Source organism: Actinosynnema sp. NPDC002837, assembly GCF_040295345.1.
Lineage (GTDB): Bacteria > Actinomycetota > Actinomycetes > Mycobacteriales > Pseudonocardiaceae > Actinosynnema.
This window is the reverse complement of record NZ_JBEOVG010000006.1, coordinates 1-56,373: the sequence shown is the minus strand read 5'-3', so window position 1 is coordinate 56,373 and position 56,373 is coordinate 1. Positions and strand designations below refer to the sequence as shown.

Below are 56,373 nucleotides of genomic sequence, written 5' to 3'. Positions count from 1 at the left end.
TTGACGGTGTCGCGCCACGCCCGCAGCGGTTCGGGAGCGCCGTTGCGGGACAGCACCTGGAACGAGTAGCTGTGCAGGTGGAACGGGTGGTCGGTGGTGTGGTCGTTGACGACGTCCCAGACCTCCAGCGTGCCCAGGCGCGCCTGGAGGTCCACGCGGTGGTGGTCGAAGGTCTTGCCGTCCAGCGTGAAGTGGTCGGTTCCCGTGCCGTCGAACGCGATCCGGCGGCGGCGCACGGCGTTCGCCTCGTCGAGCGCCTCCACGTCGCGCAGCCGTGCGGGCAGGGCGACGGGAGGCAGGCCCGGTGGCACGTCCAGCGCGGCCAGGCGGAACGCGGCGCTCGCCGCACCGCCCTCGCCGTAGACCGAGTACGGCAGCGCGGTGAGTTCCAGGCGACCGGCGACGGTGGTGTCCACCAGCACCTCGGCGCGTTCACCGGGCGCCAGCAGGACCTCCGTCAGCTCGACCGGCTCGGCCACGAAACCGCCGTCGGTCGCGACCAGGTGCAGGGGCGTGCGCTCACCCGAGCGCAGCACGCCGACCAGCAGGTGGTCGCCGGCGGTGGCGTTGAGCAGGCGCAGGCGGGTCCGGCCGCTGGTGGGCGCGAGCACGGGCCGCACGGCGCCGTTGACGCTGATGTCCTGGCCGGTGCGGGTGAACACGAGCAGCCGGTCGTCGCACGACTTCAGCAGTTCGTCGGTCGCGCCGGTGACGACGATCGGTCCGGCCAGGCCCGCGAGCAGCTGTCGTTCGACGTCGCCGTGCGCGTGCGGGTGGTACCAGTAGGTGCCGGCCACGCCCTCGGGCACGGCGAACTCCTGCGTGCTCGTCGCGCCGGGCGGCAGGTGGGTCAGCGGCGCGTCCACGGCGGGTGCGAGCGGGAGGCCGTGCAGGTGGAGGCTGCTGTCGGCGTCGAGGTCGTTGCGGAAACCGAGTCGGACCCGGTCGCCCTCGCGGAGCTTGACCAGCGGACCGGGCGCGGAACCGTTGTAGCGCAGGGAGTCCCCGGACGCGGCGGCGACCAGTTCGCCGCGCAGCACGCCGTCCGCGCCCGCGTGCAGCGGCAGGGTGGTGTGCTCGGGGAGTGGCGGGCCGTCGGCCGGCCCTGGCGCGGCGAGGGTGGCGCGCAGGAGCGGCACACCGCCGGCGACGAGCGCCCCGGCGGTCAGGCCGCCCGCGATCAGCGCGGTCCGCCGGGACATCTTCCGCTCAGCCATGGTGGTGCGCTCCGGAGGGCGTCTCGGTCGCGGTCGTGGTGGGGGTCAACGCGCCCTCGGTGACGGTCAACCGGCCGACCATGCCCTTCTCCTGGTGGTCACCGGCCGCGCAGTGCACCGCGTACTGGCCAGGTCGGGCGTTCACCACGGCGATCCGGGTCCGGCCGCTGGGCACCTCGACGTCCACTCCCAGCTCGGTGATCGTGAACGTGTGGTTGTCGTCGGTGTCGTTGGTGAACTTGAACGCCACCGGCTGACCGCGACCGACGCGCAGCTGGGCGGGGGAGAACTTGAAGTTCGTCAGGTCCACGGTCGGCAGCGCGGCGAGCTGCTCGTCGGTGAGGGACCCGGTGTCGTCGGACTGCGGCCACCCGACGATCAAGGTCGCCGCCAACGCCACCCCGACGGCCGCGCCACCGCCGAGCCCGACGAGCCGCTCACCGTGGCCGGTGTCCGGTCGCAGCACCAGGACCAGCGACGAGACGATCGCGACCCCGGCGGCCACCACGAGCGCCGCCGCGACCGCGAACGGCAGCACGTCACCGGGGCGGACCAGGTCGAACGCCAGCTCCACCGGCCGGATGAACACGACCAGGGCCGCCACGGCGATGGTCACGACCGGCGCGACCCGGACCCGTCGCCACAGCAGTGCGGCGGCGGCCAGGGGGAGGGCGGAGAGGGCGGCCATGCCCGGGTTGGGTTGGCCGGCGAGGACCAGGAAGGCGATCGCGTTCGCCACGGCCAGCACCGCGGAGGCTGTGAGGGCGGTGGTCGGCGAGGGCGTTCGGCGGTCGAGGGCAGGGGCGGTCATGACAACTCCCGGGCGTGTGATTGGTTAGTCACTCACTACGTCTACAGCTCACCGCGTGGGCCGGTCTTCTGTCAAGCGATGCTGAGAGTGTGGCCGGTTTCGACTGGTGAGTGTTCAGTCACTCTTGTGGATCTGGTAACGGCGTCGAGAACCGCGTCGATGACCTGCGTACATACGTTCGGTGTCAAAGGGGGTGCCTCATGGAGGACCCTGCGGCAGGTCTGTTCCTGCTGAAGGCCGAGGTTCCGGTCGTCGTCACCGGCGAGGAGGACCACCAGGCTTGGCTGGCGAGGTATCCCGTCGCGCCGGGCGGGAGCTGGCGCGTCGTGGTCGCCCTGGCGTGGTGCACGATCAACTCCGGCAAGTACCTGGGCCAGTACGCCATCGAGGTCCGGTTGGACGGGCAGCGGGTCGGTGAGCTGACGTACCTGATGTCACGGCGGTACGCGGACATCATGGGCCAGGTGATCGACGCCGGCGGAAGGCCGGGCTGCGAGGCGGTGATCCGGGTCGGCGAGCGCGGTCACGAGATCGTGGTCCAGCTGCCGCGCGACCCGTCGGCCGTGGTCGTCCCGACAGGGGCCTTCGCTCCGCCGGTGAAGCGGAAGTCCCGCCGTCCGATGTGGATCGCCGCCGGGGCGGTGGTGTTCCTGTTCGTCGTCATCGGGGCCCTCGCCGACGAGCAACCGTCCACAACGGACTCAGCCGCCACGCTGAGCACGACCGCGACCGACGCGACAACCACCGTGCCGACAACCACCCTGCCGACCACGACCACGACCACGACCACGACGACAACCGTGCCGACCACGACCACGACAGCCCCGCCGACCACCACGACCACGACCACGACGACCCTTGCCGAGCCGGCCCCGAAGCCCCAGCCCCAGCCCAATCCGGAGCCGAAGCCGAAGCCGCAACCTCAGCCGCAACCTCAGCCGCAGCCGCAGCCGGAAACCCTGGCCCCGCCACCGCCCGCGCCGAACCAGGGCTGCCACCCCAGCTACGAGCCGTGCGTGCCCATCGCGAGCGACGTCGACTGCAAGCCCGGCAAGGGCAATGGCCCCGCGTACGTGACCGGCCCGATCAAGGTCATCGGTCCCGACGAGTACCAGTTGGACGCCGACCACGACGGCGTCGGCTGCGAGTAGGCGTCCGGAAAGGGAGAGGTGTCATGTCACGGAGGTTCGGTTCGTTATTGGCGTTGGTGGTGGTCGTGGCGGGCGCTGTGGCGGCCACGGCCGGCGCGGCCAACGCGGTGACGGTGGAGCAGGTCTGCGCCGGCACGTGGGCGGTCACCTACGACCCGCCCATCACCAACACGCCGCAGGTCGTGCGCGGCAACCTCACCGGGGTCTTCCCCACGTGCACGAACCCGGCCGCGCCCAGCGGGTTCTACGGCCAGGAGTTCACCGACACGGTGTCGTGCGCGACGCTGCTCACCGCGGGCGCGGCGTCGCGCACGTACACGTGGACCAACCCGCTGGCCGCGCCGACGACGTTCACCTACAACTGGACGGTCAGCGACGTCGCCGGCCAGGCCGTGATCACCAACACCGGCTTGATCACCAGCGGCACGTTCGCGGGCGCGAGCGCGGAACAGGTGGCCGTGCTGGTGACCCCGGACGTCCTGCAGTGCGCCGGCGCCGGGATCTCCAGCCTCACCGGCCCGACCACGCTGACCGTCTTCCGCCCGTAGCCGCGCCGGTCACCAGTCGAGCGGGAGGGTGGCGACGTAGTCGGTGAGCAGGCCGGTGATGAGCCGGTGGTCGTTGAGGGAGAAGTGCCAGTCGCAGCCGAGCCGGTCGAGCCTCGGGTCCTCGTAGTTCCAGAAGCGCACGAGGTCGTCGCCGCCCGCGTTGCGGGTGGTGACGACCTGCCGGGCGGCCTCGGCGAACAGGTCCGTGGCGCTGACCACGATGACGGTGTCGGGGCCGTACTGGGCGCGGAGCTTGTCGAGGAAGCCCAGGTACGCGGTCCGGTAGGCGGCGGTCAGGCTGTCGGGGGTCCACGGCTCGCCGGGGTTGATCGCGGTGGAGAAGTCGTTGGTGCCCAGGCCGACGACCACGAGCTGGGGCCGCCACGTGTCCGGGTTGCGCCACACGTCGCCGGCCACGTTCTGCAGGCCGCGGTCGTAGTAGGTGCGGAACGTGGTGTCCGGGTCGCCGCCGTTGTAGTTGCGGACCATGCCGCGGCCGGAGTGGGCGTTGACCTGGTAGTCGGCGCCGAGGGCGCGGGCGGTGAGGGGGCCGAACGCGAGGTCGGTGTTGGTGTTGCGGTCGACGCCGCCGTTGGCCGAGCAGTCACGGGTGGTGGAGGTGTTGCCGTAGCCCGCGGTCAGCGAGTCGCCGATGAACTCGATCTGGCGGGTGCGCGCGGCGGGCTTGGCGAGGATCTCGCCGCCGGCGGCGGGCAGGAACCCGCCGAACTCGCCGCTGGCCCAGGTGCTCTCGGTGCGCTTGACCAACCGGACGGTGTGCTCGGCGTCGGTCAGGCCGTTGATCCACCGGGTGACCCGGCCGGGCGTGACCAGCGTGGCGACGGTCCGGCCGTCGACCTGGACGTCGTAGTCGTTGACGGCGTCGTTGAGCACGATGCCGACACCGGTGCCGCGGAAGCGGCTCTCGAAGTAGATGCCGGGCCACGTGTACCGCGCGGTGTCCGCGGTGGCCCGGACCCGGCCGACGGTGTGCGTCCGGCCGAGGATGTCGGACACCGGCGGCGTGGACGTCGTCGTGGTGGTGGTGGTCGACGTGACGGTGGTCCCGGTGCACGGGGTGCCGTTGAGCGCGAAGTCGGTGGGCGCCGGGTTCGAGCCGGTCCACGAGCCGTTGAAGCCGAACCCGGCGCTCGCGCCGGTGCCGAGGCGGCCGTTCCAGCTCACGCTGTCGACCTGGACCCGCGCGCCGGACTGGCTCACCGTGCCGTTCCAGAGCTGGGTGACCTTCTGGCCGGCGGCGAACGACCACGTCAGCCGCCAGCTCGCGACCGGGTCGCCGAGGTTGGTGACGCTCGCGTTCGCGCCGAAACCACCCGACCACTGGTTGGTCACCTGGTAGGTGACCTTGCAGCCGACGGCCGCTTGGGCCGGTGCGGTGACGGCGACGGCGGTCAAGGCCGCGGTCACGCCGACGACGGCCACGCCGGCGATCGCCGACCGATAGCGGGTGGTGTGCACCTGTTCCTCCACGATCCGGGTCCGACGCTGGGCCTGGGAACGCTCCCGGGCGACCGTAGCGAAGAAGTTGCGCAGCGAGAAGGTCTGGCGCGGATCGGGCCGGGGAGCGTATCGATTGGTGTCAGGCCCGATCGGCTCGCGTCAGCGCGACCACCGGGATCGTGCGGGTCACGCCGGCCTGGTAGCCCGCGTAGAACGGGTACCGACGGGCCACGGTCTCGAACGCCCGATCACGCTCCGCGCCGTCGAGGACGACCGCGTCGGCGGCGAACCGCTCGCCTTCCACCTCGACGGTGACCTCGGGGGTGGACACCAGGTTGTGGTACCAGTCCGGGTGGCGCGGCTTGCCGAAGTTGCTGGCCACCACCAGGTAGCGGTCGCCGTCGCGGTGGTGGAGCGTGAGGATGCTCCTCGGCTTGCCCGACCGCGCACCGGTCGTGGTCAGCAGCAGCAGGTCCATGCCGGCCATCGCGCCGCCGACCCGGCCGCCGTTGGCGCGGTACTCCTCCAGGACGGCCGCGTTCCACGCGAAGACCTCCTCGCGGGACGCGTCCGGTGCCGGAACCTTCTCGCTGGCCTTAACGCTCACCCGTGCTCCTTAGCTGATTGCTCGTGCCGCAGGACCCGGTCGTGGCGCGGACTGCCGGTTCCGCGCCGGGTTCCCCGTCCCGAAGATATGCCGGGACACCAGCGTCCGCACCCGTCTGCTGTGAGGTGCCGGGTGATCAGCGGTGCACGTCGTGGGCATCACCCGATCGTTCGGTTCGTGCGCGCACGCCCGGCCGAGGAACGCCTCCGGTGCCAGGATCCCGGGCGAGAACCCGGTCCTCGAACGAGGTAGGAGCGCGAATGCAGGTCCCGTGGCGGTTCCTGGTCGTCCTCGCCGTCGGCGCCGTCACGGTGTCGAGCACGGCCGCCGCGCCGGCCGACGTGGCGACCCGGCAGCACGCGCCCGCGCTGGAGCTGGACGGCGACTCGTTGACCTGGTCGCGGTTGGTGGAGGTGCTCGAAGCCGACCGCGTCACCGTCCGCCTCGGCCTGAAGTCCCGCCAGGAGATGGTCAAGACCCGGCAGGGCGCCGAGGCGGCGCTCGCGGCCGGGCAGCGCGTGTACGGGTGGAACCAGGCGTTGGGCCCGTTGAAGGACCAGCCGCTGCCCGAGGCGGACCGGGTGGAGTTCCAGCGCCGGGTGCTGCGCTCGCACGCCGCCGGTGTCGGTCCCGCGCTGGACGACCGGGTGGCGCGGTTGGCGTTGGTGCTGCGGGCCAACACGATGGCGCGCGGCACGATGGGGGTGCGGCCGGAGTTCGTCGACCGGATCCTGGAACTGGTCAACGCCGGCGTCACGCCGCGGATGCCGGAGATCGGGTCGTTGGGCACCGGCGACCTCCAGCCGATGGCGGCGGCGGGCCTGGTGCTCACCGGCGAGCCCGCGCCCGCCCGCTTCCAGGGCCGGGAAGCGCCCGCGCCGGAGATCCTCGCCGCGGCCGGCGTCGCGCCGACGTTCCAGCTGGCGCAGGGCGAGGCGTTGCCGCTGATCAGCGGGAGCAGCGTGGTCACCGCGCGGTACGTCGACGCGGTCGTGCGCGCGGAACGGCTGCTCGACACCTATGACGGCGCGTTCGCGTTGTTCCTGGAGGCGACCAGGGCCGAACAGGGCGCGTTCGACGCCCGCACCCACGACGAGCGGCGCATCCCCGCCGAGGTCGAGGCCGCCCGCGTCACCAGGGCGTTGATCTGCGGCACGGGGTGGATGACCGAGGAGGGGCGCAAGGCGATCAGCGACGAGGGTCCGCGCATCCAGGACGCCGTGTCGGTGCGCGCCACCCCGCACATCGTCGGGGCGCTGCGGCAACGGCTGACCGACGCCCGCGTTCACGTCGAACGCGAGGCGAACGCGTCCACGTCCAACCCGCTGGTGTTCGCCAAGCCGGGCGGCGGCCACGAGTTCGTCATGGGCGGCAACTGGGACGCCGCGCTGCTCGGCCACGAGATCGACTCGCTCAACGCCCAGATCGCCGACCTCGGCGTGCTGTCGCAGGAGCTGTCCGCGCGGCTGCTGTCCGAGAAGTGGAGCTACCACCTGCCGGCCAACCTCGCCGGCGGCGAGATCGGGCTGAACTCCGGCATGGTGCAGGCGCAGACCGTCGCGGTGGCGCTGGTGCCGGAGATGCAGCAGCTGGCCACGCCCGCCGGCACGCTGTCCCGGCCGGCGAAGTTCGGGCAGGAGGACCACAACACGATGGCGATGGCCTCGGTCCGCGCCCTGCACGCCAACCTCGACCGCCTGGAGACGGTGCTGGCGGTGCACGTGCTGATGGCGGCCCAGGGGATCGACCTGATCAAGGACAAGATGGCCGCGTTCCCGTTGGGCCGGGGCACGGACCGGCTGCACCAGGCCGTGCGGCGGCACATCGCGCCCCTGGTCGACGACCGCTACCTGACCCCGGACCTGGAGAAGGCGACGGAACTCGTGCGCAGCGGCGAACTGAGCCGGGAGGTGCGGGCCGCCCTCTCGCCGGGACAGGACAAGTGCGCGGCGTAGAAGGGGTTTCCGCGGTGGCTTAGCCGGCTGGTGTTGGTCCCCTCGCGCCCTCCGCCGTCCGGCCGCACTCGCCCCAACCCGGCCCACCGCGCCGCACGGCCCGCTTAAGGTGCGGGGATGGCGGAGGACGGGTTCGTCGAGGTACGCGGGGCCAACCGGGGCAACAACGTGATCCTGCACCTCTTCGCCCTGGCGTTGATGGTCACCGGACCGATCGTCTACGCGGCCAACGACGGCGGCACCGTCGGCATCGTGCTCACCGTGGTGCTGCTGCCGCTCGGCATCGCCGTGTGGCGCGGTATCGCGCGCGCCAAGCGGCGGCTGCTGCGCCTGGACGAGGTAGGTCTGCCCGCGACCGCCGAGGTCCTGTCGATGGAGCCGATCAGCGAGGACTCCACGGTCCGCGTCCGGCTGCGGATCAGCGGCCCGGACGTGCCCGAGTTCGAGATCGAGCACGACGCCGGGTACCACCCCAGCCTCAGGCCCGGGAACAAGCTCGTCGCGGCGGTCGACCCCGACGACCACCGCGACTTCGAACTGGACTACTAGGACAGGCCTTCCGCTCGGAGTCGGACCGAGGCCGCCTCGGATAACAGGGAGTGCCGCCGAACGCCGGCCTCCAGCGGGCTCGGGAGGTCCGCGATGGTTCGGACCTTTGTGTGGGATTGAGCGGTGACGCTGTGGGAGCGCTCCCAAATGTGAGGCTTCTTGTTGTCTTCTGCGGGGGTTTGTGGATAGATGAACGGCGTTTGTGATGGGCCTCATAGCCGAGCCCCGAGGAGAGTTCCATGCCCCGTGCCGCCAGACGGCTGTCCGCCCTGCTCTTGGCACTCCTGCTCACCCCCGTCCTCGCCGGTACCGCGACCGCCGCCGCGCCGCCCGCGCACGGCCTCAAGGGCGAGTACTTCCGGATGTCCGCGCCCGGCGCCCGCGACTTCGCCGAGTCCGGCGGCGCCACCCTCGACCCGAACGTCGACTTCGCCGACCTGACCGGCACGTTCCAGCAGCTCACCGGCCGCACCGAGCACACCACGGCCCGCTGGACCGGCAGCCTCACCGCGCCCGCCACCGGCGACTACACCTTCCACGCCATCGGCGACAACGGCTTCCGCCTGTTCCTCGACGGCGCGCCGGTCATCGACCACTGGGTCGGCGACTGGGACGTCGAGCAGCACAGCGCGCCGGTCCACCTCGTCGCGGGCGAGCGGCACGACTTCCGGATGGAGCTGTTCCAGGACGTCGGCGGCGCGAACCTGCGCCTGCGCTGGTCGACGCCGACGCTGGCCAAGCATCCGGTGCCGGAAACGGCGTTCCTCCCGCCCGCCGACTTCCCGGTCTACCCGGTCGGCCTGACCGTGTCACCGGACGGCCGGCGGCTGGAGGCGGCCTTCGACCAGCCGGTGACCGCCCTCGGCGACCTGAAGTCGCACCTCAAGGTCGAGGTCGACACCGTGCCGTTCCCGATCGAGTCCGCCGCCGTCGACCGGCGCGACCGCACCAAGGTGATCGTGAAGCTCGGCGCGACCATCCAGAAGCCGCAACGCGTCCGGGTCACCTACGACGGCAGCGGCGGCCTGGTCGTGGGCGCGGAAACGGTGCCGCGGATCATCCGCAGCGCGACCAACACCTCCACCCAACGCCTGCTGACCGAGTGGGGCGAGGAACTCGACGAGGACCACCCGCTGCCCGAGTACCCGCGCCCCCAGCAGGAGCGCGACGAGTGGCTCAACCTCAACGGCCGGTGGGAGTTCTCCGCCGCCACCGCCGGGCAGCAGCCCGCGTTCGGCCGCGCGCTGCCCGAGCGGATCACCGTGCCGTTCCCGGTGGAGTCCCAGCTCTCCGGGCTGGAACGCCACGAGGACCACATGTTCTACCGCCGCCAGTTCGAGGTGCCGCGCGACTGGCGCGTCGGCCGCGGCCAGCGGCTCAAGCTCAACTTCGGCGCGGTCGACCACCACGCCAGGGTGTGGGTGGACGGCACGCTCGTCGCCGAGCACACCGGCGGCTACACCGCGTTCACCGCCGACATCACCGACGCCCTGCGCGGCGGCGGCAGGCACGAGCTGATCGTCGCCGTCACCGACACCACCGGCGACAACCAGCCCATCGGCAAGCAGTCCCGCAACCCCGGCGGCATCGTCTACACGCCGTCCTCGGGCATCTGGCAGACCGTGTGGCTGGAGCCCGTGCCGGACAAGGCGATCGACGACGTGAAGACCACGCCGGACATCACCAAGGGCACGCTCACCGTCCACGTGTCGTCCTCGACGGCCTCGGTGAACGCCAGGGTCACCGCCACCGCCCGAGACAAGCGGGGCACGAAGGTCGGCACGGTCACCGGCGCGCCGAACACCGACCTGACCCTGCCGGTGCCGAACCCGCGCCTGTGGAGCCCGGACGACCCGTACCTGTACGACCTGGACGTGACCCTGGAGGACGGTCGCAGCAAGGACGAGGTCGAGAGCTACTTCGGCATGCGTTCGATCGGTGTGCGCACCGTGGCCGGCTTCCCGAAGCTCGTCCTCAACGGCGAGCCGGTGTTCTCCCTGGCCATGCTGGACCAGGGCTTCTGGCCCGACGGCCTCAACACCGCGCCCAGCGACGAGGCGCTGGCGTGGGACATCAAGGCCCAGAAGGACCTCGGGTTCAACGCGCTGCGCAAGCACATCAAGGTCGAGCCCGCCCGCTGGTACTACCACGCCGACCAGCTCGGCATGTTGGTGTGGCAGGACTTCGTGAACGTCAACGTCACCGACGAGACCGGGCAGCAGGCGTTCCTGACCGAGGGCAGGCGCGCGATGGAGCAGCTGCACGACTCGCCGGCCATCATCGGCTGGGTCGTGTTCAACGAGGGCTGGGGCGAGTGGAACCGGGAGGAGACCGGCCGCATCACCGAGTCGGTCAAGGCCGCGGACCCGTCCCGGGTCGTCAACGCGCACAGCGGCGTCAACTGCTGCGCGTCGAAGGGCGACTCGGGCAAGGGTGACGTGATCGACCACCACGACTACAACAACACCGACCCGGCCTGGCCGGACGCCACCCGCGTCGCGATGGACGGCGAGCACGGCGGGTTCACCCTGCGCACGCCCGGCCACCAGTGGCCCGGCGCGCCGGCCGTGATCTACAGCGGCGTGCCCGACAAGGCCGCGTTGACCGCGAAGTACGTGTCGAACACCGAGACGTTCTACCTCGACGCGGCCGGCGCGGAGCTGTCCGGGTCGGTCTACACGCAGATCACCGACGTGGAGACCGAGCTGAACGGCCTGTGGACCTACGACCGGCGGGAGATCAAGGTCGACCCGGGACCGGTGCGTGAGATCAACAGGCGGGTGGTCGCGGCCGGCGCCGCGGCGGCCGAGCGCACGTACGACGGCAAGGGCTCCTGGTCCTTGGACGGCAACGGCGACGACACGAGTGGCGCGCCGAACCCGTTGTCCCTCACCGGGGACGCGGCGTGGACGGCCGGCGTGCGCGGGCAGGCGCTGACGTTCGACGGGAACGGCGACTACGCCCAGACCACCGGACCGGTGCTCGACACCACCGGCTCGTACTCGGTGTCGGCGTGGGTGCGGATGGACTCGCTGCCCGGCAACTACGCCACCGCCGTCAGCCAGGACGGCCGGCGCGTGGAGAACCCGTTCTACCTCCAGTACGGGCAGGGCCGGTGGGCGTTCAGCGTGCCCGGCGGCCGGCGGGCCACGCTGGCCGCCACACCGGAGCTCGGCCGCTGGTATCACCTGGTCGGCGTGCGTGACGAGGCGGCGGGCGAGACGCGCCTGTACGTCGACGGCGTGCGTGCGGCCGCGATCCCGATCGGGCCGGACGAGGTGAGCACCGGGCCGTTGGCCGTCGGCCGCGCCAAGTACGCGGGCGTCCGCGGCGACTTCTGGCACGGCGCGGTCGACGAGGTCCGCGCCGTGGACCGCGCCCTGACCGACGCGGAGGTGGCCGAGCAGCACGCGGCGCGCTGACCGGGCACGTGAGGACGGAGGGCTGCGGGATGACGGTCCCGCAGCCCTCCGTGCTCGACCAGCGTGTTCTGCCGGGCGTGACAGCTTCAGGTCACAGGTCCTGCCGGTTGCCCGTCGCTCCCTAAGGTGGGTGAATGATCTTCCCTTTGAAGCCGTGGTGAGCGGGCACGGCGTGGTCGACCGCGCTCAGCGACTGCTGCGGGAACGGATAGTCCTGCTGACCTCCGAGGTCGACGACGCGGCGGCCGACCAGGTCGTCGGCCAACTCCTGCTCATGGAACAGGCCGATCCGACCGCGGACATCCACTTCTACCTCAACTCGCCGGGCGGCGGGGTCACCGCGGGCATGGCGATCTTCGACACGATGCGGCACATCCGCCCCGACGTGGTCACCTGGGCCGCCGGACTGGCCGCCGGCATCGCCGCGGTCCTGCTGTCGAACGGCGCGCCGGGCAAGAGGTACGCGCTGCCGCACGCCAAGATCATGATGATGAAGCCGTCGTGGCCGGCCGACCCGACCCCGGCGCAGCTCGACATGCTCGCCCGGACCACCGACGAGATGACGGCCATCGTCGCGGCGCAGACCGGTCAGCCCGTCGAGCAGGTCGCCGCGGATGCCGCCGCAGGCAGGTGGTTCACCGCGGAGGAGGCCCTCGCCTACGGCCTGGTCGACGGGATCCGCGACCGGCTGGGCCGCAACCCGCAGTGATCCGCCGGGGTCGTGGTCGGCTCGGCGTGGGGACGCTTCGGGGTGCCGCGGCTCGACTGGTCGGCCGTGAAATCCGGGTGCGGGCACGGGGGAGGGCGGGTGTACTCCCGTCATGGTCGAACACCGTCAGCGTCACACCGACGAGTGGGTCGCGCACTTCGTCCGCCGGGGCCACCGCGCGCCGCGCCCGCTGGCCGCCGGGGTCGAGGGCGCGGTCTACCGGCTCGACGCGGGTCTGGTCGCCAAGGTGTGGAGCGGCCGGCCGCCGGCGGACCTCGACCTCACGCGTCGGGTCTACGTCGACGTCGCCCGGCACCGGCTGCCCTTCGCCACGCCGGAGATCCTCGACACCGAGGTCCACGACGGCGTCCTCGTCACCTACGAACGGGAGCTGACCGGGACACCCTTCCGCGCCGACCCGGTCATGACCTCCGCCGAACGCGACCTGCCCGCCACCGAGACCACCGCGCTGCTGACGGTCCTGCGCGGCCTCGCCACCGTGCCCGGCACCGAGGCCATGCGCGAACTCACCGTCCAGGGCGACGACCGCCCCCTCTGGCACGGGCACGCGCGGTTCCCCGACGCGCTCGCCGCCCTCGTCCGCCGTGCCGCCCGCCGCCACGGCGACCTGCTCGCCTCCCACGTCCCGGACCTGCACGCCACGGTGGCACGGGTCCTCGCCGCCCTCACGGCCCTGCCCGACCCGCCCGTCAGCGTCGTCCACGGCGACCTCGTCCCGCCCAACATCCACGTGGACGACACCGGCCGCCCCACCGCCGTGCTCGACTTCGGCTTCTTCACCACCGCCGGCGATCCCGCGTTCGACGCCGCCGTCACCGCCGCCGTCTGGGACATGTACGGACCCCACGCCGACCACCACACCGCGACCCTCACCCGCCTGTTCGCCGACGAGCTCGGCCACCCCGTCAAGACCCTCGCGCTCTACCAGGCCGTGTACGCCCTCACCACCTACGACCTGTTCTCCGCCGATGGCGGCGACGGCCACTTCCACTGGTGCGCCGCCCTTCTCCGGAGCGGGGCGACCCGGGGTGGCAGGGTGTGGCCATGAGCACCTTCGTGTTGGTCCACGGCGGGGGCGGCAGCGGTCGGGACTTCGAGCGCCTCGAACCCGAGCTGCGCGTGCGCGGCCACGACGTCGTGGCCCCCGACCTGCCCATCGACGACCCGGCGGCCGGGCTCGCCGAGTTCACCGAGACCGTCGTGGACGCCATCGGCGACCGCCGGGACCTCGTGGTGGTGGGGCACTCCTACGGTGGCTTCACCGCACCGCTGGTGTGCGCACGGCTGCCCGTGCGGCTCCTGGTGTTCCTCGCCGGGATGGTGCCCGCGCCGGGGGAGAAGCCGGGCGACTGGTGGGACAACACCGGCTTCGAGCACCCCGAGGGCCTCGACGACACCGAGGTGTTCTTCAACGGCGTCCCGGCCGACGTCGTGGCGCGGGCCCAGGCGCACGGCCGATCGCAGGTCAGCGCGGAGTCCTCCGAGCCGTGGCCGCTCGACGCGCTGCCGGACGTGCCCACCCGCGTGCTGCTGTGCCGGGACGACCGGTTCTTCCCGCCGGAGTTCCAACGGCGGGTCGCGCGCGAGCGGCTCGGCCTGGAGCCCGACGAGATCGACGGGCCGCACTGCGTCCCGGTCAGCCACCCGGTGGAGCTGGTCGAGAGGCTCGTCTCGTACCTCTAGCCGGCGCGGTGTCCCGGGTGGGGCGGGTCGTCGGGAACCGCCGGCAGTATGGGGCCATGCCTGCCAATCTCGAGAGCTCCGCCGGCGTGGCCGTGGAGAACGACTACGACGGCTTCGCCGAGGCGTACGCGGCGGAGAACGAGACCAGCCTCCTCAACGCCTACTACACCCTGCCCGCGGTCCTCGACCTGGTCGGGGACGTGGCCGGGCGGCGGATCCTCGACGCCGGCTGCGGCTCCGGCACGGTGACCGCGGCGCTGCGCGACCGCGGCGCCGTCGTGTCCGGTTTCGACCGCAGCGCCAAGATGGTGGAGCTCGCCCGGCGGCGACTGGGCGACGACGTGGACCTGCGGGTCGCCGACATCGCCGCGCCGCTGCCGTACCCCGACGCCGCGTTCGACGACGTCGTCGCGGCCCTGGTGCTGCACTACCTGGAGGACTGGACCGGACCGCTGACCGAGCTGCGGCGCGTGCTGGAGCCCGGCGGGCGGCTGGTCGTGGTCGTCAACCACCCCCTCCTCGTCAAACTGGTGGATCCCGCGGCCGACTACTTCGCGACCAGCAAGTGGTCCAGCGAGCACAGCTTCAACGGTCAGCCGGCCGTGCTCACCTACTGGCACCGGCCGCTGCACGCGATGACCGACGCCTTCACCGCGGCCGGCTTCCGCACCGCCGTCATCAGCGAACCGCACCCGGCGCCGGAAGCCCGCGAGCTGTTCCCCGACGAGCTGGCGAAGTTCCCCTCCGGGGCGTTCCTGAGCTTCCTGTTCTTCGTCCTGGAAGCGGTCTAACCGGGGGGGCACGTCGGCGGGGGTGGGGCAGTGGGAGAGCGGGGCCTGCTCGGCTCGTCGTTCGGCACGGCGGCGGCCGCGTACGCCGAGCACCGCCCGGACTACGCGCGGGCCGCGGTGCGGTGGGCGGTGGAGTTCTCGCCCGGCCGGCGGGTGCTCGACCTCGGCGCCGGCACCGGCAAGCTGACGGCCACGCTGCTCGCGTCGGGTGCCGACGTCGTCGCGGTCGAGCCCGACCCGGCGATGTTGACCGAGTTGCGCCGCGCGTTGCCGGGCGTCCGTGCCCTGGCGGGTAGCGCGGAGGCGATCCGCCTGCGGGACGCGTCCGTCGACGCGGTCCTGGCCGGCAACGCCCTGCACTGGTTCGACCTCGCCGTGGCGGGGCCGGAGATGGCCAGGGTGCTCGCGCCCGGCGGTGTGCCGGCCGGCCTGTGGAACGTGCTGGACGACCGGGTCGACTGGGTCGCGGGACTCACGCGGGTCGCCGGGAGCGCGGCGGTCGGTCCGCGTGACACGGTGATCAGTTGGCGCGCGGCGACGGCGGGCCTGCACCTTCCGGAGACCGGGGCCGCCCGGTTCGGCTCACCGGAGCAGGTCGAGTTCCCGCACGGGCAGCGCCGCACCGCCGACTCCCTCGTCGCGACGCTCGCGACCCGCGCCGGGATGCTCGTCATGCCGGAACGGGACCGCGACGCCACGCTCGGCGCGATCCGGGCCTTCCTCGCGAGCCGACCGGAAACCGGCCGGGGCGGGTTCACCCTGCCCATGCAGACCGGCGTGCTCCGCGCCCGGCGGCTCTGAGGGCGGTGTCCTTCGATCGGTTGTCGGTCATCGCCGTTCGGTGACGGTCACGGTGTCGCCGTCGGCACCACGACTCGCGCCGGACGTCGCGCTACGAGTGCGATCCCCACGGCGTCGCGGACATCGTCCACAGAGGACCCGCGGCCGGGCGTGAGCACGACCCGGCCGCGGTGCGCGTCACTGCTTGGGCGGGGTCGGGTGGCCTTCCGACGCCTGCACGACGACGATGCCCTGGCCGGACAGCGCGAGCTGGTACGCCTCACCCGAGCCGCGCCCGATGGCGGCGCCGAGCTTGGCGGTCTTGCGGATCGAGGACTGCAACGAGGTGGACCACAGGACGGAGGACTGCATGTCGACGTACGTCGGCACGTCCACGTTCAGCACGACCGGCGTGCCGAAGGCGGTGACGGCGAGCGCGCCGGTGCCGGTGAACGTCGTGTTGAACAGGCCGCCGCTGAGCATCGACGCGCCTTCGACGCGGTTGATGTCCCACGTGAGCGTGCTCTCGAACGCGAGCACGTTCCGGCCGTTGACGGTGACGCCCTCGTCCTCCAGGTAGAGCACGAACACCTCGTCGGCGTCCTGGGCGAGGAACACGTCCCCGCTGCCGGACACCTTCATCAACGACATGCCCTCACCGGTGAAGGCCTTCTTGAACAGCTTGCCCAGACCGCCGCTGCCCTCGTAGGCGAAGTCGACGTCGCCCTGGTAGGCGACCATCGACCCCTGCTTGGCGAAGAAGAACCCGCCGCTGCCGGTGAGGTCCACCTTGAGCATGCGGTCGTTCTGCAACTGGAAGCTGCCGGGCTCGACGGACCGCTCGGCGTGGTTGAACAGTGAGCTGCGCATGCCCCGATAGTGCAGGTGATCACCGGCGGACGCACCACCGGGGGTCACGCCGGGTCGCCGAGGAGGCGGTCCTCGCGCAGCGGCGACGCCGGCACGCGCAGCACGCGGGCTGCCCACGTTGGCAGCCACCAGTTCCACCGCCCCATCACCGCCACCGCCGCGGGCACCAGCACCGACCTGATCAGCGTCGCGTCCAGGACGATGCCCAGCGCCACACCCGACGAGAAGACGGCCACGTCCAGCTCACCGCCGAACGCCATCGAGGCGAACGACAGGAACAGGATCAGCGCCGCGCACGTCACCAGGCGCCCGGTGCGCCGGACCCCGTGCACCACGGCGGTCGTGGTGTCGCCGGTGCGGTCGTACTCCTCGCGCATCCTCGCGATGATGAACACCTCGTAGTCCGTCGACAGCCCGTAGAGGAACGCGAAGACGGTGATCGGCACGAACGTCCCGATCGCGCCGTCCGGCCGGAGGCCCAGCAGCGCCTCGGTGCCCCACCCCCACTGCCACAGCAGCACCATCGCGCCGAGCACCGCGCCCAGCGACAGCAGGTTGAGCAGGATCGCCTTCAACGGCAGCAGCAGAGACCGGAACGCGCGGGCCAGCATGACGTAGGTCGCCACCGACAGCAGGGCCAGCATCCACGGGAACGCGGTGTAGGTGACGTCCACGTAGTCCACCTGCTGGGTGACGTTGCCGCCGACCAGGGTCCCGTGCGGCACGGCGTCGACCACGCGCTCGATGGTCCGCTCACCGGCGGTGGTGCCGCCCTCGTCCGCCGGGATCACCGTCACCAGGGCCGATCCGTCCCGCTGCCAGGCCGGGTCGGCGGCGGTCACCGCGCCGTGCACGCCGGGGACGTCGCGCAGCCGCGCCACCACGTCCGCGGCGGACGTGCCCGCGGGGACGAACACGTCGAACGAGGTGAGCGTCCCGGACGGGATGCCCGCGTCCCGCAGCGCCGACAGCCCGTCCCTCGCGGGACCGGACCGGGCCAGGTTCGCCGTTTCCGGCACCTTGAGGTTGAGATCCGTCGCGACCAGCGCGAGCGCGGCCGGCACGCCGCCCGCCAGCACGACGGCGACCACGCGGAACCGCACCACGCCCCGCGCCCACGACGCCCACCAGCGGCCGGCCGACTCCTCGCGCCGGTCGACGCGGTCGAGCCGACGTCCCGCCGACGACAGCACCAGCGGCACCAGGGTCAGCGTGACCAGCGCGGACGCGGCGGTGACCAGCGTGCCGCCGACGCCGAGGCTGCGCAGCAGCGGGATCGGCAGCACGATCATGGTGATCAGACCGATGGCCACCGCGCCGCCGCTGAACACGATCGCGTGGCCGGCGGTGGCCATCGCGCGGTGCACCGCGGCGTCACCCTCAACGCCCCGCGCCCGCTCCTCGCGCCACCGGGTCACCAGGATCAGCGCGTAGTCGACGGCGATGCCGATCCCGAACAGCGGCAGCATGATCAGCGTCGTCTCGTGCACGTCGATGAAGGCGCTCGCCACCAGCAGGCCCACGAACGACACCGGCACCGCGACGAACGCCGTCACCAGCGGCACGAAGGCGAGCGCGGACCGGAACACCCAGGCCAGCACCGCGACGGCGGCCGCGATGGTGACCAGCAGCTTGACGGGCACGTTCAGCCCGCCCGCGTCGGCTCCGGTCGCCAGCGCGTCCAGGCCCGTGACGTGCAGCTCGGCGCCGGGCGGCAACTCCGGCCGCAGGGCCTCGGCGATCGCCGCGTCGAGGTCGGAGCCCTCGCCGAGGGCGCTGCCCGGCAGCCCGCCCTGCTCCACGGGTCCGCCGAACACCAGCCCGAACGTGGTGCGACCACCGTCGCCGACGAACACCGGGTCACCGGTGTCGGCGAAGGACACGACCCGGGCGTGCGTCGCGGCGGCGACAGCGTCGAACGCCTCGCCCAACGCGGCTCGCACGCCCGGCGAGGAGACCGTCGTGCCTTCCGGGAGCGTGATCACCGGGACGAACGGGCGCTCGTAGCCGCCCGTGCCGTAGGTGGAGGCGATCCGCTGGTTCGCCTCGTAGCCGGGCAGACCGGGGTAGGCGTTGCGTTCGGACACCGAGGGCAGCACCAGCGCGATCGCCGCGCCGCCGGCGAGCAGCAGGGCCGCGGTCAGCACGCCGACCAGGCGCTTGCGGCCCAACACGAACCTGGACAGGTTTTCCATGGCGACCAGGTCACCAGGCGGATCTTCCGGGCCGCTGCGACCGTCCTGGGAGTTCTCTGTCAAAACCGGATCACGCGCCGGCGCTGCGGCACACTGTGCGCGTGACCGACAGATCGACCCGAGTCCTGGTCGTCGACGACGAGCGCTACCTCGCCGACCTGGTGGCGACGGCCCTGCGCTACAAGGGTTTCGAGACCGCGACGGTGAACTCCGGCGGCGAGGCCCTGAGCCGGGTCGGCACGTTCGGGCCGGACCTCATCGTGCTCGACGTGGTGCTGCCCGACACCTCGGGCATCGACCTGTGCCGCCGGCTGCGCCGCGACGGCGTCCGGGCGCCCGTGGTGTTCCTCACCGCCCGGGACGCCACCGAGGACAAGATCACGGGCCTGACCGCGGGCGGCGACGACTACGTCACCAAGCCGTTCAGCCTGGAGGAGCTGGTCGTGCGGGTCCAGACCGTGCTGCGGCGGACGAGCCCGGACGCGCGCGGCGGGGCCGTGCTGCGGTTCGCCGACCTGGAGGTCGACGAGGACGCGCACCGCGTGCGCCGGCACGGCGAGCCGGTCGACCTGACCCCGACCGAGTTCAAGCTCCTGCGGTACCTGGCGGCCAACGCCGGGCGGGTGCTGTCCAAGCGGCAGCTCCTCGACCACGTCTGGGAGTACGACTTCAACGGCAACGACGGGGTCGTGCAGACCTACATCTCCTACCTGCGGCGCAAGGTCGACGCCTTCGAACCGCCGCTGATCCACACCGTGCCCAGGGTCGGCTACGTCCTGCGGGTCCCGGACGGGTGGCCCCGGAAGGGCTCGTCCACCTGATGTCGCTGCGCACCCGGCTCGTGCTGACCATGGTGGGCCTGCTGGTGCTCGCCCTCGGCGCGTCGGTCGGCGCGATCTTCGGCGCGTTGCAGGACTGGTCGGGCGACGTCAACGACGACGTGCTGGCCTCGGTGGGCCACCGGTTCCGCGAGGACGTGCTCGCGGGCATCGGGCCGACGGCGGTCGACGGGCCGCTGCGTGCGGCGGCGGAGCAGGGCCAGGTGCCGTCGTTCTTCCAGGTCAGGACCCCGGACGGCCGGGTGCGGGACACGGCGGCGGTCGGCGGGGCGCCCGACCTGGCGGACCCGCTGCCCGCGGCGCTGTGGCCGGGTCCGGTGACCGCCGGGAACCCCGACGGCGGGCGGTTCGCGGAGGTCGACCCCGACTGGCTGGTCCGCACGTCGAGGGTGGCCGAGGGCGGCGACGTCCTGGTCGTCGCGATGCGCACCGAGGACTACGCCGAGCTGAGCTCCCGGGTCGCCAACGTCGCCGTGATCACCAGCGCGGTCGCCCTGGTCGGGCTGGCCCTGCTGTCGCTGCGCGCGGTGCGGCGCGGTCTGCGTCCCTTGGAGGACATCTCCGACACCGCGGCGGCCATCGGTTCCGGCGACCTCGCCCGGCGGGTCGAGGGTGCGGGTGCCGACACGGAGGTGGGCAGGCTCGGCGCCGCGCTCAACGCGATGCTCGGCCAGGTGGAGTCGGCGTTCCGCGAGCGTGAGGACTCCGAGCAGCGGCTGCGGCGGTTCGTCGCGGACGCCTCGCACGAGCTGAGGACGCCGATCGCCACCATCCGCGGGTACGCCGAGCTGTTCCGGTTCGGCGCCGCGACCCGGCTCGACGACCTGGCCACGGCGTTGCGCCGGATCGAGTCGGAGGCCGAGCGGATGGGCGTGCTGGTCGACGAGCTGCTCCTGCTCGCCCGCCTGGACCAGGGTCGGCCGCTGGAGGCGCGGCCGGTGCGGCTGGCGGACCTGGCGGCCGAAGCCGTGGCCGACGCCCGTGCGGCGTCACCGGGGCACGTCTTCGAGGTGGACGCGGAGCCGGTCGCGGTGGTGGGCGACGAGGACCGGTTGCGCCAGGTGCTGGCCAACCTGCTGGCCAACGTCGCCCAGCACACGCCCGCGGGCACGCGGGCGGTGGTGCGGGTGCACGTCGACGGTGACCAGGCCGTGCTGGAGGTGGCCGACGACGGCCCCGGTGTCGCCGCGGACCACGGCGATCGCGTGTTCGAGCGGTTCTACCGGGGCACCTCGGAACGGGTGGACGGCCGCGGCGGGGCGGGACTGGGCCTGTCCATCGTCGCCTCGGTGGCGGAAGCGCACGGTGGGTCGGCGTCGCTCGCCGGGGTGGGGGAGGGCGGCGCGGTGTTCACCGTCCGCCTCCCGACGCGCGGCTGAGACCGGCACGGCGAACGCGGCCGTGGAAAGTCGGTTGCCGGGTTCCCGGTCCGAACTAGGCTGCGGCCAATGACCGACAGTGCGTTGACCGCGGCCGGGCAGGACTGGGAGACGCAGGCGCGGAACTGGACCGCCTGGGTGCGCAAACCCGGCTTCGACTCCTATTGGCGCTACCGCGACGCGTTCTTCGAGCTGGTGCCGACCGCCGGCCGGGCCACCCTCGACCTCGGCTGCGGCGAAGGCCGGGTGTCCCGCGACCTCGTCGAGCGCGGGCACCGGGTCACCGGCATCGACGCCTCGCCCACCCTGCTGGAGGCCGCGCGACAGGCCCACCCCGAGGGTCGGTACCTGCTCGCCGATTCGGCGGACCTCCCCTTCCCGGACGACAGCTTCGACCTCGTCATCGCCTACTGCGTGCTGATGGACGTCGACGACCTGCCGGGCACCGTCGCCGAGATCGGCCGGGTGCTCGAACCGGGCGGCAGGCTGTGCCTGGCGATCACCCACCCGATCACCAACACCGGCAGCCGCCGTGACGGCGTGTTCGTGCTCGACCGTCCGTACTTCGGACGTCACCGCTTCGAGGAGGAGGTCGAGCGGGACGGGATGGCGATGAAGTTCCAGGGGTGGAACCACCCGCTGAGCGCCTACACCACGGCCTTGGAGGACTCCGGTCTGCTCATCGAGGCGCTGCGGGAACCGCAGGTCGACAACGACACGGTTCCTTGGCACCTGTGGATCAGGGCAGTGCGCCCGCAATAGCTCCGGGACCGGTCCGATCGGCGATACCTGCGCTGAGATAGCGGTCTCAATAGCTTCAGTGTTGACAGAAATGAATTCAAAGTCCACATTGGCGGATGTGCAGCAGTGCCCCGCTCGGGACCAGCGATTTCTCGACGTGTAGGTAAGTGTCGGGCAATCGCGACAGTGGGGGCGGCATGAGTGACGAGCAGTTCACCAAGGGTCACGTGATCACGTTGGTGATCACGTCGCTGATCGGTGTCGGGTTCGGCGGCGGGTGGTGGTTCTCCGGCGTCGGGTCGGTGACGGGCGGCGCGACGGCGTTGGCGGTGGTGGGTGTCGCGATCGTGCTCGGCCTGATCGGTTGGGCGGTCCACTTCGGCCGCTCCGGCGGCGGGCTGCCCCCTGGCGGCGGCCGGTCCGACAGCCCGTTCGGCAAGGGGTACGGCATCGCGGTGCTGCTCATGCTGATCGGGATCTTCGCCGGCTCACGGCTGCTGGCGCACCTCGACCTCGCCCAGGCGACCCCGGCGTGGGTCCTGTTCGCCGTCGGCGCGCACTTCGCGCCGTTCGCGAAGCTGTTCGGCGCCAACCGGTACCTGCTGCTGGCCGCGCTGCTCTGCGGCACGGCCGCGCTCACCGTCGTGCTCGGCGCGGCGGGGCTGGAGTGGGCGTGGCGACTGGTGCCCGGCTTCGGCGGCGCGGCGGTGCTGTGGGGGACGGTGGTCGCCGGCCTGCGTGACGGGCAGCGGCAGGTGGCACGGGCCGCCGTCCACGCCGGCTAGGAGGACGCCGCCGGCTACGAGACGGCTTTCAACGGTTGGTCGGCGCCGCGCCAGGTGGCGGCCAGGTCGTGCAGCGGCACGTCGAGCGCCTCGCTGAGGCGGACGATCGTGCCGAACCCGGGTGACGGCAGCCGTCCGGTCTCGATCTTGCGGAGCGTCTCCGGCGAGATGCCGGCCGCGTGCGCGACCTCCGCCGCGTCGCGTTCCGCTCGCGCGCGGCGCAGCAGGGCGCCCAGGCGTCGGCCGGCTTCGAGCTGCTCGGGGGTGAGCGGTTGGCGGACCATGTCCCCAGGATAGGGTTGGTATAGTTATACCGGCAAGTGCTACGGTGACGGTATAACTATACCAACACTGGGGCGCGAGGTATTCCGTGATCGAGTTGAAGACGCCTGCGGAGATCCGACGCATGCACGTGGCCGGGCGGTTCGTCGCCGAGGTCCTCGCCGAGGTCGGCCGGCTCGCCGAGGTGGGCGTCAACCTGCTGGACCTGGAGCACCACGTGCGCGGCATGATCCAACGGCGTGGGGCCGAGTCGTGCTACTGGGACTACTCGCCGTCCTTCGGGAGCGGTCCGTTCCGCAACGTCATCTGCCTGTCGGTCAACGACGCCGTGCTGCACGGCCTGCCCCACGACTACACGCTGCGCGACGGTGACGTGCTCAGCGCGGACCTCGCGGTCGGCATCGACGGCTGGGTGGCCGACTCGGCGCGCACGGTCATCGTCGGCACCGCCGCCGAGGAGGACCTGCGGATCATCCGCGCCACCGAGGAGGCGTTGGAGGCGGCGATCCGGGTGGCGCGGCCGGGCAACCACCTGGGTGACATCTCGGCGGCCATCTGGGCGGTGGCCCGCGACTACGGCTACCCGGTCAACACCGAGTTCGGCGGCCACGGCATCGGCCGCACCATGCACGAGGACCTGCACGTGTCCAACAAGGGCCGGGCGGGTCGCGGCCTGAAGCTCCGGCCCGGGCTGACCCTGGCGCTCGAACCGTGGTTCACCCGCACCACCGACCGGATCGTCTACGACGAGGACGGCTGGACGATCCGCTCGGCCGACGGCTCGCGCACGGCCCACTCCGAGCACACGATCGCCATCACCGAGGACGAGCCCTTGGTGCTCACCCGGCGTGACTCGGAGGACCCCGCGACGATTCCCGCTCGGCCATCCGCGAAGGACTCCTGAGGGCCCCACGGGTCCGCGCATCCCACCGGAAGCCGCCCGCCGCCTCTGGCACGCCCGCGGCGGGCGGCTTCTCGGTTCACCTCACGCGGCCGTGCCTACCTCGACGGGTAGGTGATGGCCGGACGGGGCGGCGTGGCCATGTTCGCCCCGAGGAAGTAGTCGACGTGGTGCGACTGCATGTAGCCCTTGAGCGTCATGGCGTTGCGGTAGGCGGGGTTGTGGGCGAGCGTGTACAGCCTGGTGCCGCTCGGTCGGTTGGTGGTGAAGATGATCAGTTCGTTGAAGGCGGCGTTGGTGTAGAGGACCTCCTCGCGCCAGTCGCCGAGGATGTCGCCGTAGATGACCGGCGAGTTGCCCTGGGCCGCGTCGACCGCGCCGTACTGCGAGGTCGTGAGCAGGCGCGGGACGCTGTTGGTGGTGGTGGGGCTGGTCGGGTTCCACTTCTCGAACTTGCCGTCGTTGAGCAGTTCCATGGTGGTGTCGCCGTCCCAGTACAGGCCCAGCTGTGGCCAGGGCTGCAGCGAAGTGCTCGACTGGGTGAGCCGGTTGGTCGGCGCGTTGTACAGGCCGGAGAAGGCCCAGACCTCCATGCCGGGGTGGCGTGGGTCGATGTCGCCCGCCATGCCGCGGCCCACGTCGGCGGTGCCGGATTCGGTGTGGCGCCAGATGATGTTGCCGTTGGCGGCGTCGTAGTAGTAGTCGCGCAGGCCGCTGGGGTTGACCTGCTGGACGCCGTAGCCCTCCAGCCCCGGACGGCCCGGGTCCAGGTCGGCGATGTGGAAGCGGTCGCCGTGCACGACGCCCGCCGGGCCGAGGGAGTAGCGCAGGCGGCCGTCGCCGTTGAGCACGAACCCGATCTCGGCGATCTCGTCCTTGCCGTCGCCGTCGACGTCGATGATGCGGGTGTTGTGGCCGTCGGGCAGGTTCTGGTTGCCGCGCAGGAACTTCCACTGCATGGTGAGCGCGTTGCCGGTGAACCGCCAGGCGGTGAACATGAGGTTGAAGTCGCCGCTGCCGATCCGGTTCTTCATGAACGCCACCAGGCTCGGGTTGACGCCGTCGAGGTAGCCGACGCCGAAGCGCGCGTACATCGGGCCGTCGGCCAGGTAGTCGGTCGGCACCGGCGCGGTGGCGCGGGGAGCGCCGGTCATGCCGTCGAGGATGGCGATGAACTGGCGGTTGTCGTCGCTGTTGGTGAACCTGGTCCCGTTGCCGAAGGTGACGCCGTTGGCGATGCGGACGGCGACCTCGGCGCGGCCGTCGCTGTCGAGGTCCTGGACGGTGACGCCGTCGTTGTGGCCGACGTCGATCGTCGCGGAGCCGCCTTCGATGTTGTTCTGGTTGGTGCTGTTGGGTCCCATGTCGACCTGCCAGAGGAACCGGCCGTCACGGCGGTAGGCCTCGATCTTCTGCGGCGAGGTCTGCCGGTCGAGCACGTAGTCGTACTCGCCGTCGCCGTCCAGGTCGCCGACCCAGAGGAACTTCACCGCGCCGCCGGCGCGCAGCGGCACCCGGATGACGGGCTCGACCGCGCGGTTGGCGGCCAGGGTGAACGCGCCGCTGGGCGCCTGCTCCGCGCCGTTGACCACCGGTCGCACCCGGTAGCTGTTGGCGCGGGTGGCGTCGGCCGTCGAGTCGGTGAAGTTGGTGCCGCCGGTCAGCACCGAGGAGTTGAGCTTGACCTCGCCGCCGCCGTCGGTCGACCGGTAGACGTTGAAGCCGATGCCGGTCGGGTCGAGCCCCAGCAGCCGCCAGCTGACGAGGACCTCGGTGCTGCTGGAGCGCACCGCCACCACGCCGCGGCCGAGGCTCTCCATCCGCCTGGCCCCGTCCGAGCCGCCGTCGGTGGTGGTGACGTCGAGGTAGTCGATGTTGGCCAGGCCGCCGGTGGTGGTCGCGGCGAGCCGCACGGTGTTCGCGCCCGCGGTCACCGGGACGGTGATCGTCCTGGTCGCCCAGGTGTTCCACGCGCCGGTGCCGTCGAACGCGGAGCCGGCCTGCACCACCGCGCCGTTGACGCTGATGTCCGCCGGCCGGTTGGAGGAGCCGTTGGCGTACCGGATGGCGAGGGTCGCGGCGCCGGCGGTGGTCGCGTTGACCGTGAACCGCGCGGACGCGCCCACCGCGCCGTCGGAGTCGCAGAACCCGGAGCCGGAGTAGCCGGAGTGGTTCGAGGCGACGGCGCCGTCACAGGTGGCGGGCGAGGCCTCGGCCTCGTACCGGGTCGTCGCGGCGTGCACGGCGGGCGCGGACACCACCGCCACCGCGATACCGGACAGGACTGCGGTCACGGCAACGACTGCGGACGTCTTTGTCGGTCGTCTCATGATGGTCCCTTGACGTGTCGGGTGTGGCACGCACCCCGACGATCGGACAGTTCGGTTGTGGCGGTGTGCGTCGATCCGGCGGCGAGCGCGCTGCGCACCAGGGAGCTGCGACGAGGAACTGGGGGCATCGGTGCCTCCACGTCGGGGAACGGCAGCGCGTGCGGGCGACCGCGTGAAAACGGTTACCTCGCCCGGTAGCGAACCAGGCGACCGGAGCGGCTGTCAACATCCGGTCGCAGCGGGCTACCTCTTCGTCAGCAGCGAGATTGGTGGTGCCCGTGCGTCGCGGCGATGGCTGAAAGCGTTTTAACGATGCTCGCCTGCCGTGATCTGGCTCCTTGGTGACGGCCCGTCGACTCCACCGGTGATGTTGTGAGCGCTAACCGACGACGATTCGGGCTCGACGATCGGGTCTTGCTCGCGACGAAAAACTTGCGCTACGGTGCTGCGGCACGCTCTCGACCGTTCCGATCGACCGGGCTTCCCGGTGGAGCCCCTGCTCTCTGCGCCTGTCCACGGCCATGTCACGACCCTCTTCGCGGGGTCAACCGCGTGGCGTAGTTGTTAGCGCTAACAGAAGTGGTGCCGGGAGGGTTCCACGTCAACCGCAGGGTCCGAACCCTCCGAGGGCTGTCACCCGGGCCCGAACTGTCCTGTCAGGACCTCGCCGGACCTGCCGACCCAGGAGTTCTCATGCTGCTTGCCCATCGGCGTGGTGCGGGCCGGCGAGCCCTGTCGCTCGCCGTCGCCCTGGTCGCCGCGCTGTCCGTGATCCTGGTGGGCCAGGACCGCGCCGACGCCGCGCCCGGCCCGTCGTTCACCAACCCGGTCGTGCCCGCGCCCAACAGCGCCGACCCGACGCTGGTGCAGCACAACGGCCAGTACTACTACGTCGCCACGACGTGGACCTCCGACATCCTGATGCGGCGGTCGTCCACGATCGCCGGTCTGCGCAGCGCCCCGGAGACGCGGATCTTCACCGCGACCCAGAACGAGGGCTGCTGCACGATGTGGGCCCCGCACCTGGAGCAGATCGGCAGCCGCTGGTACCTGTACTACTCGGTGGAACCGCGGTCCGGGTACGGGTCGCGCCGCACGCACGTGCTGGAGAGCGCCGCGAACGACCCGGCGGGCCCGTACACCTATCGCGGTGTGCTCAACCTGATGCCGAACAACGGCTGGGCGATCGACGGCGCGGTGCTCAAGCTCGACGGAGCCCTGTACTTCCACTACTCGGCCTTCCACGCCGACGGCCTCCAGTCGATCTACATCGCGCCGATGAGCAGCCCGACGACGGTCTCGACGCACGGCACGCGCATCTCCGCGCCCACCCTGGCGTGGGAGCGGCAGGGGCAACCGGTCAACGAGGGGTCGTTCGCCCTGCAGCGCGGCGGCCGGACGTTCCTGACCTACTCCGCGAGCTACTGCGGCACCGCCGACTACAAGCTGGGCATGCTGGAGTACCGCGGTGGCGACCCGTTGGCGCAGAGCTCGTGGACGAAGTTCGCGAACCCGATCTTCCAGCGCAACGACGCCGCCGGCGTCTACGGCCCCGGTCACCACTCGTTCTTCACCTCGCCGGACGGCGCCGAGACCTGGATCGCCTACCACGCCAACGACTCGGCGTCCCAGGGCTGCGGCAAGACGCGCACGACGCGGGTGCAGAAGATCTCCTGGAACGCCGACGGCACGCCGAACCTCGGCGTGCCGGTCTCCACGTCCACCGTGCTCCAGGGGCCGTCCGGCGAGACCGGCGGCGGTACGCGCGTGCGGATCCGCAACGAGCACAGCGCCCTCTGCCTGGACGACTACAACCTCGTCACCACACCGGGCGCGGAGGTCCGGCAGTGGACCTGCAACAACCTCGCCGTGCAGGACTGGTACCTCACCCCGGTCGGCAACGGCTACTACACCGTGGCCAACGGCCACAGCGGGCTGTGCCTGGACAACAAGGACTGGGGCACGGCGGCGGGCTCGCCGGTGCAGCAGTGGTCGTGCAACGGCCTCGCCGTCCAGCAGTGGCGGCTGACGACGACCAACGGCACGACCACGCTGGTCAACCGGCACAGCGGGCTGTGCCTGGACAACAAGGACTGGGGCACGGCGGCAGGTTCGCCGGTGCAGCAGTGGACGTGCAACGGGCTCGCCGTCCAGCGGTGGCTCGTCGGCTGACCGCCTGACCTCGTCCGGCCCGCGGGGCCGAAGAGGATCGTCAGGTGTTCGTCAGGTCCGGCGGGCGCCGGTCAGGGCATGATGGGGTGGCGACTCGCGGGGGCGGTACCCACGCGAGTCGACCACTTTTCAGCCACCCCGCGCCTGTCCGCCGTGCGGGCGAGCCGTTCCGCCGGCGGGGGAGCGCAGCCGGGAAATGCCGGAGAGGTCCCGCGTTCCGCGCCGACCGCGGTGACCAGCGCTTCGAGCGCGTCGGCCAGCCAGTCGTCCAGGCGGGGCGCGGGGAAGCCGTCGGGACCGGTCAGCCGGACGGTGACGGCGCTGCGGGCCGGTGCGACGCGCAGGACCCGCAGCGTGCCGAAGCACGTGGGCGACGACCGGCCGCCCCAGTCGATCCGCAGCTTGTCCCAGTCGACCGCGACCTGCCGCTCGACGCTCTGCTCACCGAGCCACAGCCGGACCAGGTTGGGCCCGTACCGCTCGACCTCGACGCCGGCGGGCAGCCACGCGGACAGGTTCTCCAGGTCGGTGACGAGGTCGAACACCGCCTCGGCGTCCGCCGGCACCGACCTGGTCCGTTCCGCGAACGCCATGCTCACCTCCGCGCCGCGCGGTCGCGTCCCACGACCGCGATGGGCCGACGTGCGCCGATCGCGCGGCGGAAGGTCTGCGGGGGGACGTCGTCGACCACGGGCTGCTCCGGTTCCGTCTCGGGGATGTCGTCCATCCTGCGGGCGGGTGGCTGGTGGCTGACCTGACGAGTAGCTGACAAATCTTCACATCAGGGGTCGGGGGGTCGGGTCGGCGACGGACAGCTCGGCGCGTGCGGGGATCGCAAGCCGAACGCAAGGTTCACCCGCGCCGTTCTCGGCCACAGTGGTACACGCTCGTCGACGACGATTCCTGTGCACGACCGGGCGTCGGCCGCAACGCGGCGGCCGACGCCCGCCTCCCCGCCCCCGCTGAGAAAGTCGAGCTCCGGCAGCGTGACCGCGATTCCGGCCGAGCACGATTCCGCCGCACTCCTGCTGATCTGCGACCACTGCGGTCGGTCCTACGACGGCGGCCGGCCGCACGCGGTCTGGCGACTGCTGTGGACCCACGCGGTCGCGGACGGGTGGAGTGGCCGCGACCGCGCGATCGGGCCGCACTCGTGCGTGCACTGCGCGGCGTGAACCCGGCGCACCCGCGACCGAAAGGCGATCGTCAGGTTCGCCGAGGCCGGTTCACGGGATGCTGGAACGTGTACTTCGAGCGTCAACCCCGTGATCCGGCACGCGGCCACGACACCGTCGCCCTGGTCATGGAGGACCACGACTCCCCGCCGGCGCCCGAGGTCGCGTCGTGGTTGCGGGAGCGCGTCGGCGGTCGGCCCGGCCAGGACGCCCGGCGGGTGGGTGTGGTCGTCGGCGAGCTGCTGGACAACGCCCGGCGCCACGGCGAGCCGCCCTACGTGCTGGAGCTGACGACGGACGAGTGGACCGACACGCTGACGATCCGCGTCCGCGACCACGCGCCCCGGCACAGCGCGCCGTGGCCCCTCGGCGCCGGGCTGCTGATCGTGGACGGCCTGGTCGAGCAGTGGGGTGTCGTCTGGGCGGCGGCGAGCACGACCGTGTGGGCCAAGGTGCGGTTCGCCGACTGACCCCGTCCGCACGGCCCGGTCGGGCACGCCGACCGCAATCCCGCACCAGGAGGTCGCCATCGACCACGAACTCGACCACTCGTTCCGCGTCGTCGGCGCCCCACCGCCGCGGACGCCGCGCCGCTACGCGATCGCCGCCCGGCTGAGCTCGGGTGCGTTCCTGCTCGGGCTGTGGCTGGTCGTGTCGCCGTTCGCGCTGGGTTACGGCGTCGTCGGGACCTGGTTCACCGGCCACGGCAACGAGGTCGTCACCGGGATCGTCGTCGTGGTGGTCGCGCTGACCGGCGCGATGGCTCCGGCGGACGCGAGGTGGTCCGGTCCGGTGCTGGTCGCGGCGGGCGCGTGGCTCGCCGCCGCACCGTGGCTGATCGGCTACCGCGACCAGGTCGACCCCACGGCCGCGACGGTCAACGACCTGGTGGTCGGCGGTGCGGTGGCACTGGTCGGCGTCACGGTCACCCTGGTGATCCGTCCACTGAGGACCGCGAATCCGGACGCCGGCTGAACCCGGCGCTCTGGCTGGTCGGTCGGGGAGGAGGGATCACGGTCCCCGGCGGTGTCCGGCGTCAAGATCGCGTCAAAGGACGTGCGCCGGGCTGAACATCTGTTCAATACTCTGTACATGCGTTCAGCCAGGTCCGACTTCACCGCCCGCGCCCGCATCCGCGACGCGGCGCTGGCCCGGTTCGGCGCCGACGGCATCGCGGGCGCCTCGGTGCGGGCCATCGCCGCCGACGCCGGTGTGTCGCCCGCCCTGGTCGTGCACCACTTCGGTTCCAAGGAGGGACTGCGGAGGGCGTGCGACGAGCACGTGCTGGCGGCCATGGACGTCGACGACGACCTCGACGTCACGGCGCTGGCCGACCTGCTCGCCGCGGCCACCCCGGTCCGCCGTTACCTGGCCCGCGCGCTGCTCGACGGCGCCGAGAGCGCGACGGCGCTGTTCACGACGATCGTCGACCGCACCGAGAGGTGGCTGGCCGACGGAGAGGCGGCCGGCCAGGTCCGGCCCACCGGCGACGCGCGGGCACGCGCGGTGGTCTACGTGGCCTGGCAGCTCGCGCCGCTCGTGCTCGGCGAACAGGTCGGGCGCCTGTTGGGCGGTGACCCGGCCGAACCCGCCACGGCCACCCGGGGCGCACGCGCCGGGCTGGAGATGCTCACCAGGGGAGTGTTCACCGACGACCGCTGGCTGACCGCGTTCACCGAGCTGGACGGGGGCGGACGATGAAGGCGTTGCTGGTCACCCACGGCACGCGCGGCGACGTGCAGCCGATGCTGGCCCTCGCCGTGGCGCTGCGTCGCGCCGGCCACGAGGCGCTGCTGGCCGCGCCGGGGTCGTTCGCCGCGACCGCCGCCGAGCACGAGGTGGAGTTCGCCGCCCTGGACGAGGGGCCGAACCGGCTCGTGGACGACCCGGTGGTGAAGCAGGCGGTCGAGGGCGGCTACCGGGGCCTGCGGGGCAAGATCACCGCCGTGCGCACCGCGCGCCGCATCAAACCGCTGATGGCGCGGGTGCTGCACGACGTCGGCGATGTCGCCCGCGGCTCTCGTGCCGACATCGTGGTGCACACGCCGTCCGTGCCCGCCCAGCACGTCGCCGAGATGCTCGACGTGCCCGCCGCCGTGGCCGCCCTGCAGCCGGGCTGGGTGCCGACGAGCCTGTTCCCGTGCCCGATGGTGCCCCTGCCGCGCCTGCCCAAGGCCCTCAACCGCGCCACGTACCTGACCGTCTCCGCGACCCTGCGCGCCTTCGCCGGCACCGTCGACCGCTGGCGGGTCGGGGAACTCGGCCTGTCCCGCCGGCGGAACGGCCACGACCTGCTGCACGCACCCGACGGAGGCCACCGGTTGGTGTTGCAGGCGTTCAGCCCGCTGGTCACGCCGGTCGACCCGGACTGGCCCGCGCGGGTGCGCACCACCGGGTTCTGGTTCCTGCCCAGCAGGCCGTGGTCGCCACCGGAGGCATTGGCGCGGTTCCTCGCCGACGGACCCGCGCCGGTCTACCTGGGGTTCGGCAGCATGGCCGGCCGTGACGCCGAACGCACCGGCCGCACCGTGGTCGACGCGGTGCGCCGGGCGGGCGTGCGGGCGGTGCTGGCCACCGGGTGGGGAGGTCTCGCCTCCACCGGGTCGACCGACGTGTTCGTCATCGACCAGGCGCCGCACGACGTGCTGTTCCCGCGCGTGGCCGCCGTCGTGCACCACGGGGGCGGCGGCACCACCGGCGCCGCGTTGGCCGCCGGCGTGCCGCAGGTGGTGTGCCCGTTCGTGGCCGACCAGCCGCACTGGGCGCAGCGCGCACACGCGATCGGTGTTGCACCGCCGCCGGTGCGGCAACAACGGCTCACCGCCGACACGCTTGCCGAGGCCATCACCACCGCGGTGAACGACCAGGAACTCCGCCGTCGAGCGGACCGGATCGGCGGGCTCGTGCGGGCGGAGAACGGCGTCGCGCACGCCGTCACCGCCCTGGAAGACCTCCTCCGCTGACGGCCGGCTCGCCGTCGGGGGACGGTTCGGTGTCGCGCGGCGATAAGATGCCGCCCAATGCCCGGGTCGTAGCGCAGAGGCAGGCGCTCCGCACTGGCAGTGCGGGTCACGCCGGTTCGAATCCGGCCGCCCGGGCAGGCTGTCCGGTCCCGTAGCGCAGAGGCAGACGCGCCGTCTCCGCAAGGCGGACACGCAGGTTCGAATCCTGCCGGGACCACCACGAGCACGGAAGACGGGCGGGGATGGACGAGGAGGAGCAGGCGGCGTTCCACGCGGCCGTCGCCAGGCTGCGCGCCCTGCCCGCCGACGACCCGGTGCGGCTGCGCGCGGAGCGGGTCGCGGAGTCGTTCGTCCGCGACGGCAAGCAGCGGCGCAGGAAGGTGCGTGCGGCCGAACGCGCGGCGGCCGACGCGGCGGTGGACGCCACGACCGCCACCGGCGGCCTCGATCGCCGTGACGACGCCCCGCTGCACGTCGAACCGGCCGCGCCGGCACGTCCGCTCGCCCGGTCCCGCCGCTGCTACGTCTGCAAGGCGGGTTACCGGCTCGCCGACGCGTTCTACCACCGGCTGTGCCCGACCTGCGCGGCGGAGAACGCCGAGCGCCGGGCGGCGCGCGCGGACCTGGCGGGACGCCGCGCGCTGCTCACCGGCGGCCGGGTGAAGATCGGCTTCCACCTCGCGCTGATGATGCTGCGCGACGGCGCGGAACTGATCGTGACCACGCGCTTCCCGCACGACGCGGTGCGGCGGTTCCGGGCCGTGCCGGGCAGTGAGGCGTGGCTGGACCGGCTGTCGGTCGTCGGCATCGACCTGTGCGACCCGCGCCAGGTGCTCGGCCTGTGCGAGTCGTTGCGCGAGGAGGGCCGGCCGCTCGACATCCTGGTCAACAACGCGGCCCAGACCGTGCGCCGACCGCCCGAGGCGTACGCGGCCCTGATCGGCGGCGAGACCGGCGCCCTGCCCGCGAACGCCCGCCTCGCACCGGGATTCCGCCCGGTGCCCGTGCTGGGGAACGGCCGCCGAGAGCTCGCCCTCGTGCCGTCCGCGGTGGAGCTCGACGAGGCCGGGTTGCTGCCCGACACCGCGCCCGCCAACTCCTGGTCGGCGCACCTCGGCGAGCTGGACCCGACCGAGGTGCTGGAAGCGCAGCTGGTCAACGCGCTCGCGCCCACCCTGCTGTGCGACCGCCTGCTGCCGCTGCTGCTGGCGTCGCCCTTCCCGCGTCGCTACGTCGTCAACGTCTCGGCGGTCGAGGGCCGGTTCGCGGTCCGGAACAAGACCGCCCGGCACCCGCACACCAACATGGCCAAGGCCGCGCTCAACATGCTGACCCGCACCAGCGGCCCCGACCTGGCCCGGCAGGGCGTGTACATGTGCGCGGTGGACACCGGGTGGATCACCGACGAGAACCCGGCGCCGAAGAAGGCCCGGCTCGCGTCGAACGGTTTCCGCACGCCGCTCGACGTCGTCGACGGCTCGGCGCGCGTCTACGACCCGATCGTGCGGGGTGAAGCGGGCGCGCCGGTCGCCGGCGTCCTCCTCAAGGACTACCGCGAGGTGGACTGGTGAGCCCGCTGCGACCCCGTCCGGGCGACCTCGAACCGCTGCTGTCGTGGCTGCGCACCGGCGGCACGGCGGACCGGCGGCTGGACTTCCCGTCCGGGACGGCGCTCCCGGACGGTCGCCTCGACCTGTGCAAGCAGGCGCTCGGGCCGACCGGGGCCAGGCTGGTCGCGGACGCGCTGCGCCCCGACGTGGTCCGGCACCTGCTGCTGGGCACCGACGAGCTCGGCGACCAGGGCGCGGCCGAGGTGGCGGGCCGGGCCGTCGAACGGGAAGTGGAGACGCTGTACCTGGGCTGCAACGGGATCACCGCCGGTGGCGCCTGCGACATCGCGGACAACCTGCGCGCGTCACCGCAGGCCGCCCGGGTCACCGGGATCTGGCTCAAGCGCAACCCGCTCGACGGCGGCGCGGGCGAGGCCGCGGCGGGGATCGTCGAGGCCGCCCGCTCGCTGCGCACCCTCGACCTGGTCCAGACCGGGCTGGACGCGCCGGGCCTCGCCGTCCTGGTGGACGCCCTGGTCACCGCCGCCGCGGCCGGGCGTCGGGTCGAACGCCTCTACGTCGGCGGCAACCCGCTCGGCGCGGAGGGCGCGGCGCACCTGGCCGTCCTCCTGCGGGCCGACGTGATCAGCGAGCTGTACGTGTCCGCCGCGCGGCTCGGCGACCGGGGCGCGGAGACCGTCGCGGAGGCGCTCGTGCCGGGTGGGCGGCTGCGGCGGCTCTCGGTCGCGAGCAACGGCATCGGACCGGCCGCCGCCACCCGGCTCGTGGCCGCGGCCGTGACCGCGGGCGTCGAGGTGTGCGACCTCGGCCGGGTGAAGGCGGCGGGCGTCCTCGGCGCGCGGGACAACCGGCTGGACGAGACCGCGACGACCGCGATCGCCGCGGTGCTAGCCGCCCGGCCGCACGCGTTGCGGCACTTGGTCCTGAGCGACACGGGGATGCGCAGCCGCGAGGCGCACCGGCTGCTCGACGGCGCGCTGCGGGCGGTGACGCCGACGCGTTTCGTGCTGGGCAAGGGCATCGCCACCAGCGTCCGACGCCGGTTGGACGCGCTGAGCACGGACATCCCGGCCCATCCCGCCCCGCATGCCGACGTCTCCGCCGTGCGCAGCGTGCACCGGCAGCCACCACCCGACCATGCACCACCCGCCCCTCTGCCGCCTGGCTAGCCACCGCCCGGCTTGCCACGGCCGCCCAGTCGGCGCTTGGCGAGCCTCCGCTTGGCGAGCCCCCGCCCGATGAACCCAGTCAGCCGGTCAGCCCTGACGAGCCATCCGCGCGAACGTGTCCACCCAGAACCGCTGCCGGTCCTCGGCGACGCCCACCAGGTAGGTCGCCCGCAGCTTCGGCGGCAGCAGGGCGACCAGCCGGACCACCACCTTGCGGTAACGCCGCAGCTGCGACAGCTCGGCGTTGGCGAGCACCTGGTGGACCACGTCGCTGTCGTTCGTGCCCTCGCCGGACTCCTCGCGCGCCCGCCGCAACCTGCCCTCCCACGCGTCCACCTGCCGCGCCAGCTCGCCCAGCCCGGTGACCCCGCGCTTCGCCAACCGGTCGACCAGCGCGGTGAGCGGGACGGGCGCGTACTCGCCGTCACCGAGGTAGATCGTGGCCATCTCCAGCGGCAGGCCGCGTTCGTGCAGCTTCACCAGCCGCTCGACGGTGCGCTTGGTGATCCACGCCCGGCCGTCGTCGTCGATGTCGTGCTTCCACCACTCCAGCACGGTCTCGGCGACACCGCCGTAGGTGCTGATCAGCCACTCGTTGGCGGGGATGTCCTCCGGCTCGACGGTGAGCGAGGCGGTGAACCTGGTCGCCTGCGCGATGTTGTTGCGCGACACCAGGAGCTTGCGGCCGAGGTGGTACGGCGGGTTCTGGATCGCGACCTGCGCGCGGAGGTTCTCGATCCGCCGGCCGGCCAGCGACCACTCCTGCGTGATCTCCATCAGCTTGGCGAACGCCGCCTTGTCCTTGGGCCGGTTGTACTCGTCCCACACGATCGCCTTCGGCTCACCACCGGTGAACTGCCTGGCCATCAGGTTCTCCAACGTGCCGTCGGCGGTCGGGATCGGCGCGCACAGGTCCTCGACGTTGGTCACCGGCAACGAGAAGTACAGCGGCTCCCGGCCCAGTTCCTCGCGGATCGTCTGCCGGACCAGCTGGGTCTTGCCGCAGCCGGGCGGCCCCTGCAGCAGCACGCTCCACCGGTTGCGCACCGCCGCCCGCAGCACCCGCCGCACGGGGTCGGGGACCGTAGCCGGGTTCGGCACGCCGAGCGCGGTGGCGATCCGGTCGAGGACCTCCGCGGTGCGGTCGCGGTCCCGGCCGCGCCTGCCTTCCGCGCGCGGCTCCACCAGCCGCAACCGCTCCCCGTTGACCAGCGGCAACCCCCAGCGCAGCGGGAAGCCCTCGCGGGCGTTGGCGAGCACGTGGTCGACGGTGCGCGGCGACAGCAGCTCGCGCGTCGCCGGGTCGAGCGACTTCCAGACGTCGAACACCCCGCGCAGGTCCCAGTCCCGGTACTTCGCCGCGAGCGTCGTGCGCCACGCCGTGTCGTTCGCGGTGACGCGGGCGGTGACCATCCGGTCGAGGATCGCCAGGTCGCCGCGGCGGGTGGAGGTCTCGGCCAGGGACTCGTTGTCGCTGAGGAACACGCCGACGCAGCCGAGGGCGCGCAGGTCGTGCTCGCCCAACGTCCAGTCGCAGGCGATCTGCATCAGCTGCGACTGGATCGTCTCACCGGCCTGCAACGAGTCGTCGATCAGCAGGACGAACCGCCTGCCCGGCTTCAGCTGGCTCATCACCAGCTGCCGCAGCACGAGCTCGCCGGTGGCCGCGTCGCGCACCGGCGCGTTGATCAGCAGGTCGTCGGGCGTGAGGTTGGCCGCGGGCACGAACACCAGCTCGGTGTCCGGGTACGCCTCGGCGATGTGGGAGAAGAACGTGGCCGTCTTGCCGATGCCGTGCGCGCCGAACACCTGCCCGGTCTGCCCGATGTCGATCATCGCGTCGATGAACGCGGACAACCCCGACCCGCCGGTCCAGCCCTCGGGCGGCACGGGGTAGGTCGCGTTGGGCCGCCACGGCGTGCTCTTCGTGTCGCTCATCGGCCTGCCGTCCGGGTCACTGGCCGCACGCGGTGGCAGGCCATCGGTGGGTCGTGGGCATCCGGCCAGTCGTCGCCGCTCGGCGTGATCAGCCAGATCCACTTGTCGGGCTCGGCGGGCGTGACGTGCGGGGCGTGGCCGTCGGTCAGCACGACGACCGCGTCGGCCCGCTCCTCGAACGGCACGCCGTCCAGCGCGGTGCGGCCCTCGACGTAGTCCACGACGGCCTGGAAGCTCGTGCCGCCGCCACCGAGCACCGCCTGACCGGGTTCGAACGGCATCACCACGCCGTCGAACGACAGCCAGTGCGCCTCGACGCCCTCGATGCGGCCGACCAGCTCGGTCATCCACTCGACCACGCCGGCCGGCATCGAGCCGGACGTGTCGTAGGCGATCACCAGCACCTTGTCGCGCTCCGGGCCGCGGCGCGACAGCACGGGGTCGTGCCCGAGCGCGGCCAGCACCGCGCCCCGCTTCCTCGGGTACACCAGCCGTTCGCCCTGGCGCAGCTTGGACGCCAGCACGTCGACCAGCCACCGCTGCCACCAGTCGACGGTGCCGGTCCGCGCGGTCGTGCCGCGCAACGCGCCCGCGCCGAGCGAACCCCAGATCCGGGCGGCCCGCTCGGACGCGCTCGCGGTGCGGTCCATCAGGTCGAGCAGCTCCGCCTCCGCGCTCCCGTGCCCCCGGCGTGCCGCGAGCAGGGAGTTCAGCAGCACCGAGGACGCGGTCGCGTCGACGGTCTGCTGGTCGGCCGGGACGTGACCCGGCACGAGGTGCACGCACAGGGGCGCGGGCACCGGCGGGTTGCGCATCCGCTTCAGCTCGCGGTACACGGCCAGGTCCGTGTCCAGGAAGTCGTCGTAGGACAGTGGTTCGAGGCCCTGGGCCGTCAGGTCGGCGACGTAGTCGGTGTGGACCTCCCGCGGGTCCACACCGGTCGGTCGCCCGTCGAGGCGGGGGAGCGCGGCGCGGCGCAGCCGGACCATCGCCACGTGGTTGATCGCGACCTCGGCGGCGATGGCGAACACCGGGTCCTCGCGCAGTTCCGGTTCCGCGAACAGGTGCCGGTGCACCAGGTGGCGCGCCTCGTGGAACAGCACGAACTTGACGCCGTCCAGCCCGATGCCGACGAAGAAGTCGGGGTTGAACAGCAGCAGGCACGTGCCGTCACCGGAGGCGACGACCGCCGCCGTGTCGATCGCCGTGGTCGGGAGCTGGTGACGGCACTTGGAGAACAGCCAGGACGCCACCGCGGACTCGGTCAGCCCGAAGTCCAGCAGCGCCGCCTCCTTGAGCCGCTCGGCCTCGGCGACGACCGACGGCTCGGCCGGCCGCCATGCGACCAGCGCCCGCCGGTCGGTCAGGTCGACGACGTGCCGCTTCCCGTTGTGCCGGCTGATGACCCCTCCTCGGTCCACCTGTCCGCTGTTCACCTACGATCGACGCGACGGGTCGTAGCGCAGGGGCAGACGCACCGCCTTGCCAAGGCAGATCACGCTGGTTCGAATCCAGCCGCCCGTCACCTGAACGAGGCGACCGCGCCGCAGGTGGGCAGCAGCTCCGCCACCGTGCCGGCGAACGCCGGCAGCACCTGGGCGAGCACCGCCCACGCCTCGGGGTTCGCGCCGAGTTCCCGCCGGACGAGCGGCGTGAGGAACTCCGCGGCCTCACGAGCGCGTTCGGGGAACAGGACAGTGCCGGCCTGGAGCACGTCGAGCACGGCCGCCGCGGGTGTCCAGCGCTCGACGTACTCGCGCGGGTCCTCGACGATGCCCGCCCGCCTCAGCCGGTGGGCGAACTTCGGGTGCGACCCGAACCGCGCGCGCACCTCCGGTGGGCAGTCCACGCGGATCGACAGCGCCCACCGCGCGAACCCCGGCAGCGGCTCGGCGCGGTCCGCTTCGGCGATCTCGGGCCAGTCGGCCCTGCCCACGGCACCCGCCGCCACCCGCGCCGCGGCCATGGACCGCGCCTGCCGCAGTTCGCCGACCAGCCCGGACGGGCCGATGACGAGCGGCGGTGCGCCGTGGGAGCAGCCTGGGGTGTCGCACGTCCGCACCACCGGCAGCGGTCCTTGGGCCGTGCCGAACGGGACGCCGCGGTAGATGTCGCGCTTGATCGCGTCGGTGGCGTGCGCGTGGTGGTACGCCAGCGCGTTCGTGGCGGGGTCGTCCCGCTCCAACATCCACAGCAGCACCGACGCCGGCGCCTGGAGCCGCTGGAGCCACCACGCCCACCACCGCGCGGGATTCGCCTCGGGCTCGTCGATCCCGAGGCGTCGCCGCACGGTCGCGGCGTCGTCCGGGTCGATCAACGAGAGCAGGAAGTGCGTACCCGGGACGTTGTTCCCTTTGTCCACGCGCGGATTCTCGCACGGTGACCCTCCGCGTCCACCTGGATCAGGGCCGGGCGCCGTCGTCAGCCGAGCGGTCGTGTGGTCCAGGTCGACCTGTCGTCCGGTGTCGGCACGAGCCGCACGCTCCGGGCGACGGCGAGCGAGGCGGCGGCGTCGGCGGTCCCGCCCCAGACGTCGACCGCGAACCCGGCGGCAACCCCGTAGAGGGTGACCTTGCGCCCGTCCACCATCGCCGGGTGACCGTCCACGGTCTGGTTCACCCCGTTCTGCGAGGCCACCCTCTCACCGTTCTCGACGGCGACCGCGAGGCAGTCGACGAACCGGCCCTCGTCGGCGGGGTCCTCGGTGGCGAAGAGGAGCCCGGTGCGCACGTACGGGTCGCCGGGCGGTCGCAGGTCCGCGGTGGTGCCGACCAACTGGTACGACGCGGGACGTGGAAGCGTGAACGGCACGGTCACCGGCTCGCCGTCGCCGACCCGCACGGCCAGCGCGATGCGGCGCGCGGTCTCGCGGTCCACCTCGCGCTCGGTCCTCACGTCCTGGTAGCTGACGAACGCCCAGGCGTCGTCGGTCCACTGCCAGGCGAGCAGGTCACCGGACGGCCTGCTCATCCAGTAGGCGGGCCGGCCGTCGACGGGTTCGGTCGGCGTGCCGGTCTCCGGCCGCAGCACGCCGCCCTCAGGATCCGCGGCCTGCCTGCCCGGGGCGTGCACGGTCACCGACCCGAGCCCTGTCCACCCGGCGTTGCGCACGCTGATCCGCTGCCAACGCCGTGCGGTGGTGTAGGAATCGGTGACGATGCCCGGCACGTCGGCGACCGTGACCACCCGCCGCATCGGGTCGAAGTCCCGGGTTTCCGCGGCGCGCTGCGACGACGTGGCCGGGTCGACGGACGAGCCCGAGCCGCCCGGCAACCCGAGGACGGGCACCAGGAGCGCCACCGCGGCCACGAGCACCCCTGTGCCGACCCACCGCGTCCGCAGCCGCCTGCGCCCCACCCGGATCGCCCGGTCGACGTCGACCTCGGACGGCGGCAACGGGTCCTCCTCGCGCAGCGGGTCCAGCAGTCGGTCCACGATCAGGCCTCCTTCGCGGTGATGGGCAGTGGGCGCTCGTCGAGCAACCGCCGCATGGTCGCCAGCCCGCGCGCGGTCTGGCTCTTGACCGTGCCGGTGCTGCAACCGAGCGCTCCGGCGACGTCCTCGACCGACATGTCGAACAGGAACCGCAGCACCAGCACCACGGACAGCCTGCGTGGCAGCCGGTCGAGCGCGGCGCGCAGGGTGGCCCGGTCGTCGACCCGGTGGTCCGGCTCCACGGCGACCTCGGGCGCGGAGGCGAACAACGACACGCCCGCCCAGCGCAGCCGCCGCTCGTCGAGGTACACCCGGACCAGGATCCGCTGCACGTAGGCGTCGGTGTTGTCGGCCGCACGCGCGCGCCGCCAGTTGACGTAGAGCTTCGTGATCGCCTGTTGGACGAGGTCGTCACCGTGGTGCGCGTCGCCGCACAGCCGGTACGCGGACCGGCGGAGCCGGTCGAGGCCCGCCCGCACGTACTCCACGTACTCCCGTTCCAACGCCGCCTGCATCGTGCTCCTTCCGTCCCCCTTACCCGTACGACGGGCTCGGGACGCCGGCGGGTTCTCGACGCGGTCGGGTTCCTCGCCCGGCAGTCGGCGAGGGCTCGGTGTCAGGCGTTCACCGGACATCGCGGACCTCGCGTCCCGCCTAGCCTGATCGGCAACGGTGGCGACGCGCGCACCCGCTGTCGAGGGGCAGCGGACGGGGCGCCGCGATCGTCACAGTCGAACGAGGGGTGGGGATGAAGGCGGGGATTCGCCTGCGCGCCGCGCTGGGGGTCGCGGCGCTGGCCGTCGCGGCGGGCTGCGGTCAAGCGATCACGGGTGCGGCGGCTCCCGAGTCGCGATCCGGCGCGGAGCCGACGGACGCCGCCGGGAAGGACCGGAAGACCGGGTTCGACGAGTGCGGTCTCGTCACACCGGCCGAGGTCGCCAAGGCGATCGGCGTGAACGCCATGCACGTCACCGGCCGTTCCGCGGTCACGCAGCCCGACGGCAGCCGTCGCGCCGGGTGCACGTACTTCCCGGAGGACGTCCCGGGCATGCTCGGCCTGAAGATCAGCACGGTGGCCGACACGGACGCCGAGCGGTTCTTCGCGCCGTTCGCCAAGAACTTCCGCAACGTGCAGACGATCCCCAGGCTGGGCGACCGCGCCGAAGCCGTCGCCTACAAGGCGAACGGCACCTCGACCCACTACATCGAGGTCCGCACGCTCGCGGGGAACCGGGGGCTGCACCTGTTCTACACCTACACCGACGGCAGCGCCACCATGCCCAAGGCCGACGGGGCGGCCGCCGCGACGATCCTCGTGCAGGCGCTCGACCGGTTGCCGGACAAGGTGACGATCCCCGACGGGGCGCCGGAAGGTCGGTGCGCGGACGTCGACCTCGGGCCCGCCAAGGAGGTCGTCGGCGCCGAACTGGTGATGGCCCGGTCGGTGGTGTCCGGGGGCGGCGGCATGACGTGCCACTTCAGCGGCGGTGCCGGGAGCCTCGAAGTCAGCCTGTTCACCGACGAAGACCGGGCCGCGAAGGCGGCCGTGCCCCCGGACAAGATCACCCACGCCGACATCGGCGACGGCGCCCGGCTGATGGTCACCGAGGCCAACGCGCTGGACGCCCGGGTCAACGTCGGCGACCAGGTCGTGATGGTGGTCGCGTCCTACGCCGGCAAGGTCACCGAGCCGCGCCCGGCCGACGTCGAACTGGTGCGCACCGTCGTGGACGCGATCACCGACCCGAACTGACGACCACCCGGGCGTTCCGCGGCCCGGTCACCAGGGAACGGCGCCCTCGTCGTCGAAGAAGCCGCCGCGCGGACCGTCGTCGGGCAGGGTGGCGAGCCGGATCGCGATCGCGGCGCCCTGCTCGGGCGTCCGCGGCCCGGCGAAGCCGGTGAAGTCGGTCGCGACGTAGCCGGGGCAGGCGGCGTTCACGATGACCTTCGTGTCGGCGAGCCGGCGGGCGTACTGGGCCGTGACGCTGTTGAGCATCGACTTGGACGGCGCGTACGCGGCCATCACCGGGCCGGTCCGCAACGTGAGCGAGCCCATGTTGCTGGACATGTTGACGATGCGCGGCGAGTCCGCGCGGCACAGCAGCGGGAGCATCGCGTTCGTCACCCGGACCACCCCGAACACGTTGGTGTCCAGGACGGTGCGCAGCACGTCGAGGTCGAGCGTCGTGGGGTCCTGCGCGCCACCGTCGAACCGGCCCGCGATGCCGGCGTTGTTGACGAGCACGTCGAGCCGACCCGCCGTCCGCTCGACGGTCGCCGCCGCGGCCGCGACGCTGTCGTCGGAGGTGACGTCGAGGGCGACCCCGAACGCGTCCACGCCCGCCGCGCGCAACCGCTCGACGGCCTCCTCTCGCCTGGTCTCGTCACGCGCGCCCACCGCGACCGTGAAGCCGATCGCCCCGAGACCCCGTGCGATGGCGAGCCCGATTCCCTTGTTCGCGCCGGTGACCAGCGCGATCTTCGTGTCGTTCACCCGTCCCATGCTCGGCGCGCCACCCGCCCGCGTCCAAGATCGATCCGGTAAGCCCTGATACTCGCCGGGTATCAGGCGGGTAGGCTGCGTCCGTGCACGACCTCGAGACCCGGGAACTCAGGTACTTCGTCGCCGTCGCCGAGGAACTGCACTTCGGACGTGCCGCCGACCGGCTCGGGATCGCGCAGCCGCCGCTGTCGCGCGCGATCAGCCGGCTGGAGCACCGGCTCGGCGTCCGGCTTTTCGACCGGGACCGCCGTGGCGCGGTGCTCACCGACGCGGGCAGGGTGATGCTCCACGAGGCCCGATCGGCTCTCGACGCCGTCGCGGCCGCCGCGCGCCGGACGCGCCGGGCCGCGGACCCGAACCGGCCGCTGGTGCTGGTGACGAAGGCCGGGGCGTCCCACGAACTGCTGCAACGGCTCCTCGACGCGCTCGCCCGCGAACCCGGCGCGCCGCCGGTCGACGTCCTGCTGTGCGAGGTCGGCGAGCAGGCGGGGCTGCTGCGCGACGGGAGCGCCGACGTGGCGCTCATGCACCGGCCGTTCGACGACCTCGCCGGGTTCGACACCGAGGACCTCCACGTCGAGGGCCAGATCGCGCTCCTGCCCGCCGGGCACCCCCTCGCGTCACGCGATCGGCTCACGCTCGCGGAGGTCCGCGACGTGCCGGACCTGCCGATCGCCCGCTGGCCCCGGCTCGACGGGTCCTACCCGGACGGACCCGGGCCGGAGGTGCGCACCCAGTCGCAGCTCGCGCAGCTCGTGGCGCTGGGCAAGGCGCTGCTCGTCATCCCGGCCTCCAGTCGCGCCTGGCAGTGGCCCGACCACGTCGCGGTGCCCGTGGTGGACGCGCCGGACGTCACCACGGTGATCGCCTGGCCGGCGAGCAGCCGCTCACCGGCGATCGCCTCGCTCGTGCGCTCGGCGGCCGGGCTCCGCGACGACGCGCCCGCGGGCTGAGAGATCGTCCGCCAGACCACCCGATCGTGTCGCCCAGAGACCCGTTAGGGCGTTGCCCGGCCCTTCCCGGCCACACCATCCTGTGTGCCGTCCCGGTCAACCGATCACGTCCGTACGGAGGTTTCGTGCCGGTCAACGACATGCTGAAGGCAAAGATCAACCACGGCTTCGCCCACCTGGACGTCGACGGGGACGGGCTGCTCACCGAGCAGGACCACGTCCTCATGGGCAGGAGGGCCGCGGAGGCGCTCGGGCACGCGCCCGACTCGCCGGAGGAGCAGCGGATCGTCGACGCCTACCTGCGGATCTGGCACGACCTGCACCTGCCGCACGTCCCGGGCGGCGGCACGGCCATCTCGCGCGAGCAGTTCCTCGCCTCCACCGGCTCCCTCTCCGACGACCCGGACGCGGCACGGGCCACCGTCGGCGCGCTGGCCGAGGCGTTCCTGGGCATCGCCGACACCGACGTCGACGGCCGGGTGAGCCCCGCCGAGTACCTCGTGTTCCAGCGCGGGCACTTCCCCGGCCTGAGCGAGGCCGAGGCCGCCGAGGCGTTCGAGCACCTCGACTCGGACGGCGACGGCTACCTCACCGCCGAGGAGTTCACCCGCGCGTGCGTCGAGTTCTGGTCCAGCACCGACCCGGACGCGCCGGGCAACTGGTGGATGGGCCCTCCCGTGGCGTGATCCGCCCGCCGGCGGACCGGTCCGACCTCGGCACGACCCGGACCGGTCACTGCCGACGCACCGCGATGTCGTCCTGGGATCGCGGGTCGATCTCGTAGTGCGTGTCGAACTGGCTGCTGAACCCCGTCACGCGGACCGCCCGGCCCACGACCAGACCGGTGAGGTCGATGCCGGTCGGCGTGTTGACGAAGATCGTCAGCTCGCCGGAACCGTCGTCGACGTGGAACTTGTGCCCGTACGGCAGGTCCGACTCCGGCGCCCGGGTGACCGTGGCGGCCACGCGCACCAGCAACCCTTCGGTGGCCTCGCCGACCGCGCCCGTGGCGAGCGGCACGGGACGGATCGACGGGCCCTTGCCGTGCACGCGGACCGCGGCCGGGTCGGCGGGGACGAGGACGAGCAACCCGTAGCTGTCACGCAGCGTGCCGGTCACCCGGACCCGGTCGCGAGGGGTGACGCCCAAGTCGACCGGGACGCTCACGTAGATCCCGGCGCCGCGGTCCTGGATCGCGAAGCCCCGGTCGAAGAAGCTCGACTCGAACGCGCCCGAGGGCGTCGTGGCCGTGCCGCCGACGGTGACCACCGTCCCGAGCGGCAGGCTCCGCGCGTGGCGGATGGGCACCACGTGCTCCGAGGCCTCGGCGGGCGCCGCCAGACCCAGCGAGACGAGCACCAGGACCAACACCGAGCAGATACCGCGCGGCAACGCACGCATGCCGAACCCCTTCCGACCGAGCCGGGCCGAGGTGGACCGGCTGCCCGCCACCATCGCGGTCGCGGGCGCCGGCCGCCGGCGGAAGGGCCGATCGGCTACGGGTCCCCGACCCGGGGGTCAGGGCCCGGCCAGGCGCTCCTCCGCGGCCCGCCACGCCCCGGAGTCGCCGCTCGGCTCGTACCGGACCACCTCGGCCGAGGACCGCACCACGTCCCGCAGGGCCGCCAGACCACCGGTGACGACGCCCAATGCACGGGCCTGGACCAACGCGTTGCCGTACGCGGCGGCCTCGACCGGTCCCGCCACGACCGGCAGGCCGCAGGCGTCCGCGGTGAGTTGGCAGAGCAGCCGGTTGCGCGCGCCGCCACCCACGACGTGCACCACGTCGACCTGCCGCCCCGACAGCTCGGCGGCCTGGCGGACCGCCCGGCGGTGGGCCAGCGCCAGGCTGTCCACCACGCACCGGACGATCGCCGCGGGTGTCGAGGGCGGGTTCTGCCCCGTCCGCGCGCAGGCTTCCCGGATGCGGGCGGGCATGTTCCCCGGCGGGATGAACGCCGGGTCGCCCGCGTCGACCACGGCGGCCGGCCCCGGCTGGTCCCGCGCCGCGTCGAGCAGCCCCGCCAGCTCCGGATCACCCCACTCGCGCAGGCACTCCTGCAACAACCACAGGCCCATCACGTTGCGCAGGTAGCGGACCGTGCCGTCCACGCCCAGCTCGTTGGAGAAGTTCGCCGCACGACTGGCCTCGGTGAGCACCGGGGCGTCCAGCTCCACCCCGACCAGCGACCACGTCCCGGTGGCCACGTAAGCGAAGTTCGGCGTCGCGGCCGGCACGCCGACGACCGCCGACGCGGTGTCGTGCGACCCGACGGCCACCACCGGGACCGGCCCGGTCAGGCCGGTCTCCGCCAGGACGTGGTCGTGCAGCACTCCCACCTCGGCGCCCGGCTCCACCAGCGGCGTGAACAGCCCGTCCGCGATGTCCAGGCGCGCCGCCAGCTCCGCCGACCACGTGCGCGTCCGCGCGTCGAGCAGGCCGGTGGTGGAGGCGTTGGTGACCTCCGTGACGCGGGCGCCGGTGAGCCAGTGCCCGAGCAGGTCGGGGATGAGCAGCAACCGCTCCGCCGCGCCCAGTTGCGGCGTGCCGCGGGCCGCCGCCAACTGGTAGACCGTGTTGAACGGCAGCACCTGCAACCCCGTGACCCGGTACAGCTCGGCCGCCGGCACCCGGGCGTGCACGGCCTCGGGCACCCCGTCGGTGCGCCCGTCGCGGTAGTGCACCGGGTTGCCGAGCAACGCGCCGGTGGCGTCCACCAGGCCGTAGTCGACCGCCCACGAGTCGATGCCGACCGCGTCCAGCCGCGGCCCGGCCGCCCGCAGGCCGTCGAGCACGCCCCGGTACAGGCCCAGCACGTCCCAGTGCAGCGTGCCGCCGAGCCGCACCGGCCCGTTGGGGAACCGGTGGCTCTCCACGAAGCTCGCCCGACCGGGAGCGATGTCGAAGGCCATCACGCGTCCGCTCGACGCGCCGAGGTCGACCGCCGCTACCCGGACCGCACCCCCGCCCATCAGCGCAGGAACGCGGCGGCGACGCCGGAGTCGACCGGCACGTGCAGGCCGGTGGTCTGCGACAGGTCGCCGCCGGCGAGCGCGAAGACGGCGGCGGCGACGTGCTCGGGCAGCACCTCGCGGCCCAGCAGCGTGCGCTTGGCGTAGTAGGCGCCCAACTCCTCCTCCTTGACCCCGTACACGGCGGCCCGCTGCGCGCCCCAGCCGCCGGCGAAGATGCCCGAACCGCGCACCACGCCGTCGGGGTTGACGCCGTTGACCCGGATCCCGTGCGGCCCCAGCTCGGCCGCCAGCAGCCGCACCTGGTGCGCCTGGTCGGCCTTGGTCGCGCCGTAGGCGACGTTGTTGGGCCCGGCGAACACGCCGTTCTTGCTGGAGATGTAGACGATGTCGCCGCCCATGCCCTGCTCGACCATCACCTTCGCGGCGGCCCGCGACACCAGGAACGACCCCCGCGCCATCACGTCGTGCTGGAGGTCCCAGTCGCGCACGGTCGTCTCCAGCAGCGGCTTGGAGATCGACAGACCGGCGTTGTTCACGACCAGGTCGACACCGCCGAACGCGAGCACCGCCTCGGCGAACGCCCGCTCCACGGCCGCTTCGTCCGACACGTCCGCGGCCACGCCGATCGCCACGTCCCGGTCGCCGATGCCGTCCGCGACCGCCGCCGCGCGCTCCGCGTCGAGGTCGGAGACGACCACGCACGCGCCCTCGGCGGCCAACCGCTCGGCGATGGCCTTGCCGATGCCCGAGCCCGCGCCGGTCACCAGCGCCACCCGCGTGGCCAGCGGCTTCGGCTTGGGCATCCGGGCCAGCTTGGCCTCTTCCAGCGCCCAGTACTCGATGCGGAACTTCTCCGACTCCGGGATCGGCCGGTAGGTCGACACCGACTCGGCGCCGCGCATCACGTTGATCGCGTTGACGTAGAACTCGCCCGCCACGCGCGCGGTCTGCTTCGTGCGGCCGAACGAGAACATGCCGACGCCGGGCACCAGCACGATCGCCGGGTCCGCACCGCGCATCGCCGGCGAGTCCGGGGTCGCGTGCCGCTCGTAGTAGGCGCGGTAGTCCTCCCGGTACGCGGCGTGCAGCTCCTTGAGCCGCGCGACGACCTCGTCCACGCCCGCCGTGCCCGGCAGGTCGACCACCAGCGGCTTGACCTTGGTGCGCAGGAAGTGGTCCGGGCACGACGTGCCCAGCTCGGCCAGCGGCGCGAGCTTCGCCCGGGACAGGAAGTCCAGCACCACGTCGGTGTCGGTGAAGTGCCCCACCTGCGGCAGGTCGGTCGACGCCAGGCCGCGGACGACCGGGAAGAGCGCCGCCGCCCTGGCCCGCCGCTCGGCCTCGGGCAGCGGCTCGTTGCCCGGCACCACCGCGCCGAACGGCTCGGCGGACCCGTGCCGCGCCAGGAACTCCTCCGCGGTCCGGATGATCTCCGCCGAGTGCGCCTCGCACTCCTCGGACGTGTCGCCCCACGCGGTGATCCCGTGCCCGCCCAGCACGCACCCGATCGCCCGGGGGTTCGCCGCCTTGATCGCCGCGATGTCCAGGCCGAGCTGGAAACCGGGCCGGCGCCAGTCCACCCACGCCACCCGGTCGCTGAAGCACCGCTCGGTCAGCTCCCGCCCGTCGGCCGCCGTCGCCAGCGCGATGCCCGAGTCGGGGTGCAGGTGGTCCACGTGCGGCGCGTCGACCAGCCCGTGCATGGCCGTGTCGATCGACGGCGCCGCGCCGCCCTTGCCGTGCAGGCAGTAGTCGAACGCGGCGACCATCTCGTCCTCGCGGTCCACGCCGGGGTAGACGTCCACGAGCGCGCGCAGCCGGTCCATCCGCAGCACGGCCAGGCCGGCGGTGGTGAGGGTGCCCAGGTCGCCGCCCGAGCCCTTCACCCACAGGAGCTCGACCCGGTCACCGGTCACCGGGTCGGTGTCGCTGCCCTTCGCGGAGGTGTTGCCGCCCGCGTAGTTGGTGTTGCGCGGATCGGCGCCCAGCCGGTTCGAGCGGGCTACCAGCGCCGCGGCGGTCGTGTTGTCGGTCATGTGCGGGAAGCTCCTCGTGGACGAGCGGTGGCGAGGTGTGCCGGGGTGTCGGGAGGTCAGAGCCAGCCGGCCTGCGTGCCGCCGACGCGCGCGGCGGCGATCTCGTCGGCGTAGCCGGACGCGCGGTAGGCGGCCATCGGGTCGCGGGGGAGGCCCTTGGCCTCGCGGCGGTCGGCCAGCACGCCGCGCACGTCGGTGTGGAAGGCGTCCATCAGCACGTCGTGCGCGCCGATCACGTCACCGGCGTCCTGGGCGGCGGCCAGCGCCTCGGCGTCGACGAGCAGCGCCTTGGCCAACGCCTGCTCGACGTTGAGGACCGACCGGATCTGGCCCGCGATCTTGTCCTCGAGGTTGTGGCACTGGTCGAGCATGAAGTTCACCCCGGACCCGGGGCGGTGCGCGCCGACCGCGACGATCTCGACCATGATCCGGAACAGCTGGAACGGGTCGGCCGAGCCCACGATCAGGTCGTCGTCGGCGTAGAAGCGGGAGTTGAAGTCGAACGCGCCGAGCCTGCCCGCCCGCAGCAGCTGCATGACGATGAACTCGATGTTCGTGCCCGGCGCGTGGTGACCCGTGTCGAGCACGACCTGCGCGCGGTCGCCGAGCGCCTGGCAGTGCAGCAGCGCCGTGCCCCAGTCGGGCACGTCCATCGCGTAGAAGTACGGCTCGAAGAACTTGTACTCCAGCAGCAGCCGCTGGTCGGGCCCCAGCGCGGCGTAGATCTCGGTCAGCGACCCGGCCAGCCGGTCCTGCCGGGCGCGCAGCGAGTCCTGCCCCGCGTAGTTCGTGCCGTCGGGCAGCCACAGCTTCAGGTCGGCCGAGCCGGTCTCCGCCATCACCTTCACGCAGTCGAGGTGGTGCGCGACGGCCTTGGCCCGCACGCGCGGGTCCGAGTGCGTCAGCGAGCCGAGCTTGTAGTCGTCGTCCTGGAAGAGGTTCGAGTTGATCGCGCCGATCCGCACGCCCTGCTCCTCGGCGTGGGCGGCCAGCGCGGCGAAGTCCTCGACCCGGTCCCACGGGATGTGCAGCGACACCCGCGGCGCCAGCCCGGTCAGGGCGTGCACGCGCGCGGCGTCGGCGATCTTCTCGAACGGGTCGCGCGGCGTGCCCGGTGTGGTGAACACCTTGAACCTGGTGCCGGAGTTCCCGTACGCCCAGCTCGGCACCTCGACGGTGAACCCGTCGAGTTCCGACAGCACCTCCTGCAGGGACATCACACGTCGTTCCTCTCGGCAGCGGGGTCAACCGGTGTGGCGCCGACGGTAGCCGACCTTGGAACGTTTCACAACGGCCCTGACGTGGGTCGAATCGGTTGTCCGGCACACCGTTGCCTCCCTGCTAGGCTTCGCGATGACGCAGGTATCCGGACGTTTCACCCCGGACTCGCGTCGATCACGAAGGAGGGTGGGGCGGTGTCCGCGCCGAGCATGAAGGATGTCGCCGCGCACGCGGGCGTGGCCGTTGGCACGGTGTCGAACGTGCTCAACCACCCGGAGTTGGTCGCCGAGAGCACCCGCAAGCGGGTGCAGGACGCGATCGCCGAACTGGGCTTCGTGCGCAACGAGTCGGCGCGCCAACTGCGCGGTGGCACGAGCCGCACCCTCGCCTACGTGGTGCTCGACACCCGCAACCCCTTCTTCACCGACGTGGCCGCCGGTGCGCAGCAGGTGGCGGAAGGCGCGGGCCTGGCGATGTTCCTGTGCGACGGCGGTGAGGACCCCACCCGCCAGGCCAGGTACCTCGACCTGCTCGAACAGCAGCGGGTGGAGGGCATCCTCATCACGCCGGTCGACGCGGACGACCCGCGCCTGGCCGCGCTGGCCCGTCGGGGGACGCCCGTCGTGGTCGTCGACCGCGGCGCGGGGCCGGACCGCTGCTCGGTGTCGGTCGACGACGTGCTCGGCGGCGACCTGGCCGCGTCCCACCTGCTCGACGCCGGGCACCGCCGGATCGCCTTCGTCGGCGGGCCGCGCTCGATCGGCCAGGTGGCCGACCGCCTGACGGGCGCCGAGCAGGCGCTCGCCCGCGCCGGCGCCGAGCCGCTCACCGTGCTGGAGACGGCGCGCCTCGACGTCGCCGAGGGCAGGCGGGCGGGTGAGCGGCTGGCCGGCCTGCCCGCGTCCCGGCGCCCGACCGCCGCGTTCTGCGCCAACGACATGCTCGCGCTCGGCCTGCTCCAGCAGGCGGTCCGGCTGGGCCTGCGCGTGCCGCACGACCTGGCGATCGTCGGCTACGACGACATCGAGTTCGCGGCCGCGGCGGCGGTGCCGTTGACCTCGGTCGCCCAGCCGCGCCAGCTCCTCGGCCGCACGGCGGCGGAAATGCTGCTGGCCGAGGCGCGGCACCCGAAGGGGCACGTGCACCAGCAGCGGGTGTTCGAGCCCGAACTGGTGGTGCGCGAGTCCACCAGCATGCGCCGACTGGACGGCGTCGCCTGAGCGGGCAGTGCCTTGGGCCGTGCCGTTCGGGAGCGATTCCGGAATACCGGTGACGCGTAGTCGCGCGCGAAATCCCGCCCTTCCTATTGAAACGTAACACTAAAAGCCCGTGCGGCGGACCGCAGGTTTGAGCACGATGACGCAACGATGAATGCCTCATCCCGGAAGAGTTGCCGCACCGTCGTTGACGATTGGTCTGAACTACCCCTAGCCTCGCGCATCAGCACCGCATTGAAACATTTCAGTGAAGGAGGCGCCGGATGGATCGGGCACACGCGACTCCACTGCTGGAGGTACGGGGTGTCTCCAAGTCGTTCGGCGCCGTGGCGGCCGTCCGCGAGGTGTCGTTCCCGCTGCACGGCGGCGAGGCGCACGCGCTGGTCGGGGAGAACGGCGCGGGCAAGTCGACGATCGTGAAGATGCTCGCCGGCGTGCACGAGCCCGACGCGGGCGCGATCGTGCTGGACGGCGTGGCGCAGCGGTTGGCCGGGCCCGCCGCCGCGCGGGCGGCCGGCATCGCGGTCATCTACCAGGAGCCCACGCTGTTCCCGGATCTCTCGGTCGCGGAGAACATCTTCATGGGCCGCCAGCCGCTGGGCCGGTTCGGGCGCATCGACCGGGCGGCGATGAGGGCCGAGGCGGTGCGGCTGTTCGACCGGCTCGGCGTCCGCCTCGACCCGGACCGCCCCGCGCGCGGCCTGTCGATCGCCGACCAGCAGCTGGTCGAGATCGCCAAGGCGCTGTCCCTGCACGCGCGCGTGCTCGTGATGGACGAGCCGACCGCCGCGCTGTCCGGTGTCGAGGTGGAGCGGTTGTTCGCGGTGGTGCGTGCTTTGTGCGAGGAGGGCGCGGCGGTCCTGTTCATCTCGCACCGCTTCGACGAGGTGTTCTCGCTGTGCCAACGGCTCACCGTGCTGCGTGATGGCACGTGGGTGTCCACGGACCCGGTGGCCGACCTCACCGTCGACCAGGTCGTGCGGCGGATGGTCGGTCGCGACGTCTCGACGCTGTTCCCCAAGGAGGACGTCGAGCCCGGTGACGTCGTCCTGGAAGTCGACGGGTTGAGCAGGCAGGGCGTGTTCTCCGACATCGGGTTCTCGGTGCGGGCGGGCGAGATCGTCGCCCTCGCCGGGCTCGTCGGTGCCGGTCGCAGCGAGGTGGTGCGCGCGGTGTTCGGGATCGACCGCTACGACGCGGGCGAGGTGCGGGTGGCGGGGGAGCGGCTGCCCGCCGCGACGCCGGCCGCCGCCGTGGCCGCCGGGATCGCGCTGGTGCCGGAGGACCGCCGCCAGCAGGGCCTGGTGATGGAGATGTCGATCGAGCGCAACGCGACGCTCACCCGCCTGAAGCCGCTGGCCCGCCTCGGCTTGCTCGGCGGCGGGCGCGAACGCCGTTCGGCGCGGGAGTGGACGACGCGGTTGCAGGTCAAGTACGGGCGGTTGGCCGACGCCGTCGGCACCCTGTCCGGCGGCAACCAGCAGAAGGTCGTGCTGGCCAAGTGGCTGGCGACCGGCCCGAGGGTGCTGATCGTCGACGAGCCGACGCGCGGCATCGACATCGGCACGAAGGCCGAGGTCCACCGGCTGCTCTCGCGGCTGGCGGCCGACGGCGTCGCGGTGCTCATGGTGTCCTCCGAGCTGCCCGAGGTGCTGGGGATGGCCGACCGCGTGCTCGTCATGCACGAGGGGCGGATCACCGCCGAGCTGGACCGGGCCGGGGCGACGGAGGAATCGGTCATGTTCGCGGCCACCGGCCGGAAGGAGGCAGCCGCGTGAGCACCCCGCCGACGGCACCCGCCGCGCCACCGGCGACGGCGGACGGGAGCAGCAGGACCCGGTTCGTCCACAAGCTGTGGCTGGCGCGCGAGTTCGGCATCGTCGTGGCGCTCGGGCTGCTCGTGCTCGTGACCGCGGTGGACAACCCCGCGTTCCTGTCACCGCAGAGCCTGCGCGACCTGGTGCTGGGCGCGGCGATCCTGGTGGTCCTCGCGGTCGGGCAGACCGTGGTGATCATCTCCCGCAACATCGACCTGTCGGTGGGCGCGGTGCTCGGCCTGGTCGCGTTCGCGACCGGCAAGCTGCTCAGCTCGGCGCCGGGCACGCCGACCGCGGTCGCGGTCGGGATCGGCATCGGGCTGGGCGCGGTGTGCGGTGTGGTCAACGGCGTGCTGGTGGCCGCGGCGCGGGTGCCCGCGCTGGTGATCACGCTCGGCACGCTCTACGCGTTCCGCGGCGTCGACCACTCGTGGGCGAAGGGCCGGCAGATCAACGCCTCCGACCTGCCGCGCTCGTTCCTCGACCTGGGCACCTGGACCGTGCTCGGCGTACCCGTGCTCGCCGTCATCGCCGTCGTCGTGATGCTGCTCGTCGGCTTCTACCTGCGGTCCTACCGCAGCGGGCGCGAGCTGTACGCGATCGGCTCGGAACCCGCCGCCGCACGGCTGTCCGGCATCCCGGTCGGGCGCCGGGTCTTCACCTCCTTCGTCCTGTGCGGGGCGCTCGCCGGCCTGGCCGGAGTGCTGTACGCGGCGCGCTTCGGCACCGTCGACGCCACCGTCGGCACGGGCATCGAGCTCCAGGTCGTCGCCGCGGCCGTGGTCGGCGGCGTGGCGATCTTCGGCGGCAGCGGGAGCGTCTACGGCGCCGCGCTCGGCGCACTGCTGCTGACCACCATCGGCAGCTCCCTTGCGGTGCTGCGGATCAACCCGTTCTGGCAGCAGGCCGTGGTCGGCGGCCTCATCCTCGCCGCGATCGGACTGGACCGGCTGCTGGCCGTCCGGGCGGCGAACCGCTTGCGAGGGAGGTCGTCGCATGGCGCGTGACACGGTGGCGGTGGACGTCGCGGGGCCGCCGGCCGAACCGACCGCGGGCGTGCTGCGCTCCGCGTTGCTCCGGTGGGACACCGCGCTGCTCGTGGTGCTCGCAGGGGTCGCGGTGGTCGCCGGGGTGCTGGTCGAGGGGTTCGCGAGCGGGCGCAACCTCCAGTTCCTCCTGCTGGACGTGATCGCGATCGCGCTGATCGCGCTGCCGCTGACGCTGATCGTCATCACCGGCGAGATCGACCTCTCGGTGGCCAGCACGCTCGGGCTGTGCAGCGCGGTGATGGGCCGGTTGTGGGTGGCCGGTCTGCCGCTGGAGCTGGTGGTGGTGCTCGTCGTCGGTCTCGGCGCCGTGCTGGGCGCGGTGAACGCGGTGTTCGTGACCAGGTTCGCGCTGCCCTCGCTCGCGGTGACCATCGGCACGCTGGCCGCGTACCGGGGGCTGGCGTTCGTGGTGCTCGGCGACCAGGCCGTGGCCGACTTCCCGTTCAGCTGGACCGACGCCGCGAGCAGCACCGTCGCCGACGGCGCCGTGCCGTGGGCCGCGGTGGTCACGATCGTGCTCGCGGTCGTGTTCGGCGTGGTGCTGCACGCGACCCCGTTCGGCCGGTCCCTCTACGCGATGGGCAACAACGCCGAGGCGGCGACGTTCGCCGGCATCCGCGTCGCCCGCGCGAAGTTCTGGCTGTTCGTCGCCTCCGGCGCGGTGGCGGGCCTGGCCGGGGTGTACTGGACGCTGCGGTTCGCCAGCGCGCGGGCCGACAACGCCGCGGGCCTGGAGCTGGCCGTGGTCGCCGCCGTCCTGCTCGGCGGCGTCTCGATCTTCGGCGGTCGCGGCACGTTGCTCGGCGTCCTGCTGGGCGTGCTGCTGCTCGGCGCGGTCCGCAACGCCCTCCAGCTCGCCGACGTCGCCGCGGACACGCTGAACGTGGTCACCGGCGGACTGCTCATCGCCTCGGTCGTGGTGCCGAACGTGGTCACCATGGCCCGTGCCCGGTGGCGACGGCGAAGCCGCACCCCGTGACCCGCAGACCACTCGCGACAACGAAGTCACCGCCGAGAGAGGGAGAACCATGTCCACCCAGCCCAAGCGCACCCTGCGCCTCGGCCTGATCGCCACCACCGTGGCGGTCGTGCTGGTCGGCGCCGCGTGCGGTGGCACCACCCGCGGGTCCGAGGACAACGCCAACCCCACGGGCAACCGGGCCACCGGCCAGGCGAACCCCGACGCGCCGCTGGCCGAGGGGCTCGACGTGGGGTTCCTGCCCAAGCAGATCAACAACCCGTACTTCACCGTGGCCGACGGCGGCGGCAAGAGCGCCACCGAGGAGTTCAAGGGCCGGTTCAAGGAGGTCGGCCCCTCCGAGGCCAGCGCCTCGTCCCAGGTCAGCTACATCAACACGCTGTCGCAGCAGCAGACCGACGTCATCGTGACCTCCGCCAACGACCCGAACGCGATCTGCGGCGCGCTCAACAGCGCGCGGCAGGCGGGCGCCAAGGTCGTCACCTTCGACTCCGACACCAAGCCCGAGTGCCGGGACGTGTTCGTCAACCAGGCGACCGCCGAGGGCATCGCGCGGAACCAGGTCGAGCTGATCGCCGAGCAGATCGGCGGCGAGGGCAAGATCGCGATCCTGTCGGCGACGCCGAACGCGACCAACCAGAACGCGTGGATCGAGCTGATGCGAGAGGAGCTGAAGAAGCCCGAGTTCGGCAAGATCGAGCTCGTCACGGTCGCCTACGGCAACGACGAGGACCAGAAGTCGTTCCAGGAGACCCAGGGCCTGCTGCGCTCCTACCCCGACCTGAAGGGCATCGTCTCGCCCACCACGGTCGGGGTCGCGGCGGCGGCGCGCTACCTGTCGGGCTCGGAGTACAAGGGCAAGGTGGCGCTGACCGGCCTCGGCACGCCGAACCAGATGCGCGAGTTCGTCAAGGACGGCACGGTCGAGGCGTTCGCCCTGTGGAACCCGGCCGACCTCGGCTACCTCGCCGCCTACGCCGGCGCCGCGCTCGCGTCCGGCCAGATCACCGGCGCGGAGGGGCAGAAGTTCAAGGCGGGCAAGCTCGGCGAGTACACCATCGGCGCGGACGGCGTCGTGGTGCTCGGCCCGCCCACCGTGTTCGACCAGGCCAACATCGACCAGTTCGACTTCTGAGCCCGCGGGCGCGCGGACCGTTGCCCGGTCCGCG

General features: G+C 72.6%; 50 protein-coding genes and 3 tRNA genes (1 of these 53 only partly in view). 34 read left to right on the top strand and 19 right to left on the bottom strand.

Annotation, left to right across the window (positions count from 1 at the left end; translation table 11 throughout):
- Both ABTZ99_RS06575 and ABTZ99_RS06570 read right to left on the bottom strand, forming a co-directional pair.
- Nucleotides 1-1,217 carry the 5' portion of a multicopper oxidase family protein gene (locus ABTZ99_RS06575; protein ID WP_498780849.1) on the bottom strand. 130 nt of this gene lie to the left of the window's left edge, so 1,217 of the gene's 1,347 nt are visible here — the first part of the coding sequence; it begins with the start codon at nucleotides 1,215-1,217; its stop codon lies off the left edge, out of view.
- Nucleotides 1,210-2,028 (bottom strand): cupredoxin domain-containing protein, encoded by an 819-nt coding sequence (locus ABTZ99_RS06570; protein ID WP_499608732.1) that lies wholly within the window; start codon nucleotides 2,026-2,028, stop codon nucleotides 1,210-1,212. Before ABTZ99_RS06570 ends, ABTZ99_RS06575 begins: the two co-directional genes overlap by 8 nt.
- Nucleotides 2,029-2,228: 200 nt before the next feature.
- Here ABTZ99_RS06570 and ABTZ99_RS06565 point away from each other — a divergent pair, with 200 nt between their 5' ends.
- Complete coding sequence (locus ABTZ99_RS06565; protein ID WP_499608730.1) at nucleotides 2,229-3,179, top strand: hypothetical protein; 951 nt, start codon at nucleotides 2,229-2,231, stop codon at nucleotides 3,177-3,179.
- 23 nt (nucleotides 3,180-3,202) lie between these two features.
- Complete coding sequence (locus ABTZ99_RS06560) at nucleotides 3,203-3,727, top strand: hypothetical protein (RefSeq protein ID WP_498780853.1); 525 nt, start codon at nucleotides 3,203-3,205, stop codon at nucleotides 3,725-3,727.
- Nucleotides 3,728-3,736: 9 nt separating this feature from the next.
- Here the strand turns inward: ABTZ99_RS06560 and ABTZ99_RS06555 are convergent, their stop codons facing one another.
- On the bottom strand, nucleotides 3,737-5,206 hold the full coding sequence (locus ABTZ99_RS06555; protein ID WP_499608728.1) for a cellulose binding domain-containing protein: 1,470 nt from the start codon (nucleotides 5,204-5,206) through the stop codon (nucleotides 3,737-3,739).
- Nucleotides 5,207-5,327: 121 nt separating this feature from the next.
- Nucleotides 5,328-5,795 carry a nitroreductase family deazaflavin-dependent oxidoreductase gene (locus ABTZ99_RS06550; RefSeq protein WP_499608725.1) on the bottom strand — a complete coding sequence of 156 codons (468 nt, stop codon included), beginning with the start codon at nucleotides 5,793-5,795 and terminating at the stop codon, nucleotides 5,328-5,330.
- Nucleotides 5,796-6,055: 260 nt separating this feature from the next.
- On the opposite strand from ABTZ99_RS06550, the gene ABTZ99_RS06545 reads away from it, so the two are divergent.
- The 8 genes from ABTZ99_RS06545 (at nucleotide 6,056) to ABTZ99_RS06510 (ending at nucleotide 15,726) form a co-directional block, all read left to right on the top strand.
- Nucleotides 6,056-7,750 carry an HAL/PAL/TAL family ammonia-lyase gene (locus ABTZ99_RS06545; protein ID WP_499608723.1) on the top strand — a complete coding sequence of 565 codons (1,695 nt, stop codon included), beginning with the start codon at nucleotides 6,056-6,058 and terminating at the stop codon, nucleotides 7,748-7,750.
- A gap of 117 nt (nucleotides 7,751-7,867) precedes the next feature.
- Complete coding sequence (locus tag ABTZ99_RS06540; RefSeq protein ID WP_499608720.1) at nucleotides 7,868-8,299, top strand: hypothetical protein; 432 nt, start codon at nucleotides 7,868-7,870, stop codon at nucleotides 8,297-8,299.
- Nucleotides 8,300-8,538: 239 nt separating this feature from the next.
- Nucleotides 8,539-11,721, top strand: a complete 3,183-nt coding sequence (locus ABTZ99_RS06535; RefSeq protein ID WP_499608717.1) for a LamG-like jellyroll fold domain-containing protein — start codon at nucleotides 8,539-8,541, stop codon at nucleotides 11,719-11,721.
- 130 nt (nucleotides 11,722-11,851) lie between these two features.
- A complete protein-coding gene (locus tag ABTZ99_RS06530; RefSeq protein WP_499608714.1) occupies nucleotides 11,852-12,430 on the top strand; it encodes a ClpP family protease in 579 nt (192 codons plus the stop codon).
- 112 nt (nucleotides 12,431-12,542) lie between these two features.
- Nucleotides 12,543-13,499 carry a phosphotransferase family protein gene (locus tag ABTZ99_RS06525; protein WP_499608711.1) on the top strand — a complete coding sequence of 319 codons (957 nt, stop codon included), beginning with the start codon at nucleotides 12,543-12,545 and terminating at the stop codon, nucleotides 13,497-13,499.
- Nucleotides 13,496-14,134, top strand: coding sequence for an alpha/beta fold hydrolase (locus tag ABTZ99_RS06520; RefSeq protein WP_499608708.1), 639 nt, complete (start codon nucleotides 13,496-13,498; stop codon nucleotides 14,132-14,134). Before ABTZ99_RS06525 ends, ABTZ99_RS06520 begins: the two co-directional genes overlap by 4 nt.
- 56 nt (nucleotides 14,135-14,190) lie before the next feature.
- Nucleotides 14,191-14,925, top strand: coding sequence for a class I SAM-dependent methyltransferase (locus tag ABTZ99_RS06515; RefSeq protein WP_499608705.1), 735 nt, complete (start codon nucleotides 14,191-14,193; stop codon nucleotides 14,923-14,925).
- Nucleotides 14,926-14,955: 30 nt separating this feature from the next.
- Nucleotides 14,956-15,726: a class I SAM-dependent methyltransferase gene (locus ABTZ99_RS06510; RefSeq protein WP_499608703.1), complete on the top strand. Its 771-nt coding sequence runs from the start codon at nucleotides 14,956-14,958 to the stop codon at nucleotides 15,724-15,726.
- 177 nt (nucleotides 15,727-15,903) lie between these two features.
- Here the strand turns inward: ABTZ99_RS06510 and ABTZ99_RS06505 are convergent, their stop codons facing one another.
- A complete protein-coding gene (locus ABTZ99_RS06505; RefSeq protein WP_498780870.1) occupies nucleotides 15,904-16,575 on the bottom strand; it encodes an AIM24 family protein in 672 nt (223 codons plus the stop codon).
- A 44-nt stretch (nucleotides 16,576-16,619) separates the two neighbouring features.
- Nucleotides 16,620-18,770 carry an MMPL family transporter gene (locus ABTZ99_RS06500; RefSeq protein WP_499608701.1) on the bottom strand — a complete coding sequence of 717 codons (2,151 nt, stop codon included), beginning with the start codon at nucleotides 18,768-18,770 and terminating at the stop codon, nucleotides 16,620-16,622.
- 101 nt (nucleotides 18,771-18,871) lie between these two features.
- Between ABTZ99_RS06500 and ABTZ99_RS06495 the strand changes: the two genes are divergently transcribed.
- From ABTZ99_RS06495 to ABTZ99_RS06480, 4 genes are all read left to right on the top strand, one after another.
- The gene (locus ABTZ99_RS06495; RefSeq protein ID WP_499608699.1) at nucleotides 18,872-19,591 is read left to right on the top strand and encodes a response regulator transcription factor; all 720 of its coding nucleotides are present in this window, start codon (nucleotides 18,872-18,874) and stop codon (nucleotides 19,589-19,591) included.
- The gene (locus ABTZ99_RS06490; RefSeq protein ID WP_499608697.1) at nucleotides 19,591-20,988 is read left to right on the top strand and encodes a sensor histidine kinase; all 1,398 of its coding nucleotides are present in this window, start codon (nucleotides 19,591-19,593) and stop codon (nucleotides 20,986-20,988) included. The genes ABTZ99_RS06495 and ABTZ99_RS06490 overlap by 1 nt, the downstream gene beginning before the upstream one ends.
- Before the next feature lie 69 nt (nucleotides 20,989-21,057).
- Complete coding sequence (locus tag ABTZ99_RS06485; RefSeq protein ID WP_499608694.1) at nucleotides 21,058-21,750, top strand: class I SAM-dependent methyltransferase; 693 nt, start codon at nucleotides 21,058-21,060, stop codon at nucleotides 21,748-21,750.
- Between the two features lie 176 nt (nucleotides 21,751-21,926).
- Nucleotides 21,927-22,514 (top strand): DUF7010 family protein, encoded by a 588-nt coding sequence (locus tag ABTZ99_RS06480; protein ID WP_498780880.1) that lies wholly within the window; start codon nucleotides 21,927-21,929, stop codon nucleotides 22,512-22,514.
- A 14-nt stretch (nucleotides 22,515-22,528) separates the two neighbouring features.
- Here ABTZ99_RS06480 and ABTZ99_RS06475 read toward each other — a convergent pair whose 3' ends face one another.
- The gene (locus ABTZ99_RS06475; protein ID WP_498780882.1) at nucleotides 22,529-22,798 is read right to left on the bottom strand and encodes a helix-turn-helix domain-containing protein; all 270 of its coding nucleotides are present in this window, start codon (nucleotides 22,796-22,798) and stop codon (nucleotides 22,529-22,531) included.
- Between the two features lie 86 nt (nucleotides 22,799-22,884).
- On the opposite strand from ABTZ99_RS06475, the gene map reads away from it, so the two are divergent.
- The gene (gene map / locus ABTZ99_RS06470) at nucleotides 22,885-23,700 is read left to right on the top strand and encodes a type I methionyl aminopeptidase (RefSeq protein ID WP_499608691.1); all 816 of its coding nucleotides are present in this window, start codon (nucleotides 22,885-22,887) and stop codon (nucleotides 23,698-23,700) included.
- 95 nt (nucleotides 23,701-23,795) lie between these two features.
- Here map and ABTZ99_RS06465 read toward each other — a convergent pair whose 3' ends face one another.
- The gene (locus ABTZ99_RS06465; RefSeq protein WP_499608687.1) at nucleotides 23,796-25,991 is read right to left on the bottom strand and encodes a rhamnogalacturonan lyase family protein; all 2,196 of its coding nucleotides are present in this window, start codon (nucleotides 25,989-25,991) and stop codon (nucleotides 23,796-23,798) included.
- Between the two features lie 729 nt (nucleotides 25,992-26,720).
- Here ABTZ99_RS06465 and ABTZ99_RS06460 point away from each other — a divergent pair.
- Nucleotides 26,721-28,199, top strand: coding sequence for a family 43 glycosylhydrolase (locus tag ABTZ99_RS06460; RefSeq protein ID WP_499608684.1), 1,479 nt, complete (start codon nucleotides 26,721-26,723; stop codon nucleotides 28,197-28,199).
- Nucleotides 28,200-28,270: 71 nt separating this feature from the next.
- On the opposite strand, the gene ABTZ99_RS06455 is transcribed toward ABTZ99_RS06460, so the two are convergent.
- Nucleotides 28,271-28,792 carry an SRPBCC family protein gene (locus ABTZ99_RS06455; protein ID WP_499608681.1) on the bottom strand — a complete coding sequence of 174 codons (522 nt, stop codon included), beginning with the start codon at nucleotides 28,790-28,792 and terminating at the stop codon, nucleotides 28,271-28,273.
- A 393-nt stretch (nucleotides 28,793-29,185) separates the two neighbouring features.
- On the opposite strand from ABTZ99_RS06455, the gene ABTZ99_RS06450 reads away from it, so the two are divergent.
- The 9 genes from ABTZ99_RS06450 to ABTZ99_RS06410 all read left to right on the top strand — a co-directional run bounded on the left by ABTZ99_RS06450 (nucleotide 29,186) and on the right by ABTZ99_RS06410 (nucleotide 35,077).
- Nucleotides 29,186-29,374, top strand: coding sequence for a hypothetical protein (locus tag ABTZ99_RS06450; RefSeq protein ID WP_498780891.1), 189 nt, complete (start codon nucleotides 29,186-29,188; stop codon nucleotides 29,372-29,374).
- A 68-nt stretch (nucleotides 29,375-29,442) separates the two neighbouring features.
- Entirely contained in the window at nucleotides 29,443-29,844 is a 402-nt protein-coding gene (locus ABTZ99_RS06445; RefSeq protein WP_499608679.1) for an ATP-binding protein, read from the top strand.
- A complete protein-coding gene (locus ABTZ99_RS06440; protein ID WP_498780895.1) occupies nucleotides 29,786-30,349 on the top strand; it encodes an SPW repeat domain-containing protein in 564 nt (187 codons plus the stop codon). The genes ABTZ99_RS06445 and ABTZ99_RS06440 overlap by 59 nt, the downstream gene beginning before the upstream one ends.
- A 117-nt stretch (nucleotides 30,350-30,466) precedes the next feature.
- Nucleotides 30,467-31,075, top strand: coding sequence for a TetR/AcrR family transcriptional regulator (locus ABTZ99_RS06435; RefSeq protein ID WP_499608676.1), 609 nt, complete (start codon nucleotides 30,467-30,469; stop codon nucleotides 31,073-31,075).
- Nucleotides 31,072-32,337 (top strand): glycosyltransferase, encoded by a 1,266-nt coding sequence (locus ABTZ99_RS06430; RefSeq protein ID WP_499608674.1) that lies wholly within the window; start codon nucleotides 31,072-31,074, stop codon nucleotides 32,335-32,337. Before ABTZ99_RS06435 ends, ABTZ99_RS06430 begins: the two co-directional genes overlap by 4 nt.
- 61 nt (nucleotides 32,338-32,398) lie before the next feature.
- A tRNA-Ala gene (locus ABTZ99_RS06425) sits at nucleotides 32,399-32,472 on the top strand.
- Between the two features lie 10 nt (nucleotides 32,473-32,482).
- Nucleotides 32,483-32,557: transfer RNA gene (locus tag ABTZ99_RS06420), tRNA-Ala, on the top strand.
- Between the two features lie 22 nt (nucleotides 32,558-32,579).
- The gene (locus ABTZ99_RS06415; RefSeq protein ID WP_499608671.1) at nucleotides 32,580-33,908 is read left to right on the top strand and encodes an SDR family NAD(P)-dependent oxidoreductase; all 1,329 of its coding nucleotides are present in this window, start codon (nucleotides 32,580-32,582) and stop codon (nucleotides 33,906-33,908) included.
- Nucleotides 33,905-35,077: a leucine-rich repeat domain-containing protein gene (locus ABTZ99_RS06410; RefSeq protein WP_499608669.1), complete on the top strand. Its 1,173-nt coding sequence runs from the start codon at nucleotides 33,905-33,907 to the stop codon at nucleotides 35,075-35,077. Before ABTZ99_RS06415 ends, ABTZ99_RS06410 begins: the two co-directional genes overlap by 4 nt.
- An 87-nt stretch (nucleotides 35,078-35,164) precedes the next feature.
- On the opposite strand, the gene ABTZ99_RS06405 is transcribed toward ABTZ99_RS06410, so the two are convergent.
- Both ABTZ99_RS06405 and ABTZ99_RS06400 read right to left on the bottom strand, forming a co-directional pair.
- Entirely contained in the window at nucleotides 35,165-37,015 is a 1,851-nt protein-coding gene (locus tag ABTZ99_RS06405) for an ATP-binding protein (protein ID WP_499608667.1), read from the bottom strand.
- Complete coding sequence (locus ABTZ99_RS06400) at nucleotides 37,012-38,436, bottom strand: vWA domain-containing protein (protein ID WP_499608665.1); 1,425 nt, start codon at nucleotides 38,434-38,436, stop codon at nucleotides 37,012-37,014. Before ABTZ99_RS06400 ends, ABTZ99_RS06405 begins: the two co-directional genes overlap by 4 nt.
- A 28-nt stretch (nucleotides 38,437-38,464) precedes the next feature.
- Here ABTZ99_RS06400 and ABTZ99_RS06395 point away from each other — a divergent pair.
- Nucleotides 38,465-38,540 (top strand) — tRNA-Gly (locus ABTZ99_RS06395).
- On the opposite strand, the gene ABTZ99_RS06390 is transcribed toward ABTZ99_RS06395, so the two are convergent.
- Genes ABTZ99_RS06390 through ABTZ99_RS06380 form a run of 3 tightly spaced genes read right to left on the bottom strand, consistent with a single transcriptional unit; the run spans nucleotide 38,538 to nucleotide 40,965 of the window.
- Nucleotides 38,538-39,377 carry a hypothetical protein gene (locus tag ABTZ99_RS06390; protein WP_498780906.1) on the bottom strand — a complete coding sequence of 280 codons (840 nt, stop codon included), beginning with the start codon at nucleotides 39,375-39,377 and terminating at the stop codon, nucleotides 38,538-38,540. The two genes, ABTZ99_RS06395 and ABTZ99_RS06390, sit on opposite strands and share 3 nt — an antisense overlap.
- A 59-nt stretch (nucleotides 39,378-39,436) precedes the next feature.
- Entirely contained in the window at nucleotides 39,437-40,450 is a 1,014-nt protein-coding gene (locus tag ABTZ99_RS06385; protein ID WP_499608662.1) for a hypothetical protein, read from the bottom strand.
- Between the two features lie 2 nt (nucleotides 40,451-40,452).
- Nucleotides 40,453-40,965, bottom strand: coding sequence for a SigE family RNA polymerase sigma factor (locus ABTZ99_RS06380; protein ID WP_498786689.1), 513 nt, complete (start codon nucleotides 40,963-40,965; stop codon nucleotides 40,453-40,455).
- Between the two features lie 233 nt (nucleotides 40,966-41,198).
- On the opposite strand from ABTZ99_RS06380, the gene ABTZ99_RS06375 reads away from it, so the two are divergent.
- On the top strand, nucleotides 41,199-42,203 hold the full coding sequence (locus ABTZ99_RS06375) for a DUF3558 family protein (protein WP_499608659.1): 1,005 nt from the start codon (nucleotides 41,199-41,201) through the stop codon (nucleotides 42,201-42,203).
- A gap of 27 nt (nucleotides 42,204-42,230) precedes the next feature.
- Here the strand turns inward: ABTZ99_RS06375 and ABTZ99_RS06370 are convergent, their stop codons facing one another.
- On the bottom strand, nucleotides 42,231-42,956 hold the full coding sequence (locus ABTZ99_RS06370; protein WP_499608657.1) for an SDR family oxidoreductase: 726 nt from the start codon (nucleotides 42,954-42,956) through the stop codon (nucleotides 42,231-42,233).
- A gap of 83 nt (nucleotides 42,957-43,039) precedes the next feature.
- Between ABTZ99_RS06370 and ABTZ99_RS06365 the strand changes: the two genes are divergently transcribed.
- Together ABTZ99_RS06365 and ABTZ99_RS06360 are read left to right on the top strand one after the other, a co-directional pair.
- Nucleotides 43,040-43,909, top strand: coding sequence for a LysR family transcriptional regulator (locus tag ABTZ99_RS06365; protein WP_498786692.1), 870 nt, complete (start codon nucleotides 43,040-43,042; stop codon nucleotides 43,907-43,909).
- A gap of 125 nt (nucleotides 43,910-44,034) precedes the next feature.
- On the top strand, nucleotides 44,035-44,595 hold the full coding sequence (locus tag ABTZ99_RS06360; protein WP_499608653.1) for an EF-hand domain-containing protein: 561 nt from the start codon (nucleotides 44,035-44,037) through the stop codon (nucleotides 44,593-44,595).
- A 46-nt stretch (nucleotides 44,596-44,641) separates the two neighbouring features.
- On the opposite strand, the gene ABTZ99_RS06355 is transcribed toward ABTZ99_RS06360, so the two are convergent.
- From ABTZ99_RS06355 to rhaI, 4 genes are all read right to left on the bottom strand, one after another.
- Nucleotides 44,642-45,310 (bottom strand): hypothetical protein, encoded by a 669-nt coding sequence (locus ABTZ99_RS06355; RefSeq protein WP_499608650.1) that lies wholly within the window; start codon nucleotides 45,308-45,310, stop codon nucleotides 44,642-44,644.
- Nucleotides 45,311-45,427: 117 nt separating this feature from the next.
- Entirely contained in the window at nucleotides 45,428-46,882 is a 1,455-nt protein-coding gene (locus ABTZ99_RS06350; RefSeq protein WP_499608647.1) for a rhamnulokinase, read from the bottom strand.
- Complete coding sequence (locus ABTZ99_RS06345; protein WP_499608645.1) at nucleotides 46,882-48,921, bottom strand: bifunctional aldolase/short-chain dehydrogenase; 2,040 nt, start codon at nucleotides 48,919-48,921, stop codon at nucleotides 46,882-46,884. Before ABTZ99_RS06345 ends, ABTZ99_RS06350 begins: the two co-directional genes overlap by 1 nt.
- 56 nt (nucleotides 48,922-48,977) lie before the next feature.
- A complete protein-coding gene (rhaI, locus tag ABTZ99_RS06340) occupies nucleotides 48,978-50,138 on the bottom strand; it encodes an L-rhamnose isomerase (RefSeq protein WP_499608643.1) in 1,161 nt (386 codons plus the stop codon).
- A gap of 213 nt (nucleotides 50,139-50,351) precedes the next feature.
- On the opposite strand from rhaI, the gene ABTZ99_RS06335 reads away from it, so the two are divergent.
- The 5 genes from ABTZ99_RS06335 (at nucleotide 50,352) to rhaS (ending at nucleotide 56,339) form a co-directional block, all read left to right on the top strand.
- Nucleotides 50,352-51,362 carry a LacI family DNA-binding transcriptional regulator gene (locus tag ABTZ99_RS06335; RefSeq protein WP_498786702.1) on the top strand — a complete coding sequence of 337 codons (1,011 nt, stop codon included), beginning with the start codon at nucleotides 50,352-50,354 and terminating at the stop codon, nucleotides 51,360-51,362.
- 260 nt (nucleotides 51,363-51,622) lie between these two features.
- Nucleotides 51,623-53,137 (top strand): sugar ABC transporter ATP-binding protein, encoded by a 1,515-nt coding sequence (locus tag ABTZ99_RS06330; protein WP_499608641.1) that lies wholly within the window; start codon nucleotides 51,623-51,625, stop codon nucleotides 53,135-53,137.
- Complete coding sequence (locus ABTZ99_RS06325; protein WP_499608638.1) at nucleotides 53,134-54,183, top strand: ABC transporter permease; 1,050 nt, start codon at nucleotides 53,134-53,136, stop codon at nucleotides 54,181-54,183. The genes ABTZ99_RS06330 and ABTZ99_RS06325 overlap by 4 nt, the downstream gene beginning before the upstream one ends.
- The gene (locus ABTZ99_RS06320) at nucleotides 54,173-55,204 is read left to right on the top strand and encodes an ABC transporter permease (protein WP_498786700.1); all 1,032 of its coding nucleotides are present in this window, start codon (nucleotides 54,173-54,175) and stop codon (nucleotides 55,202-55,204) included. Before ABTZ99_RS06325 ends, ABTZ99_RS06320 begins: the two co-directional genes overlap by 11 nt.
- Before the next feature lie 49 nt (nucleotides 55,205-55,253).
- Entirely contained in the window at nucleotides 55,254-56,339 is a 1,086-nt protein-coding gene (gene rhaS, locus ABTZ99_RS06315; protein ID WP_498786701.1) for a rhamnose ABC transporter substrate-binding protein, read from the top strand.
- Nucleotides 56,340-56,373 lie beyond the last annotated feature (34 nt).

Coding starts and splice junctions, on each gene's coding strand:
- ABTZ99_RS06535 (WP_499608717.1), top strand. CDS start 8,539: ATGCCCCGTGCCGCCAGACGGCTGTCCGCCCTGCTCTTGGCACTCCTG.
- ABTZ99_RS06380 (WP_498786689.1), bottom strand. CDS start 40,965: ATGCAGGCGGCGTTGGAACGGGAGTACGTGGAGTACGTGCGGGCGGGC.
- ABTZ99_RS06500 (WP_499608701.1), bottom strand. CDS start 18,770: ATGGAAAACCTGTCCAGGTTCGTGTTGGGCCGCAAGCGCCTGGTCGGC.
- ABTZ99_RS06435 (WP_499608676.1), top strand. CDS start 30,467: ATGCGTTCAGCCAGGTCCGACTTCACCGCCCGCGCCCGCATCCGCGAC.
- ABTZ99_RS06480 (WP_498780880.1), top strand. CDS start 21,927: ATGAGTGACGAGCAGTTCACCAAGGGTCACGTGATCACGTTGGTGATC.
- ABTZ99_RS06355 (WP_499608650.1), bottom strand. CDS start 45,310: ATGCGTGCGTTGCCGCGCGGTATCTGCTCGGTGTTGGTCCTGGTGCTC.
- ABTZ99_RS06505 (WP_498780870.1), bottom strand. CDS start 16,575: ATGCGCAGCTCACTGTTCAACCACGCCGAGCGGTCCGTCGAGCCCGGC.
- ABTZ99_RS06485 (WP_499608694.1), top strand. CDS start 21,058: ATGACCGACAGTGCGTTGACCGCGGCCGGGCAGGACTGGGAGACGCAG.
- ABTZ99_RS06455 (WP_499608681.1), bottom strand. CDS start 28,792: ATGGCGTTCGCGGAACGGACCAGGTCGGTGCCGGCGGACGCCGAGGCG.
- ABTZ99_RS06545 (WP_499608723.1), top strand. CDS start 6,056: ATGCAGGTCCCGTGGCGGTTCCTGGTCGTCCTCGCCGTCGGCGCCGTC.
- ABTZ99_RS06370 (WP_499608657.1), bottom strand. CDS start 42,956: ATGGGACGGGTGAACGACACGAAGATCGCGCTGGTCACCGGCGCGAAC.
- ABTZ99_RS06375 (WP_499608659.1), top strand. CDS start 41,199: ATGAAGGCGGGGATTCGCCTGCGCGCCGCGCTGGGGGTCGCGGCGCTG.
- ABTZ99_RS06460 (WP_499608684.1), top strand. CDS start 26,721: ATGCTGCTTGCCCATCGGCGTGGTGCGGGCCGGCGAGCCCTGTCGCTC.
- ABTZ99_RS06415 (WP_499608671.1), top strand. CDS start 32,580: ATGGACGAGGAGGAGCAGGCGGCGTTCCACGCGGCCGTCGCCAGGCTG.
- ABTZ99_RS06405 (WP_499608667.1), bottom strand. CDS start 37,015: ATGAGCGACACGAAGAGCACGCCGTGGCGGCCCAACGCGACCTACCCC.
- ABTZ99_RS06490 (WP_499608697.1), top strand. CDS start 19,591: ATGTCGCTGCGCACCCGGCTCGTGCTGACCATGGTGGGCCTGCTGGTG.
- ABTZ99_RS06430 (WP_499608674.1), top strand. CDS start 31,072: ATGAAGGCGTTGCTGGTCACCCACGGCACGCGCGGCGACGTGCAGCCG.
- ABTZ99_RS06330 (WP_499608641.1), top strand. CDS start 51,623: ATGGATCGGGCACACGCGACTCCACTGCTGGAGGTACGGGGTGTCTCC.
- ABTZ99_RS06525 (WP_499608711.1), top strand. CDS start 12,543: ATGGTCGAACACCGTCAGCGTCACACCGACGAGTGGGTCGCGCACTTC.
- ABTZ99_RS06345 (WP_499608645.1), bottom strand. CDS start 48,921: ATGACCGACAACACGACCGCCGCGGCGCTGGTAGCCCGCTCGAACCGG.
- ABTZ99_RS06475 (WP_498780882.1), bottom strand. CDS start 22,798: ATGGTCCGCCAACCGCTCACCCCCGAGCAGCTCGAAGCCGGCCGACGC.
- ABTZ99_RS06560 (WP_498780853.1), top strand. CDS start 3,203: ATGTCACGGAGGTTCGGTTCGTTATTGGCGTTGGTGGTGGTCGTGGCG.
- ABTZ99_RS06565 (WP_499608730.1), top strand. CDS start 2,229: ATGGAGGACCCTGCGGCAGGTCTGTTCCTGCTGAAGGCCGAGGTTCCG.
- ABTZ99_RS06320 (WP_498786700.1), top strand. CDS start 54,173: ATGGCGCGTGACACGGTGGCGGTGGACGTCGCGGGGCCGCCGGCCGAA.
- ABTZ99_RS06540 (WP_499608720.1), top strand. CDS start 7,868: ATGGCGGAGGACGGGTTCGTCGAGGTACGCGGGGCCAACCGGGGCAAC.
- ABTZ99_RS06520 (WP_499608708.1), top strand. CDS start 13,496: ATGAGCACCTTCGTGTTGGTCCACGGCGGGGGCGGCAGCGGTCGGGAC.
- rhaS (WP_498786701.1), top strand. CDS start 55,254: ATGTCCACCCAGCCCAAGCGCACCCTGCGCCTCGGCCTGATCGCCACC.
- ABTZ99_RS06570 (WP_499608732.1), bottom strand. CDS start 2,028: ATGACCGCCCCTGCCCTCGACCGCCGAACGCCCTCGCCGACCACCGCC.
- rhaI (WP_499608643.1), bottom strand. CDS start 50,138: ATGTCCCTGCAGGAGGTGCTGTCGGAACTCGACGGGTTCACCGTCGAG.
- ABTZ99_RS06350 (WP_499608647.1), bottom strand. CDS start 46,882: ATGGGCGGGGGTGCGGTCCGGGTAGCGGCGGTCGACCTCGGCGCGTCG.
- ABTZ99_RS06515 (WP_499608705.1), top strand. CDS start 14,191: ATGCCTGCCAATCTCGAGAGCTCCGCCGGCGTGGCCGTGGAGAACGAC.
- ABTZ99_RS06335 (WP_498786702.1), top strand. CDS start 50,352: ATGAAGGATGTCGCCGCGCACGCGGGCGTGGCCGTTGGCACGGTGTCG.